The following is a 57,671-nucleotide window of genomic DNA, read 5'->3' as shown; positions in this document are numbered from 1 at the left end:
TTGAAAATACACCAAACGGGGCAGGAAATGCCAAAGAGTTTGGAACCGTAAAGGACCCGGATGAGTTCAAAAGTGTATTGGAAATGGATGCTTATCAGCATATTAAAAAAGGAGAAAAATATCCGGCAACACTTATAACCGGTGGGATTAATGATAACAGGGTAATTGTCTGGCAGCCTGTGAAGTTTGCAGCTAAGCTAATGGCCAAAAGTAAATCTGAAAACCCTGTTTTGCTAAAGATAGATTATGAAGGCGGGCATGGTAATAATATTCCTCTTGCCCAGCGGTATTCTAATTTAGGAGATATTTTTGCTTTTGCATTCTGGCAGCTCGGACATCCTGATTACCAACCTAAGGCAAAAAAATAAAAGCCATAAATTCTGAAAAACAAAAAGCGTTCAAACTAATTTGAACGCTTTTTTATTGGAATATAATATTTTCTAAATTCTCTCAATATCCGCTCCAATCGCTTTCAATCTTCCGTCGATATTTTCATACCCTCTGTCGATCTGTTCGATATTGTGGATGATGGATTTCCCTTCTGCAGAAAGTGCTGCGATAAGAAGTGCATTTCCCGCTCTGATATCCGGGGAAACCATAGTCGTTCCTCTCAACGGAGTTTCCTGGTTCATTCCGATCACCGTAGCTCTGTGCGGATCACATAAAATGATCTGTGCACCCATATCGATCAGTTTATCTACGAAGAATAATCTCGATTCAAACATTTTCTGGTGTACCAGAAGACTTCCTTTGGCCTGAGTGGCTACTACCAGAATAATGGATAATAAATCCGGTGTAAATCCTGGCCATGGAGCATCCGAAATGGTAAGAATAGATCCGTCGATAAATTTCTGGATCTTATAGTTCTCCTGAGCAGGGATGAATATATCATCGTTACTCTGTTCAAGCTGGATCCCCAATTTTCTGAAAGTATTAGGAATAACGCCAAGCTGGCTCCAGTTTACATTTTTAATGGTAATTTCAGATTTGGTCATGGCAGCAAGACCGATCCATGATCCGATCTCTACCATATCCGGAAGCATCGTGTGCTCCGTTCCGCGAAGATGCTCTACCCCTTCAATGGTCAGAAGGTTGGAGCCTATTCCTGATATATTGGCGCCCATTCTGTTCAGCATTTTGCACAGTTGCTGAAGATAAGGTTCACAGGCAGCGTTATAAATTCTTGTTTTTCCTTTGGCAAGCGTTGCAGCCATTACGATATTGGCCGTTCCGGTAACCGAAGCCTCTTCCAGAAGAATAAATTTCCCTCTGAGCTCTTTGGCTTTTAATGAATAGAAATATTCCTCTTCATCATAATTGAATTCAGCACCAAGTTCCACAAGTCCCTGGAAATGAGTATCCAGTCTTCTTCTTCCGATCTTGTCACCTCCCGGAGTCGGCATATAAGCTTCACCGTAACGGGCCAGCATAGGTCCCATCAGCATAATGGATCCTCTTAGTTTAGCTCCGTCTTTTTTAAATTCATGGGATTTGATATAATCAAAATTAACCTTGTCTGCCTTGAAAGTGAAATCACCATGGCCGTTCTTGGTTACTTTAACTCCAAAATCACCCAGGATCTCAATTAATCTATTCACATCGTGGATGTCCGGAATGTTTTTAATTCTTACCTCTTCATCTGTTAACAGGACAGCGCATAAAATTTGTAAGGCTTCATTTTTTGCCCCTTGTGGAGTGATTTCCCCATGCAGTCTTTTCCCTCCTCTTATCTGAAATGTTCCACTCATTATTTTCTGTTTTTATGGTTGTTGTTATGCCTTCTCTTGTTAGTCTGGTTCTTATTATTGTTGTTATTGTTGCTGTTCCTGCCGCTGTTATTGTTGTTATTTCTTCCGCTGTTGTTATTGCTGGTGTAATAGATTTTGCTTTTTTCAAGAGATTCTATTCCCGTAAGATCCAGCCTGTTTTCAGAAAGCTCTTTCAGGTGGCGGAAAATAACGTCGTCCGTTACATGTTCCTTATTATATACATTGTAAGACTTCTTCATATTGTTGGCAATCACTTCGATCAGGGCTTCTTTTTCGTCCCCCGGTTCCAGTTCGATCGCTTTTTCTATCAGTTGAAGAATACTTTTGCCGTAAAATTTGAAATCTCCCTGAAGTTTAGGGTATTCCATTTTTTTGGGTTTTTCTGCCAGCTGTTCTCTGGTAGGAAAAGGATATGGTGAGTCTACATCAAGATCATATTCTGCTAAAATAAAAAGATGATCCCAAAGTTTATGCTTATAATTTTCTTCGTCACGGAGCTGAGGGTTTCTCTGACCCATAAAATCGATAATGGCCATAGCCATTTCGCTCCTTTCCTCTTTGGTAGGGAGCTCTTTGCAGCGCTCAACCAGCTGCTGTATGATTCTGCCATATTCCGGCATATGAAGCTGAGTTTTTTGGGTGTTGTATTCCATAGTATGCAAATATATGGATTAAAAGAAAAATTGTTTTGAAAATATTAAAAGTTTATGATTTTTTAATGAAAATTATATGCGGTTATTTGCAGGGATTCTATGGCGAAAATTAAAAAAATGTGTTTTTTTTATAGTTTATTTTAATAAAAGTGTAATTTAGTTGATAGATTAATAATTAAAATAAGTATGAAAAAAACACATTTATTAGTTTCGGTACTGGCTTTAACATTATTTAATTCCTGCCGTAACACTGATGAAAATGACAATGCAAGCCTTAGCAGTCAGGAAGTTCATTCCAAAATTGTCAATGTTACCAATCATGACGGGCGTCCCTTCAGTACCGGAAGCGGATCTGTAACCGGGAAGTTTGTATCTGGTCCCGGAGGCGGGGTCCTTATGCAGGGCTTTTATTGGGATGTTCCTGAAGGTGGAAACTGGTGGAATACCATAAAAGACAAACTGACAGCATGGTCAGATTCCGGAATCAGTGCCGTATGGCTTCCGCCGGCTTCCAAAGCGCAGAACGGAGCTTACTCTATGGGATATGACCCTACAGATTACTATGATTTCGGAAATTTTAACCAGAACGGAAGCGTGGAAACCCGTTTTGGGTCCCGGGCTGAACTGGAGGCATTAATTACAAAAGCTCATGCTGAAAACATGCAGGTGTATGCAGATATTGTGATAAATCATAACAGTGGCGGGCAGTCTCAGGCCAATCCTTATACCGGGACCAATACCTGGACCGATTTCTCAGGAGTGGCTTCCGGAAAATTTCCAAGAAGTTATAATGATTTTTACAAAAATTCTTACGGGAATAATGATGAAGGTTCCTTCGGAGGATTCCCGGATCTTTGCCATGCCAATCCTTATGTGCAGGACTGGTTGTGGGGAAGAGACGATTCTGTCGGGAAGTATTATAAAAATGTAATGAAATTTGACGGATGGAGATTTGATTATGTAAAAGGTTTCGGACCTTGGGTAGTTAACAACTGGAACTCAAACGTAGGCGGATTCTCCGTTGGTGAGCTTTGGGATTCCAATGTGAATACTTTAGAATGGTGGACTAATAATGCCAACAGTTCCGTATTCGATTTTGCTGCCTACTATAAAATGGATGAAGCCTTCGACAACGGAAACCTTAATGTTCTGAACGATGATATGATGTGGAAAAGAAATCCTTATAAAGCGGTAACCTTTGTAGCGAATCACGACACAGATATTATTTACAATAAAATGCCGGCTTATGCTTATATCCTGACTCACGAAGGATATCCTACCATCTTTTACCGTGACTACGAAGAATGGTTAAATAAAGAAAGGCTGAATAATCTGATCTGGATCCATAATAACAAAGCTACAGGAACAACCTCCATATTATATACAGATAATGATGAATATATTGCAAGACGTAACGGCTATAACGGAAACCCGGGGCTTGTAGTCTATATAAACAACTCATCCAGCTGGCAGGAAAGATGGATAGAAACCAACTGGAGCAGCCAGCAGATAAAAGACTTTACCGGTAACTCGAGCTGGTATCCTACTACACAGGGAGATAAATGGGTGAAGATCCAGGCACCGCCAAACAGCTATTCAATCTGGTCACTGAACCAATAAAAATTGAAGAATAAAAAAGCAAAGATGAAACCATTATCTTTGCTTTTAATTTTTCAGGAAATACTAATCAATAGGAACGGGCTTTAGCCCGTTTTTCATTTCAGAAAATCCATCGGCTTTAGCCAAAACTTAATGATAACGTTCACCAAAATTATACCTCAATAAATTTTTTCTTTTGATCACGATCCGGAAGGAAACATTTCTGGTTGGCAATCTTCATTCTGTTTTCTGAAACAAGATCGTATATTTTATCACTTAAAAAAGCAGGAATTATTTTCCCCACGGCTGATAATTTATAAATTCCGCCCAGAATATTGGCAATCTGAAGTACGGCCCTGGATTTGGTAAAATAATATTGATTGGGCTTCCAAAGATAAAGCGTGTTGAATACTTTAGTTTCCAGGCCTCTTTCAGAAAGGAATTTCTGTCCGAAATCAGACTGCAGGGAAGCGAACATAAACCTGTCATGTTGATCTCTTTCCAGGATCCACTGTACCCAGAAATTGCAGACGCCGCAATCGCCGTCAAAAAATACAATATGCTTATCTTCCCACTTCTCCTTCATACCGTTTGATTTTTAAAATACCATTTTTCTGTCGGTTTCTTCCTTTACTTTTTTAAAATATTCTATCAGCTGCTTACGTTGTTCCGCAGTAAGTTTGGCATCCTGATGCCCTACATAATAAGATTCCAGAGGCATTTCCTCTTTTTCAACCATTTCTATACATTCTTCCAGTTTATGAGACTGTATTTTAGGTTCGTATACTGCAAAGGTAGAGAAATTAAGCTGCTTTCTGCCTTCATCAATATGATTTTTAACAAACCATGAAGCTGGTGAAATGCTTGCATACCAGGGATACCGGGTTTCATTGGAATGACAGTCGTAGCAGGAAGTGCTGATGATCTTTGCAATAGGTTCCGGTGTCTTCTTGATCCTCAGGAAATCCATTCCCGGAGTAGGGGCCGGATTAGTTTTATCGATCGGGAAAAACTGTATAATAATAAATGCGACAAGCAGTACAACCAGGATTTTTTCATATCATTTTATTCTTAAGAGATAAAAATAATCAAATTTTATTAAATCGGAATAAGCTGATTATCAAAATACAGAATCCTCATTTGAATGATTCTAAATATGATCATTTACCTTTGCTTTTTATACATCTGCTCTTGAATTTTTACTAACTTAATTGCATGATTACACCTTTTAACATCATGGTTTAAATAATTTTATAAAAAGTACAAGTTATAGTTTTTAACTATTGTTTAAATAATTATTAATAGATTGTATTTATTGGTAAAGCTTTGTAAGTTTGCCATATACTAAAGGTAAAACTGTATTAACATAAAAAATTAACTATATGGAAAAAGATTCAAACGACATCAGTAAATGCCCGTTTCATAACGGAACAATGAAAAAAGAAGCTGTAGCCGGTGGAGGAACCAAAAATCTTGATTGGTGGCCGGATCAGCTGAGAGTGGATATCCTGCGCCAGCACTCATCGCTTTCCAATCCTATGGATAAGGATTTTGACTATGCCGAAGCATTTAAAAGCCTGGACCTGGAAGCCGTAAAAAGAGACCTTCATGCATTAATGACAGATTCGCAGGACTGGTGGCCGGCAGACTTCGGTCATTACGGACCTCTGTTTATCCGTATGGCATGGCACAGTGCCGGAACATACCGTGTGGGTGACGGTAGAGGAGGTGCCGGAGCAGGGCAGCAGCGTTTTGCTCCTTTGAATAGCTGGCCGGATAATGTGAGTTTGGATAAAGCCAGAAGACTCCTTTGGCCTATCAAACAAAAATACGGAAATAAAATCTCGTGGGCAGATCTCTTAATCCTTACCGGAAATGTTGCCCTGGAATCAATGGGATTCAAAACATTTGGATTTGCAGGTGGGCGTGAAGATGTATGGGAACCGGATATGGATGTGTATTGGGGTTCAGAAAAAACATGGCTTGGAGGAGATTTACGTTATGCTCACGGTTCAGAGGGCGTAGTGGAAGGAAGGGAGTGCTTCCAACGGATGATGATGCAGACGGTGATATCCATTCCAGGAATCTTGAAAAACCTCTTGCTGCCGTACAAATGGGACTTATCTATGTAAATCCTGAAGGACCGGACGGAAATCCTGATCCTATTGCAGCTGCTAAAGATATCCGTGATACTTTCGGACGCATGGCCATGAATGATGAAGAAACCGTAGCTTTAATTGCCGGAGGCCACACCTTTGGTAAAACTCATGGTGCAGGCCCTGCTGATCATGTAGGAAAAGAACCGGAAGGAGCCGGAATTGAACTTCAGGGATTAGGATGGAGTAGCACATACAAATCAGGGAAAGGAACAGATGCCATTTCCAGCGGTCTTGAAGTAACATGGACAGAAACTCCGACCCAGTGGAGTAATTATTTCTTTAAAAATTTATTTGAAAATGAATGGGAATTGACAAAAAGTCCTGCCGGCGCTCACCAATGGGTAGCTAAAAATGGAGAAGAGATCATTCCCGATGCATTTAACCCTGAAAAAAGCACAGGCCTACGATGCTTACCACAGACCTTTCTTTAAGGCTGGATCCGGTGTATGAAAAGATATCAAGACATTTCTACGAAAACCCTGAAGCGTTTGCAGATGCTTTTTCCAGAGCATGGTTTAAACTGACCCACAGGGATATGGGGCCAAGAGCAAGGTATCTGGGACCGGATGTGCCTCAGGAAGAACTGATATGGCAGGATCCTCTTCCCGAAGTTAATCACGAATTGATAAATGAAGCAGATATTGCTGCCTTAAAAGAAAAAATTATCAATTCAGGGCTAAGTGTTCCAGAACTTGTAACTACAGCCTGGGCTTCTGCGTCTACATTCAGGGGAAGCGATAAACGCGGGGAGCAAACGGAGCCCGAATCAGACTGGCTCCTCAAAAAGACTGGGAAGCAAATAATCCTGCCCGGCTTCAGAAAGTACTGGGGACTTTAGAAAATATTCAGAAAGAATTTAATGAAAGCCAGGCTGACGGTAAACAAGTTTCATTGGCAGATTTAATCGTCCTTGCAGGAAGCGCAGGAGTTGAAAAAGCGGCGAAAGATTCAGGGCATTATATTAATGTTCCGTTTGCACCCGGAAGAACGGATGCTTCGCAGGCACAGACCGATGTAGAATCTATGGGATATCTGGAACCTGCAGCGGACGGATTCCGGAATTATCTGAAAAGAAAGTTTAGTGTATCCACAGAGTCTTTATTGATTGATAAGGCACAGCTTTTAACCCTTACGGCTCCGGAACTTACGGTGCTTGTGGGAGGAATGCGTGCGTTGGATGCAAATTTTGACGGATCAAAACACGGAGTATTTACCAGCCGTCCCGGAGTACTTACCAACGATTTCTTTGTTAACCTTCTGGATATGGGGACACAATGGAAAGCAATTTCCGAGGATAATGAATTGTATATGGGAACAGACCGGTCAACAGGACAGCCAAAATGGACTGCTACCCGCGCTGACCTTGTATTCGGATCCAATTCTGAACTGAGAGCCATTGCAGAAGTATATGCCAGCTCTGATGCCCAGGGCAAATTTGTGAACGATTTTGTTTCAGCCTGGGTAAAAGTAATGAATGCAGACCGATTTGATTTAAAGTAATTATTGATTTAACATAATATTATGAAGACAGCTTAAAAAGCTGTCTTTTTTTATTGATTTTAATTTATATAATAAAAAAAATGATGATATGTTTAAATTAATTATATATTTGTTGAAAAACAAACAAATAGAACATGCTTAAAAAATTATTTCCTGCCTTCCTATTGGTAGGCACTCTTGGCTTTGCCCAGGTGGGAGTTAATACTTCAATTCCCAATGCTACATTCGATGTAGTCGGAAATCCTGATGACACTTCAAAATTTGACGGAATCATTGCTCCCAGAATCACAGGAGACCAGCTGAATGCCAAAAATTATACGGCTTCACAAACAGGAGCATTAGTTTATGTAACTACCGCAGGAGCTTTAACCGGGCAGACTGCTGATGTAAATTCTGAAGGATATTATTATTTCAACGGCGATCTTAATAAATGGATAAAACTTAATTCTGGGATTGTCCCATCACCATGGAATATTCAAAATACAGCAAATCCTTCCACAGCTAATACTCAGAATATCTATCAGAATGGTAAAGTAGGGATTGGCTTTACTGCAGCTGATGCGGTTTCCGACAGGCAGTTTGAAGTGAAAGGTGATATGAAGGCTCAGTATGGAAGCGGAGCCAATTATTTTGGATTAGATACTAATCTTTTAGGAGCAGGTAGTGGTATCTATTATTCAGATAATAGTGATTTGTCTGCTGCCACAAGTTTAGGTGCGGTTATGACAAGACCGGGAGTAAGCACTCTACAATCCAATTATGGAGCGGGTGGAGGGAATGTAGCTACCTTTTCACAGGCTACAGGCGGATCCTTTGGTCTGGTAGCTGTTAATCAGGATCAAAGTGTAAATGCCTCTATATGGGGAATAAGTAATGGAACCGGTAATAGTTTAATTCTGAGTCACGATGGAGGAACAACGGGAGTAACCAATGTTACCCTTGAAAAAAGTAAAGGGGTTACTTTTTCCTATAAAGATACATCCGGGAATCCTCAAGGCAACTATACTTTTCCGAGAACCAATGGCCAGTCCGGCCAGGTTTTAGTAACAGACGGGGCGGCAGTATTATCCTGGAAAGATGCTTCATCTTTAAATGCAAAAATAAAGACGATGTCTTCAGGAACAGTTGCTGCTGATGATTATACGGTTCTCGTAACAGGAAATATTTCTCTTCCTGCTGCAAGTGCGGCCAATCAGGGAAAAATTTATAATCTGGTTAATGATACAGCTGCTACCGTTACGGTGAGCGGAACATTCCGGATCAATGGAGGGAATTTTACCAATTACGATTTGAACAACAGTAATTTTGGAAGGGCGATTTCAGTACAAAGTACCGGATCTGCATGGGTTTTAATTTCCAGATATTAAATTTCAATGACTGAAAAATAATAGCCATTCTTTTAAAAAGAGTGGCTTTTTTATTGAGGTAATGAAAAAAAATGAATTTTTTTGAAATTTTTTTTCTTTTTTGTTTTCCTGTGCAATTAATTGTATATGAATATTTTATAAGATTAATTTTGATCAGATTTTTCAATCCTTTAAAAAAATAAGACTCTAAAAAGTGTTTTATTTTTGAATATCTCTTGCATGAATGAAATAAATGGCTAACTTTGTTTCACCTTAAAAAACAAATTTAATACTCATTTTATGAAAAAACTAACAATTAAAAAGTCAACTAAGTCATTAGGTGTGAAATCTTCAACTCTTACAAGAGAAACGTTAAAAGACTTCAAAGGAGGTGGCGGCATCGGAATGGAAGAAAGCCTTGAAGACGGATTAGAAGGTGGAGGTTGCAATTCAGACTCACTATGCTCATCAGGAAGATCTATCTGGAATAATTTCTCCGGAAGGCCTCATACTAACTGCTGTGCTTAAACTTAGTTGAAAATCTTATGAATAAATAAGGTTTTTCTTATAATTAAATTAAAAGGCTGTTTTTACAATAAAGCAGCCTTTGTTAATCCCCATGGCTGACTAATCTTACGATATTTTTGTTAGTCAGCTGAATACTTTTCTACTTAAAAATATGAACAAAAATGAATAACAATATTCAGATTCTTTATAAATACCTTAAAAAAAAGAATATTGATGTAGATTATTCTGATTTTGAAACTGGAATTTCCTCGCATCCGAATTATCCTGATATCCTGTCCTTTACAGACACTATGGATATGATGAATATTAAATACAGTATTTATAATTATGCGGATGTAGAAGACGAAGCCGGTCAACAAGATCTGGTTATTTTTTATGACCAGCACGACACTTTAAAATTCGGATATGTAAAATCACAAAGCCCGAAAACATTAAAAAAATCTCTGGTATTGGTTACTGAAGAGCATCCTAAGCAATGGATTTTAAAGTTTAATCCAAAAGCGGCTTTTTTGTTTGTGGTTTTTATGATGCTTGTGTTGATAGGTTCAGTTTTCGGATCGCTCTATATTCCTATTCTTTCAATTTGCGCCATCATAGGAATTTATATTTCATACAGCGGGCTTTCGATTGAGCTGGGAATAGAATCAGTTTTTTCTAATAAGTTTTGCTCATCAAAAGAAGAAAAATCAAGCTGCAATTCTATTATTAATTCAGATAAAAAAATACCTGTTAAATTGGGGCATCTCAGCTTCTTTTTCTTTATTCAGCAGTTCTTTTTACTGGCTTTTAGTGCAGCAATCCCTGAATTTTATAGTGCGTTTTTTATTGGTGTCATATTAAGTTTACCCTTAACCCTCTACTCTTTGTATTTCCAGTTTTTTATAGAAAAAAATTCTGTACAGTATGTCTTAGTATAATTGCTGTTCTTTATATACAAATATTAATCAGTGTTCTTACATTCAATAAACTCCAGTTCAATTTAAATTTTAACAAGATTTTACTGTTCCTGATCATCATAGCTGGATCCGGTTTGCTTACTTATTTTATTTCTCAAAATGTAGCTCTGATAGAAAGGTTAAAAAAAACCAATAACGGATTGATTAAGTTTTACAGGAACTTTGACCTCTTTAAATATTCGTTGATAAAAAGTAAAAAAATTGATTTTAATAAGGAAAACCTCGGAATTGTTATTGGTGAAGCCGACCCTTCGAAGCCTTTAATTACAATGATATCCAACCCTAACTGTAAATACTGTAAGGAGACCTACAAGACTTTATGGGATATTTATAATTATGAAGCAGATCATGTGACCATTCAGATCATATTTTACGATAAAAATTTCACCTCTGAAGGCAAGGAGATTATAAGAAATATTCTTCATCATTATTTAAAGGAAGGGGCGCTGCCACCTTGGAAATCCTGGCGAATGATTACAGTTTTTTTGAAGAAAAACATCCAATTGATGACGAATTGAGTTCAGAAATCGAAAATCATATAGTCAATCAGGATCGTTTCGGTTTGTCTGCGAATTTTGAACATTCACCTACATTACTTTTAAACAATCACGTTTTTCCGGAAAATTATTCCAGATCATTTATCAGGTATTTTATTCCTGATTTAATAAGCGATATGAAAAAATCAAATACCTTTTCCTTATAGATGATGCCTGATTCAATGTTTACAAAATCCATCATGAGAAGACCTCTTTTCAGCCTGGATTTTTTTAGAAATACCTATCTTTCCAATTCTTCTTTCGCGGAGGTATATCAACATTTACAAGAAGATGAATTGTTTGTAAGATCCATAAAAATGTCATCTGAAGAATTTTATGATCTGTTACTGCAGTATGACCATAAATCTCCGGATAAAAAAAAGAATATAGAATTTACTTTCTATAAATATTTTTCCCGCGCAGCAAACAGAACTATACCGTTTGGGATGTTTTCCGGAATTGGCTTAATCAACCACTCTGAAAGCAATGGAAATGAAACTCCTGTCTATAAAAAGCAATTGCTCCCTAAAATTGACTATGAATATCTGGACCGGTTGATAAAAGAGGCAAATGAAAACAAAATCGTCAGAGAAAAACTTACTTATAATCTTAATAATACCATTTATTCCAAAGATTCAGAATTACTTTATATCCGGAAGAATTTTAAAAGCAAAATAAAAAATTATCTCAAAACCAGTATAGAGCATGATGAGGTAATGGATTCTTTTTTAAATTTCTGCGGGAAAGAAAAGTCTGCGGCAGAAATTATTGATTTTTTAAAAGAGAGTTTTGATGCCGGTGAAGAAGAGGCAGACGTATTTTTTAGCGAACTGGTTGATGAATCAATTATTTTTTCTAACCTTAATTACTCAACCATTGGAAAGGATTTTATAAAAAACGATTTACTGAAACATATTCTTTCCGAAGAACTTGGAAAAGACAATCCCGAGTTATTCCAGGTATTGAAGGATATGTATGAATTTCAGACAACTGGTGCCGTGGGTGATACACTCGCAAGTAAAATAAAGTACGATTTAACCTTTGAAAGTGACGTTCAGATTGATTTTGATACGATCAGGAATGTTCAGGATATTTTGTTTGTTTATGAAAAGCTGTCACAGAATTTTAATTCAAAGCAAACAAGGCTGGACAAGTTCATGTATTCTTTTAATAAAAAATATGGGGAAAGAGAAATTCTGCTCTTGGAAGCTTTAGATATAGGATATGGTGCCGGCAGCTATGTTTCCGATGCAGAATTAAGTAAGATCGAATTGCTCATTTTGAGAAAAACATTCGAAGCGGCTAAAAACGGAAAAACAGAAATAGAGTTTACAAAAGATGAGCTGTCCACATTTAAACACCATATTCCCGACAAGAGTACAAAATACTGCTCATATTCTCTTTTCAAAGATCCCCTGCATGACGGGAGAAAAATAATAAATATTAATTATGTATCCTTTTCGTCACCGGTAAAAATACTGGGAAGATTTACAGAAAACCCCGAGATCAGTTCTTTTGTGGAGGAAATCAGTTCGTATCAAAATATTACTGCCGGATCCGATTTTATTTTTGCGGAGGTTGATCATTTGCCAACCTACCTTGCAGGACATATTGTAAAACGCAATATCAAATTTGATTATCTCATAAGATACCCGAATGATGTTCCGGTAGAGCCTGACCAGAAATATATTGACGTTAATGATTTGTACATTCAGATCATTGAATCTAAAGTTTACCTGAGAAGTAAGAAGCTTAATAAATATGTAATTCCGACATTTTCTACATTCTTTGACCATCATCATGCCTTAAACAGTACTGTTTTTAAATTTTTATTAGATGTAAGCACCCAGTATGATAACCATGAGAAGAGCGGTATTAATGTCAATAATATACTGAATACTCTAAGTTTTTTCCCACGGATCACCTATAAGAAACATATTCTAAAGAAAGCCCATTGGCTTATAAAGACCTCTGATTTTTTTAAAAATAAAAACGAAAATATCAGCGATGCATTATCTCTTTATGATGAAAATGTAAAAAAGATAGGGCTGAAAAAAACATTTTGTATCGTTGACGGAGAGCAGGAACTGTATATCAATCAGGACATGCAGATATCCGTGGAGCTATTCCTGAAAGAGCTTAAAAAGAAAAATACTCTGATCGTGTGTGAGGCAATTTATGATGATTACCGGCCCTTTTTTACAGATGAAGATCAATCATCCATTAATTTGGAAATAATAACTCCATTAAAGAATAAAAGTTCTCTTAACTATACTTCTCAGAAATTACCTGAAACAGTGCATGTTTTAAATAAGCTTTATCCGTTTATGCATGGCTGTGTTTATTTCAAATTGTTTGTTAATAAGGATATTGCAAATACAATAATACTGGATCTTGTACCTTTTTTAAAAGACCTGGTAGATGATGGTATTATTTCACATTTTGTGTTTTTGTATTATTATGCTCCGGATTTTCACATAAGGTTCCGGGTTTTTTCCGACCAGCAATTGAAATTCATGGAGGCGTTGAATAAAGTGTTAAGAGAGAAGATTTCATACATCGATTCTCTGCAGTATGATACTTATGACAGAGAAATGCTGAGGTATCAAGGGGATCATATTTTATTTTTTGAGAAAATATATTATTGGGACAGCCTCATAGCCTGTGAAATTATAAAATATGCATCAGACAGCAATATGGAAGACTGGCTTTTCTGTACAAAGACTGCATTATATTATATAGATTGCTTCTTTTCTACTATTGAGGACAAAATAAGTTATCTGAAAAAAATAAAAGAGTCCTTTGCAATAGAATTAGGAATAACTCCTGACAATAATAAAGCGATCAATAGAATCATTCTTGAAAATAAAAATAATATTGATGTTATATTATCTAATGATTATCCTGAGATAGATGGTATATTAGGGCAAATCCGGTTGGAGATACAGACCCATCTTAAAAATCCTGATCAGGAAGATCATATTTTCGATTTAATACATATGCATTTGATGCGGATCGTAAAAAAAGATAACCGCTTTTTTGAGTATATTATATACTGTATTTTGGAAAAGAATTTGAAAGAAAAATATTACCGGTATAAAAAAGAGTAGTGAAATGTATGCTTTTGAAAACTGTCTGCTAAAATAATAGCTCCAATAAACGAATAACAACGGAAAAGAATTGAAAAATTATAAAAACAAAATGCGGAGAGCTTTAATGGCTATCTTTTTAGTAATAAGTTATAATATAATTCTTATTAATTCATGATCAAATGAAATAATAAGATTGTTAAGGTGTTATTTTACTATATTTGGAAAGTATTATGCTGTGTAGTTTCGCATGAAATATTTATTTTTTCTATTGTTCAGCATTTCCATTTATGCTCAGAATATTGTTTCGGGAAATACCATCTCGGAGCAGGGATTCATATTGCAAAATGTATCTGTTGTTAATATTCAAACTAACGAGCAAGTAATTTCAGATAGTCAGGGATTCTTTAAAATAAAAGCAAATACAAATGACGAGTTAAGATTCATTAAAGAAAAATATGATAGGGCTATAAGAAAAGTGACTAATCAAGATTTTGCTAATTTAATTTCTGTAACCCTTATTCAATCACCTATCGAAATTGAACAAGTTGACTTGGCCCTTAATGCAACGGGTGATTTAAAAAAGATATAAATCTTAGAGGTTCTAATAAAAAGAAATTGCTAAATGAAGAAATAAAAGACTATATAAAAAACCATCCTGAAGAAAAAAAGATTCAAGAATCACCACGCCAAATTTTGGAGTTCCAGATATGAACCAAGGGCAGGTTAGTATTTTAAGTATAGGCAATAGTGGTTCAGGCGGAATATTAGGATTAGTAGCAAAACAGATTCTTAAAAAGGATAAGCATAAACCCGACTTTTCAGAAATTCAGAATTTTCATAGAAAAGTAAAGGATACTTTTTATGACGATTACTTTACAAAGCAAGGATTAGATGAATTTGGTTTTGAGTCATATCTTGTTTATTTAGATAGCAGATATAAATTCTCAGAAAAATACTTTAATAATTTTAATACTTTAGAAATTGAAAAAAATTAAAAAATCTATTGCAAGAATATATTAATAAGAGATAAAATACAATTATGAAAAAAATTATCGGGATTTGCTTTCTACTATTATTCTTTAATAATTATTTTTCGCAAACCATAAATGGGATTGTTTATGATGGAGATAAAAAATCAGTTTCGGGGGTGGTTATAGGAGTAGAAGGTCAGGAAACAGGTGATATTACTGATGAAAAAGGTTCTTTTTCCATTGATTTAACTAATGTTGACAAAAATAAAAATCTTATTGCATATTTAGGCGGATTTGAGCCTTACAGAATAAAAGTGTCGGATTATTTGGATAAGAATAACCACGATATTATTTTAACAGAAAGGGTAGTTAACATACAACAAGTAGTATTAACACCTCAAAAAATGTATGAGAAGAATCTTGGTGAAAATAAGAAGTCAAAAACAAGATATTGTGGTTATGATTCTAGAAAGGATAAGGCTCTTTTTAATGAGTACGCAATTAAAATAAAAAATAAGAAAAAGATTAAAATTAAGAACATTAATATTAATGTTTCTGATTATAAAATAGAAACGCCAATTAATTTAATCTTTGATATTTATAAAAGCAAAGATGATTTGCCAGGTGAATCATTAATAAATGAAACTTTATCCAAAGAAATAACTAATGCCGATATTAAAAATAATAGCATTAGTTTAGATATTTCGGATAAAAATATTTGGATAGATGAAGACTTTTTCGTTTCGGTAAGAACTGCTAATGATTTTAATGGATATATCTATTTTGGTGGAAATATTTTTACATTCTCACAAAGTACCTACTATAGGGTTTATTATGGTGATTGGAAGAAGTTTTCATCAGGCGTCCCATCTATCAATTTAGATGTATTAATTAAGAAATAAAATTTGGAAATTTCAAATAAAACTCATATACTTGTGAAGTATTAATAAAAAAATTAAAACCATGAAAAAATTATCAATTTTAAAAAACAAAGGAACAAAATTAACTAAGTCGTCTTTAAAATCTATCGGTGGTGGATATAGCTGGCTTTATTGTGCTACTCATTCATTTAATGTGCAAATTGGAGATGTGACTATTATTGAAGCTCCAGTAGGTGGAGACGGTAATACAATGACTTGGGCAGAATGTAGAGCTGCTAAAGACTAGTCTCACACCCTATATTATAATGTAAACAGGTTTTTTATTAAGCCTGTTTTTTTATTTACTGTATTTTTATCAACCAGCTTTAAACATTTAAGTAGTTTACGAGCCGTGGACATTTATTAAGGAAATACTTTTACTCAATAACTATTGAATTTATTAATTATTTTCAAATCACTCATGGGATGAAAATATGGAAGTTTTAATAGTAATTTAAGCTTGCTGTTAATAATCTTAAATGTTAAAAAAGAAAATATTGCTCAAGGGCTAAGTTTTACACATGTTTTTCGATAATAATCATCTCTTTCCTCAGAATTATGAAAGGAAAGAAATTATATATTTTATACAGGATTTAATTGATGATGAAGAAATTTAAAAAATGAAAAGCTTTCCATTTTATAAACAACCTGACGCCAAAGATTGTGGGCCAACTTGTTTGAGAATTATCTCTAAATATTATGGGAGAGAAATTCCATTACAACATATCAGAAAGTTATCAGAGACAACAAGAGAGGGAGTAATTTAGCGGGTTTAAGTGATGCTGCTGAAAACCTTGGATTCAATACTCTTGGAATGAAAATTAATTTTGAGGTATTAAAAAATGATACTCCATTACCCTGTATTGTGCATTGGAGAAAATCTCATTATATAGTTGTTTATGATGTTGATGTTAAAAATAACTCTGTGTATGTTTCCGATCCTGGTTATGGATTAATTACTTATACAAAAGAAAATTTTATAAAATCTTGGATTGGGGAGAACGCAGATGAAACAACTGAGGAGGGTGTTATTTTGGCATTGGAAACCACACCTTTATTCTTTAAAAGCAAATTTGAAAAAAAGAAAATAAAGCGAGTCTTTCATTTCTTTTAAAATATCTTGTAAAATATAAAAGACTTGTAATACAGTTAGTTATCGGGTTGTTAATTGGTAGCTTGTTAACCCTCATATTTCCTTTTCTCACACAAAGTATTGTTGATATTGGAATAAAGAGTCAAGACTTAAATATTATTTATTTGATTCTCTTAGCTCAGGTAATGCTTTTTATCGGTAAAATGGGATTTGATATTGTTAGGAGCTGGATTTTACTACATCTTTCTACAAGGATTAATATTTCTATTGTATCGGATTTTTTTATTAAACTTATGAAATTGCCTATCAGCTTTTTCGATACAAGGATGACAGGTGATATACTTCAAAGAATAGATGACCATCATAGAATTGAACAGCTATTAACGAATACATCTCTGAATATCCTTTTTTCGGTAGTAAATCTTGTAGTTTTCAGCGCAGTATTGTTTTTCTATGATTATAAGCTCTTTCTTGTTTATCTATTTGGAGCAAGTTTATATATGATGTGGGTTCTATTCTTTTTCAAAAAAGAAAATTGCTGGATTATGAGAAGTTTGGGCAAATGTCTCAGGAAAGAAGCAAAGTAATTGAACTCATTAATGGGATGCAGGATATTAAATTACACAATGCCGAGAAAAAGAAAAGATGGGGTTGGGAAGCAATTCAAATAGAGATATTTAAACTAAGAATGAAATCTTTATCCTTAGAACAATGGCAGTCTGTGGGTGGAAATTTCATCAATCAGATAAAAGATGTTTTCGTAAGTTTTCTTTCTGCTAAACTTGTTATAAGTGGAAATTTAACATTAGGGATGATGCTGTCTGTCCAATATATAATAGGGCAGCTAAATAGTCCTCTTTTACAATTAATTGAGTTTATAAAACAATCACAAGATGCTAAAATTTCATTAGAAAGGCTGGGAGAAATTCATGATAAAGAAGATGAGGAAACTGAAACTGAACAATACATTTCTGAAATTCCGGAAAAAGATATTATACTAAAAGATGTTTCTTTTAGATACATAGGTTCGGAGGATTATGTTTTTGAAAATCTTAACTTAAATATTCCTTATCAAAAAACCACAGCCATTGTGGGGGCAAGTGGAAGCGGTAAAACAACTTTGCTAAAATTGTTGTTGAAATTTTACGAGCCAATTATTGGTGATGTAATGATTGGCGATTTAAATTTAAATAAAGTCTCCCCTAGATTTTGGAGAGATAATTGTGGAGTCGTGATGCAGGAGGGATATGTTTTTAATGATACCATAGTCGAAAATATTGCAGTTGGTGAAGATTCGATTGTGCAAGAAAAATTTAATCAAGCAATTGAAATTGCCAATATTAAAGATTTTATAGAGAATCTGCCTCTTAAAGAAAATACCCAAATTGGAAATGAGGGCGTAGGAATGAGTGGCGGACAAAAACAAAGATTGTTCATTGCTAGAGCGGTTTACAAGTCACCTGAATATATTTTCTTTGATGAAGCTACTAGTTCTTTGGATGCAAAAAATGAAAGAATAATAATGGGTAACTTAAAACAGTTCTTTAAAGGAAAAACAGCAATTGTTATTGCTCATAGATTATCTACTGTTAAAAATGCAGATAAAATTATTGTCTTAGATAAAGGTAAGGTTGTGGAAGAAGGTACACACAATGTTTTAGTGACATTGCAAGGGGAATACTACAGGCTAATTAAAGACCAATTGGAATTAGGAAATTAAGATGAATGAAAATAATTTAAGAGATTCAGAATTACGTTCAACGGGTGTGCAAAACCTGCTGAATAAGAACCCTCATTGGGTGATTTTAAAAGGAAATCTTTTCATTTCAATGGTGTTATTGTTTTCTTTATCAATTGTGTGTTATTGTGTAAAATACCCAGATTTTGTAAACTCTAAAGTAATTGTCGATCCTATTGAAAATCAAAGGTACAATAAAATTGTACTTGGGAAACTTATTGTGGCTCAAGATGACTTAATGAAAGTAAAGGAAGGACAGAAAGTTATAGTTAAGCTATATGATTTTCCTTATCAGGAATATGGAGTTTTAAATGCACGGATTCAAAAGGTATCAACTAACAGTAAAAATTCTTATATAGATATCATTTTTCCAAATGGTTTGAGAACATCTTATAATAAAAATATCTTTGTAAATAAAGAATTAAAAGGGAATGCAGAGATTGTAGTACAAGATACCCGGCTTATAGAAAGAATATTCTATCAAATAAAAAAAATTATTGGGGTAAGTGATTTTTAATATTATGGATACAATCTTACAACTAATACTACTTATAATCATATTCTCAAATTCACTGTCGTTGATGTTGGGAAAAAATATATTGTCTTTTAAAATATTTAAATTAAGTTGGATTATTGCATTAATAGATATTTTATTAATCTTATTCTTTTTTAATCTGAGGCAACCCATTATTCTCTATATTATATTTACATCAATTATAGTTATGTTTACTCTGGGGCTCAGGAATTTGGTAAATAGTTATAATGCTAATACACTAGGAAATAACAATAATAAAAAACAATTGGTAAATTTTTTCACTTACTTTTTGCTCTTCTTTTTAATTATGCTGACAACTGGCGTTATAAAAAGTCTTTTATTTGGTTCTCCTTTATAGTAAAGTGCAGGATATAGTATTTAAAATTTAGCTGAAATAAAAAAGCAATCAATTAAAATTCAATTGATTGCTTTTTTGTAGACCCACAGGGATTCGAACCCCAGATGACTGAACCAAAATCAGTAGTGTTACCGCTACACCATGGGTCTTTGTTATTTTAGTGGCGCGAAATTATAAAAAATATTTTATTGAAAAAAGTGTTTTTTCATAGTTCGATAGTAACAAAAGCTTTGCTAATGTATAATTCGGTGATTTTTAATAAAATACAAAACCGGTTTTTCTTCAAAATATTTTTTATAAGAAGCAGATTTTAACACCTAAATAATAAAATCTTATCTTTGCAAAAAAAATTGGGCTCCAAAAGTTGGAGATACCCATTAATAATTTCATTTATTAAACATTTTTATGTCAAATATTGTCGCAATCGTTGGGCGCCCCAACGTAGGAAAATCCACACTTTTTAATCGTTTACTTGAAAGAAGGGAAGCCATTGTAGATTCTACAGCGGGTGTTACCAGAGACCGTCATTACGGGAAATCTGATTGGAACGGAGTAGATTTTACAGTTATAGATACCGGCGGATATGATGTAGGAACGGATGATATTTTTGAAGAAGAAATCCGTAAGCAGGTTCAGCTGGCAGTGGATGAAGCTACTTCTATCATTTTTATGATGAACGTAGAAGAAGGCCTCACTGATACCGATCATGAGATCTATCGTCTTTTAAGAAGATCAAACAAACCGATCTACATTGTAATCAATAAAGTAGATTCAGCAAAAGAAGAACTTCCTGCTACAGAATTTTACCAGTTGGGTATCGATAAATATTATACACTTTCTTCCGCTACAGGTTCAGGAACCGGAGACCTTTTGGATGATATCGTTAAAGATTTTCCAACAACGGAATATAAAGACCCTTTTGAAGGATTACCTAAAATTACCATCGCCGGACGTCCGAATGTAGGTAAATCTACTCTGACCAATGCTTTGCTGGATGTGGAAAGAAATATTGTAACCGATATTGCCGGGACTACAAGAGACAGTATTCAGACGCTTTACAATAAATTCGGTCACGAGTTTGTGTTGGTTGACACAGCTGGAATGAGAAGAAAATCTAAGGTGAACGAAGATCTGGAATTTTATTCCGTAATGAGATCTATCCGTTCTATTGAATATTCTGATGTGGTAATCGTTATGGTAGATGCTACACTGGGATGGGAATCTCAGGATATGAATATCTTCGGGCTGGCTCAGAAAAACAGAAAAGGGATTGTAATTCTGGTAAATAAATGGGACCTTGTGGAAGACAAGCAGACCAATACGATGCGTGATTTTGAAAAAGTGATTAAAGATAAAATCGGACAGTTCAACGATATTCCTATTTTATTTGTTTCAGCTTTAACGAAGCAGAGAATCCTGAAAGCTGTGGAAGTAGCTATGCAAGTTTATGAAGACCGTAAAAAGAAGATCAAAACTTCAAAATTAAATGAAGTGATGCTTCCGATTTTTGAGCAGACACCACCGCCGGCTAATAAAGGGAAGTATATTAAAATCAAATATTGTGTACAGCTTCCTACACCGTCTCCGCAGTTTGTATTTTTCTGCAACCTGCCACAGTATGTAAAAGAACCGTACAAAAGATTTACTGAAAACCAATTAAGAAAAGAATTCGGATTCACCGGAGTTCCGATCGAGGTGTATTTCAGACAAAAATAGATGATTTGCAGATAAGTTAATTTGATGATGTGCTAGTGCCAATTGTGATATGGAAAAGAAGAATGAAATTTTAAATTTAAGTATCAGATTCTCACTGGACATCATTAAATATACTGAATTACTTGAAAGCAGCAGGAAATTTGTAATTGCAAATCAGCTCTTGAAATCAGGAACATCAGTTGGAGCTAATATTTTTGAGGCACAGAGTGCTGAAAGCAGAGCGGATTTTATTCATAAACTGAAAATTGCAGACAAAGAAGCCAAAGAAACAGAGTACTGGTTATTGTTGTGTGAAAATTCTGAAAATTACAGCTTTGATCCTGCTTTAAAACTACAGTTACTAAGTATCCAAAAACTATTATCTAAAATAATTTCATCTGCCAAGAAATATTAATCGATTCAACAATTATCACATCATCATATCATCACATTATCAAATTGACTATGGTAACAGAACTTTCCAAACAATCTTCTTTAATAAACTCCTGGATCAATGAGCTTAGGAATGTAGACATCCAGCATGACCGAATGAGATTCCGTAGAAATATGGAACGTATTGGTGAAATTGCTGCTTTTGAGATCAGCAAAGGGCTGGAATATAAAGAAGTGGAGATTCAGACTCCTTTAGATAAGATTAAAGTTCAGGAAATAGCGGTTCAACCCGTAATCACCACTATCCTGAGGGCTGGAGTGCCTTTGTTTGAAGGAATTCTAAGCTATCTCGACAGGGCAGACTGTGGTTTCGTGGCTGCGTACAGAAAACATGACGCCAACGATTATTTCTCCATCAAGCAGGATTATCTTACCTGTCCGAATATCGAAGGAAGACCTTTAATTGTTGCAGATCCCATGTTGGCAACAGGAGCTTCACTGATTGAGGCCATCAAAGATCTTTTGACTAATGGAACACCGACCCAGCTGCACATTGTAGCCGCAATTGCTTCCAGACAAGGAGTGGAAACCATTGAAAAAGCTTATCCTGATGCAAAAATCTGGGTAGGAGCCATTGATGAAGGCCTGACTTCAAAAGGATATATCACACCAGGACTTGGTGATGCCGGAGATCTAAGCTACGGTGAAAAACTACAGCGATAACTACAACGAAAGATTCCAGAAGTCTTTCATCAGATCAAATAATAAATTGGGCCGTACTTTTTCCATAGGATGTTTCGTATCCGGAAGTATGGCCAATTTTGCATTCGGGATATTTTTATAGGCACTTACACTTTCTTCAATGCTGACCATATTATCCTTGTCCCCGGTCATGATCTGCACAGGAATATTGATAGCCCAGAGACTGCTTTCATTCAGGACCGGATTTCTTCCAAGGGAAACCATCAGATCTGCAACCGCAGGCAATAATTGCTTCCATTTTGAACCATGTTGCTTATCCAGCTGTTCAGCATATTGCGGAACTTTTAAAAGAATAGCTTCCGGATCAAGCATTTTACTTTCCTTCAAAGCCTGTTCCTCAGTCCAGTCGAATTTTGTTCCCAGAGTCATGATGGAATTAATTCTTTCAGGATACCTTAAAGCATAGCACAATGCAGCATAACCACCCATACTGTGCCCGAAAATACAAACATCATTTAGATTTTCTTTCTGTAGATAATCTCTTATTTCCTCTGTATACTTTTCAATGCTGATACCGGTTTCGGGTAGTGTTGTATTCCCATGACCTGAAAATAAAAGGGTATGGATGTTAAAATATTTTGACAGCTCTTTTTCATAAGGCTTGAAAATATCGCTGTGTCCCAAAGCACCGTGAAGTAAAAGCAGGTTTTTCATGATCAATAGTTTACCGGAAAATTAGGAAAAAGAATCGGAAGATGAAAGACTATTGAGTTTCGGATTTCGAGTTCCGAGTTGCGCGTTTCAGGTTGGCATTACAATATTCAATTCAGATGTCTATAAATTGATCTAACTCCCAACCCGAATCCCGAATCCCGGAACATAAAACCTTAAACCTTAAACTTTGAACCCGAAACGCTCATCACGCATCCACAGCCATCACCAGAACACTCACCTTATTCTCTCCCGCATTCAAAATTTCCCAGGCAATTGACGAAACCGTATTTCCCGTTGTAAAAACATCATCAATTAAAAGGACGTGTTTCCCTGAAATAGGTTTTGAGAGAGAAAAAGGATTCACTGTTTCCAGACGGTGCTTTTTGTCTTTTAACGCCTGTGCTTTTGAATAATGATTTCTCTGTACCAGCTCATGATCAAAAGGAATGGTATAAAATTCTGACAGAGTTTCTGTAAATAAATGAAGCTGATTATAACCTCTTTCCTTCAATTTTTTGGGATGAAGCGGAACGGAAACCAGAAGATCCGGTTGTTCGTTTTTAAAGTCAAGCCGTTCTGTTGTCCATTCAGCAAGAGTTTTCCCGGCATTTTCTCTGCTTTTGTATTTCAGCTCATGGATCAGTTTTCGGCTTAAACCATTTTCCTCGAATTTCATTAAAGCATAAGTTCTTTCGACAGGGAACAGGAGCCTGCATTTTTCTTTGATAACAGTGTCGCTGAAATAATCAGAATGGGTAAAATGAATCTGTTCAAAGCATAAGCTGCAGACTAAAAGATCTCCGTCAATGATCCGGTTGCAGTCTATACAGCGGTTTGGGAAAAATAAATCTAGTATCATTGGTGTGTTTAATTAAAGAATAAAGATATAAGAAATTTAGATTAGACCCCTGCTTTCTAACTTCACATATTCACAATTCACAATTCACAATTCACAATTCATTACTCATTACTCATTATCCACTATCATCTGCTTCCTGATCTTCTCAATCGCATTCTTCATGCTAAGATTAAAATATTCCTTTTCCAGACGTACCGGTGGTGCCTGCCTTACTTCACAATCAGGAATACTGCAGGATTCGCAGGTTACTCCTACATTAATCGTCTTTAAGGTCGGCGATTTTACAAAACCAATCTTTTTAATGGTCTGCGTGTTCAATAAAATTCCAAGACAGTAACTTCTGTTGCTGCCATCTGAAAACGGATTCCTCTGTGAGGTTGAAATTACAAGATAGCTTACTCCCTGGTCTTTATAATGGGAGATCTGGGCATCTGTAAGAGTTTCATTTTCTTTTAAATGATGCAGGTTTTTCACAGCGATCCATCTTCGGCAGTAATGTTCGTTGGTTGCATTTGCATGGGGTGCCTGCTGATGGTTCAGGTGGAGCTCCTTTAGAATCTGGATCTTATCCGAATTTTTTTCTTGACCAGACACAGGTAAAACAGATCCTTGATTCCTAATTCGGAAGAAAGCAGGTTGGTGAGCCTGTAATAAAAAGTTTCAGGGGAATCTGTGAAATTTTCGATCAGTTCTTCAAAGCTTTTCGGCTCCCATGTATGTTGAAGGAGGAATTCTGTTGTTTTTTCAACCGTCTTTTCTTTAGAGATCAGCAGGGCTCCGGCGAAATACGAAGCATAAAAATTATTCAGTATTTCCTCAAAACTTCCAAAATCCAACCACGAATAGGTGTTTGGACGGACTTTTAATTCCAAAACATTAAATCCGATCTCTTTAGCTAAAATAAATGTTCGCTGGTCTTTTTCCAGCTTTTCGTTCAAAAGCAGCAGTTTCTGTTCCGGGATAAAAAGGGAACGCAGATTATCCAGAGCGCCGAACTGTACGAAATCTTCAGATCTTATGTTGTAATTGAATTTTTCAGTAAGAATGTTTTCCAGTACGGAAGCTCTCAGGTCTTTGCTGATGTCAAGTCCGTTTTGCTTAATAAATTCTTTTGCTTTCTCTTCAATTTCAGGAAAATAATTATCATAAAGCTCTTGGAAAGACCGAAGCACGGCGAAATAAAAACGTTCTTTTCCAAGATTGTAATTCTGGGAAATTTCAATGAGGGCATTGATGAAAGCGGTTACTTTTTTGGGAGCATCACTGATAATGCTGATCAGGTTGTTTTTATTAATACCAAAAAGATCCAGCGGTACTTCCTTGAAAAAATCCGATTGCAGAATTTCGTTAAATGGGGCAAGGCTTTTATCCAGCTTGGTAGAGACCAGCTCATCAAAAGTACAGTTCAGTGATTCAGAAAGCAGGATGATCTTGTCATGCTTCGGATATTTTTTTCCGTTTTCAATTTCGTTAAGGTAAGATTTGGACAGTCCGGTCTTTACAGCAAGATCCTGCAGAGACCAGTTTTTCTTTTGTCTCAGCTGTTTCAGCTTCAATCCGAATACTGTTTTGATATAATCACTTTCTGAATTCATAATCAAATATAAAGAATGATTGCGATTATTCGCATAATAATTTTTAAAAAAAATAGCGAACGTTCGCTATTTGTGAATATTTTTATTTATGTTTGTAATATTAAATCACAAAATCAACAGGTTATGGAAACAAAGACACAACTGAAAATAAAAGCTGATAAGCAGTTTGAGGAGGTTTTTACTCCGGAATTGACTGATTTTTTAATTACCCTTCACCAGCATTTTAATCAAAAAAGATTAGATCTGTTGGAAGAAAGAAAAAATACACAGCAGTTTTTCGATTCTGGAAACCTTCCCGGGTTCTTCCCGGAAACGGAAGAGGTGAGAAACGGTAACTGGACTTGCGCGCCGCTTCCGGATGATTTACTCGACAGAAGAGTAGAGATTACAGGGCCTGTAGACCGCAAAATGATCATCAATGCTTTGAATTCCGGTGCCAGGACTTTTATGGCCGATTTTGAAGACAGCAGCTCGCCTACCTGGGAAAACTGTATTCAGGGACAGATTAACCTGGCGGATGCAGTAAGGCGCAACATAGATTTTACGGCTGAAAACGGAAAATCTTACCAGCTTAATGAAAAAACAGCTGTGCTGCAGGTTCGTCCGAGAGGATTGCATCTTCCGGAAAAGCATATGGAGATCAATGGAGAAGAAGCTTCAGGCTCGCTGACTGATTTTGGAATTTACTTTTTCAATAACGCAGAGCAGCTGCTGAAAAGCGGAAGCGGTCCTTATTTTTACCTGCCTAAGCTGGAGCATTATAAAGAAGCCCGCTGGTGGAATGATGTTTTTGTTTTTGCCCAAAACTACCTGGGAATTCCTTCAGGAGCCATTAAAGCTACTGTTTTGATTGAAACGATTACAGCTTCGTTCCAGATCGATGAAATCTTATTTGAACTAAAAGAACACAGTGCCGGCCTGAACTGTGGCAGATGGGACTATATTTTCTCATTCATTAAAAAATTCAGGAACCTTCCCGGATTTTTGCTTCCAGATAGAGATCAGGTAACCATGGCTTCACCTTTTATGAGTGCCTATTCAAAAAGAGTCATTGAAATCTGTCATAAAAGAAACGTTCATGCTATTGGAGGCATGGCTGCCCAGATTCCTGTGAAAAACGATGATGAAGCGAATAACGCTGCTTTTGAAAAAGTAAGAAAAGACAAAGAAAGAGAAGTGAACAATGGTCATGACGGCACTTGGGTAGCGCATCCGGCTTTGGTTTCTGTTGCGAAAGAAGTTTTTGATCGTTATATGCCTGAAAAGAATCAGATTGATAGAAAATTCGAATATCATATTACAGAAAATGACCTTCTGGAAGTTCCACAAGGAGAAATTACAGCAAAAGGAGTCAGAAAAAATATCAATATCGGTATTCTGTACCTGGAAAGCTGGCTGATGGGAACTGGCGCAGCAGCCATTTACAACCTGATGGAAGATGCGGCAACTGCCGAAATTTCAAGAACGCAGCTCTGGCAATGGCTGAGAAATGAAGCAAAACTGGATGACGGCCAGGTCCTGACCCGTGAAATGATCCTTCAATGGGAGGCTGAAGAAATCGAAAATATTGAAAAATATGTAGGTGAAGAACGTTTCAAAAACGGAAAATTCAATCTTGCAAAAGAGCTTTTCAATGAACTGGTATTTGCGGAAAAATTCGAGGAATTCCTCACTTTAAAGGCTTATCCCTTTATTGAGTAAGAGAGTGTGAGTGTAAGAGATTTTATAGGTAAAAAAAGAAAAGATCCTATTACAATTTATCATAAACTTTCACTTAATCCCTGCAACCTACAACCTAATCCCTAATAAACAATAAATCCAAATATTATGAAAACAAGACAAGAACAGATCCATGCTATAGAACAGGATTGGCTGAATAATCCTCGCTGGAATGGAGTAAAAAGAACGTATACCGCTGAAGAAGTATTAAAACTGCGCGGTTCTTACAAGATTGATTATACCATTGCAACAGAAATGTCCAAAAAATTCTGGGATAAGCTGAATAACCAGAATTATGTAGCCGGACTTGGCGCCTTAACAGGTAACCAGGCGGTGCAGGAAGTAGACGCCGGACTGGAAGCTATTTATCTTTCAGGATGGCAGGTAGCTGCGGATGCCAACCTTTCAGGGGAAATGTATCCTGACCAGTCACTGTATCCTGCCAATTCAGTGCCTTCTGTGGTGAAAAAATTAATAATGCCTTACTGAGGGCAGATCAGGTCCAGTCGGTGAGTGGAAATGGGAATAAAGAATATCTCGTTCCGATTATTGCAGATGCAGAAGCCGGATTCGGTGGAAATTTAAATGCTTTTGAGCTGATGAAGCAAATGATTGAAGCAGGAGCCGCGGCAGTTCATTTTGAAGACCAGCTTTCTTCAGCCAAAAAATGCGGTCACCTTGGAGGAAAAGTGTTGGTTCCTACTCAGGAAGCCATTAACAAACTTATTGCAGCCCGTCTGGCTTCTGATGTCTTGGGTGTGCCAAGCATCATTATTGCGAGAACAGATGCCGATGCTGCAGATCTTCTGACTTCGGATATTGATGACAGGGATAAAAAATTTGTAACCGGAGAAAGAACTTCCGAAGGTTTCTATGTAGTGAAGAACGGAGTAGAGCAGGGAATTGACAGAGGATTGTCTTACGCTCCGTATGCAGACCTGATCTGGATGGAAACCTCCAATCCCGATCTGGAGCAGGCCAGAAAATTTGCCGAAGGCATCCATGCTCAGTTTCCTGGAAAAATGCTGGCTTATAACTGTTCACCGTCATTCAACTGGGCGGCAAGGCTTAGTGTGGAAGAAATGGCGAATTTCCGTGAAGAACTTGCCAAAATGGGCTACAAATTCCAGTTTATCACACTGGCAGGTTTCCATGCCCTGAATACAGCGATGTTCGAGCTTGCTTTAGCTTATAAAGAAAGAGGAATGGCTGGGTACTCCGAGCTTCAGGAACGTGAGTTTGCCCTTCAGCAGAAAGGTTTCAGGGCGGTAAAACACCAGTCGTTTGTAGGTACAGGATATTTTGATGAAGTTCAGAATGTTGTGACCAACGGCTCTTCTACAACAGTAGCGATGAAAGACTCTACAGAAACGGCACAGTTTCATTGATCATTTTCCATATACATAAATTTTAGTTGTGAACCTTCTCAGTTTTGGGAAGGTTTTTTGTTTTGATGAATGTTTAAAACTTTAAAGTCCATATCTTTGACTACCAATGAAGACGAAATACCAATGAATTTAATTTATCAAAAACAGATTGAGGTAACAAAAGAGCATATAGACCAGAACAGCCATGTCAATAATGTGCAGTATGTACACTGGGTAGAAGAAATGGCAGGCGAGCACTGGGAAAAAGTAAAGGATAAGACAGATTATCCCGAAGATATCTGGATGCTTGTTGATCATCATATTCAATACAAAAAACAAGTCTATCTCGGAGATATACTTACCGTTAAAACCTATCCGAAACCTCCTGAAGGCATCAGGCAACCCAGAAAAGTTGAGTTTTACTGTAATGATCAGCTTGTAGTGGATTCAGATACGCTTTGGGTATTGGTTGATCTGAAAACCCAGAAGATTAAAAGACTGGAAAGTAACTGGCTGGATAAGCTTTCACAATAATTGTGCGTTTTCCAAGCTATCAATTTAAATTGCCGTACTAAGCGGCTGGTCCATTCCAATCAGAACTTATAAGCCAATACACCACAGTTTGCTTTAAATTCTTCTAAATCTTTAGTGCTTTTCAAATCATATAATTCTTTAACTTCCTTAAGGCTAATCTCTTTGATGATATTTCCGTACAGATCCAGCAAATACCATTCTCCACCTGCTACGGCATGCTCATCAGGATATTCTTCCGGTTTTTTCCAGTCGCTGTATTCATTATACAGATCGAATTTATATACTTTTCCATTTTTGTTAGCAAGATATAAATCGGGATTCAGCTCCTCTATCCATTCATATTCAAAGGGAATTATTATTTCTGATTGAAGGTTGATAATTCCCCATTTACCCTTTCCTAACTTAAGGCCGGCACTGGTATACAGGTCTTCATTATCACCAGTAATTTTCGGACTGATTTCGTCAAATTCGTCATTGAAGGTCCATGAGAAATCTCCTTTAAATGCTTTTAGTTTTGTAGGATTATTTGTCCAGTCCAGGTAAGCATATTTAGGGTCTGTTTCAATACTGGAATTATTCAAAGTACCCCATTTCTTATCACCATCAAAAAAGCGTACCCATGAGTTTTTTGATCAACCATCTGACCTTCTGTGATTTTCACTTTGGTTTTATCAGTAAAAAAATGAAGACAGATATTATTTTCGCTTTGAGTTAAGGCAGAATCTAAAGTATCATTAACAAATATGTTTTCATAAAATCCATCAATTAAAAATTCATTCTGATGGTTAACGAGGCTGAATCTTCTTTCCTGTTCGATAGTATAAACCGTGTGAGAATGTATTTTCTCAGCAAACTGCAAATTGATATCAGTGAAAACATTCTCCTTTTCATTAAATGCAATACCCGGAATACGGTTGGGCATATATCCTTTTTCCTCTTTTATAAAACGCCCTTTTGTGTCAAAATAAAATAGTTTCTTGATAAAATTTTTAGAGTCTTCCTCATCGTCAGGAAACATGGAAGCGCAAAATACACTGAACTCTTTATAATATCTTATTTCATTAAAATACGGAAGGATCAGAATGCTTTTATTTTTAGAGTCCATCACTCCCATCAGGTGAAAGTAATTTTTATCAAAAAAATGATCAAAAGGCTGAGAACACATATTGATGTTAAAATTTACCTGATACAGAAGATTGTGATATTCCCGCAGGACAGAAAAAGGATGGTACTGATTTTTAAAATGAAGAAAATGCTGATCATCTTTAACAATTACCGGATAAGCGGCCATGAAATTACTATTTCTATGGTTTTCCAGAGAAACATGTTCAAGGTATTCACGAAAATCCAGATCCGGAATAAATTTATAATCAAATCTGTTGGCTTTTTCCTGCTCCTGAATTTCCTCATCCGTATAGATATGGTCTTTTCCAAGATAGGTTCTTATAAAATGATGAGCCTTTTTGAACTCAGCATCCATATTATCGTTATCCATTTTGTAATTTTAAATCAAAGCTAAAATAATTAATTTCAAACTTAAGCCTTATCTTTGCACTATGATACGGATTACAAAAATTTTCACATTCGAGACAGCCCATGTGCTGTACAATTACGATGGGAAATGTAAAAATATGCACGGACATTCCTATAAGCTGTTTGTAACGGTGAAAGGAAGACCCGTTAATGATTTGGAGAATCCCAAAAACGGGATGGTGGTGGATTTTGGAGATATCAAAAGTATCGTGAAATCTGAAATCGTGGATGTCTGGGATCATGCGGTTCTTGTTAATGCACTGTCTCCTCATAAAGAACTTGGGGAAGATCTTGAAAATAAAGGTCACAAAGTAATTTACTGCAGTTTTCAGCCTACCTGTGAGAATATGCTGTATGCTATTGCAGCAAAAATAAAATCGAAACTTCCGGCTGAGGTTTCCCTGGCCTACCTTAAACTTCACGAAACGGAAAACTCCTATGGAGAATGGTTCGCAGAAGACAATAAGTAACAGTAATGTACAATAAAACTCAGACCGGTGTTAAAAACGATCATTAATTTAGAACCTGGAAAAAAAGTCTATTTTGCTTCAGACCAGCATTTTGGCGCTCCCAATCCTAAGGAAAGTAAGATGCGCGAAGAGAAATTCATCCGGTGGATGGACGAGATCAAGGAAGATGCACAGGTTTTGTTTTTAATGGGTGATCTGTTTGATTTCTGGCACGAATGGAAACATGTAATCCCCAAAGGGTATGTACGTGTTCTCGGGAAAATAGCCGAGCTGAAAGACAGGGGAATCCATATCTATTTTTTTGTCGGAAACCATGATTTGTGGATGAAAGACTACCTGGAAGAAGAAATAGGATGTACCGTCTTTTACAAAAAACAGTATTTTGAGATGGGGGAAAGCAGTTTCTTCTCGCTCACGGAGATGGTCTTGGACCGGGTGATAAGGGCTATAAAAGAATGAAAAAACTGTTCACAAATCCTGTGGCACAATGGTTTTTTAAATGGCTTCATCCCGATATTGCCATGAAAGTGGCCCTGTATCTTTCCCAGAAAAATAAAATGATCTCCGGAGAAGAAGACAAAGCATTCCTGGGTGAAGATAAAGAGTTTCTTATTATCTATTCAAAAGAAAAACTGAAGTCCGAGAAACTGGATTACTTTATCTATGGCCACCGCCATCTTCCGATGGTACTGGACCTGGAACATAAAGCAAAATACATCAACCTTGGCGACTGGATCTCTTACTTCACTTACGGGGTTTTTGAAAAGGATTTTGAGCTGAAAACTTTTGCAGACGGGACAAAAAAAATTACCCCTGAGAGAGGTAATTTTCGAATGAACCGAAGTTCACTCTTGTTTTTAATCCATATTCCGGTTAAGTAATTGCAAGAAGTTTACCAAAGTAGAATTCTTCGATTAAAAAAATATTAAAAAAAATACACTATTAATGTAACTGATTTATTTTCAGTTATTTAATTGGTTTAAAATAGTCTTTAAAAATTGAAAAATATATTCGATATTCGGACAGAGCAGGATTTTCTGGAAGCATCATTGGCAGCTTTTCGTTACCAGTATGACCATATTGAGGTATATGGAAAGTTTGTGGATTTTCTGAAAATTAATCCGGCTGAGGTGAATAGTTTGGCGAAAATTCCTTTTCTGCCGATCGAGATGTTTAAAAAACATCAGATTTTAGATAAAAATGCGACGGCAGATCTGTTCTTTCAGAGCTCAGGAACGACCCAGATGAATCTTTCAAAACACTTTATTGCAGATCCGGGGCTCTATGAAGAAAGCATTTCTAAAAGTTTTGAACAGTTTATAGGGAAGCCCGAAGACTTTGTATTTCTTGGCCTGCTTCCAAGCTATCTGGAGAAGCAGAACTCTTCTTTGATCTACATGGTAGACGATCTCATGAAAAAATCGGGAAAACCTGAGAACGGATATTTTCTTTACAATCATGCTGAGCTGTTTCAGCTTTTGAATGATTTAAAAGACAAAAAAGTTATTCTTTTCGGGGTATCATTTGCTTTGCTGGACTTCCTTGATTCCGTTGAATCTATGGGACTTTCAATTTTCGGATCCCAAAATCTGATCGTTATTGAAACCGGCGGAATGAAAGGCAGAAAAGAAGAAATGACCAAGGACGAGCTTCTGAAAATCCTTCAGGATGGTTTTAAAACTGAGAAAATTTATTCAGAATATTCAATGACAGAGCTGCTTTCACAGGCATATTCCCTGGGAAATAACGAATATCAGTCTCCAAACTGGATGAAAATTTTGGTTCGGAATGCAGAAGATCCTTTTTCCTATGAAAAAGAGGGCCGGACCGGGGCCATCAATATTATAGATCTCGCCAATATCCATTCGTGCTGCTTTATTGCTACCCAGGATTTAGGGAAAACCCTTCCGGGAGATAAATTTCAGGTATTGGGAAGAATAGATCACTCCGATATCCGCGGATGTAGTTTATTGGTTTCCTGATAGCAGGTAACAACATAAAAATTAGCTGTAATGCTGAAAATAGAAGAACTTGTTCACGCATACATTCATTCCCATTGTGATTTCGAAAAAGAAATTGTACTGACGAATTATTTCCAGGCCGACTGGGAAGCGGATATGCTGTTCATAGATGCGGATGGATTCAGTCATGAAATTGAGATCAAACTTTCAAAAAGTGATTTTAAAAATGATTTCAAAAAATCATACCTCAATAAAGATACCGGTGAGAAATTCCTGAAGCATGATAAGATTTCATGCGGTGACTATATGTGCAATGCTTTCAGCTTTCTTCTTCCGATGGGAATGATAGATCATGCTGTGATTCCGGAACATTGCGGAATTATCGAATTTTACCACAATGCCGATACCTGGGAAACCGAGTTTTATCTCATACGCAAACCTAAAAGAGTGCACGAAGATTCCTACTGGAAACTGAATGACAAAGATCTTTTTATCCGCAAAATGGCCCTGAACCTATTACAACGTAAACTGGAGATCAAAGGGAAGCATGAGGAACTTATCTTTAAAAATCCTTTCGACATCAAAAAAGCTAAATAACCTGATTTCGGGATAAGAAGTCAAGATTAAAAGGTTGGGAGCTGGAAGAGAGAGACTGGAAGTTACTATTAGAACAATGATATTAAATATCAACCCTTAAATTTGTTGAACCGGAGTAAAAAAATAATAAAACCGTGGAATCTTTTTGTCTTTGGACTTCATTAACTTCCCTCTTCCGGCTTCAAACTTCCCCACCTTATTATACAAACGAAAATGTCTTAACCCGAACTCAGGTTAAATAAAAACTTCTGCATTGTGTTTCTGTAAATGTAAGCTCGGAAGAGAAATAATTTTCGCCCATAAAAAAATCCTGCCGCCTGACAGGATTTTATATAAAGATCAAAATTAATATTAATCGGTAACTTCAGCAGTATCTCTCTGAAGTAAGAATTTGTAGATCAAACCTCCTGTAATTCCTCCTAAAATAGGCGCCGCCCAGAACAGCCAAAGCTGAGACATCGCAAGCCCACCCGTGAAAACAGCCTGTGAAAGCGATCTTGCCGGGTTTACCGAAGTGTTGGTAATAGGAATAGAAATAAGGTGAATCAGGGTAAGAGCCAAACCGATCGCAATACCGGCAAACTTACCGTTAGCCCATTTGTCTGTAGCTCCCATAATAACAATCAGGAAGAAAGCTGTCAATAAAAACTCAGCAAGGAATGCCGCTCCCATGCTGAAAGCTTTTCCATTATAAACTGCTTCTCCGTAGAAGTTCGTTGCAAAAGCTCCCGGTTTGGAAAAATCTACAGCTCCGGAACCGCTAAGGATAACATACAGGCATCCTGCTGCAAGAAGTGCCCCAAGGCATTGGGCCACAACATAAGGGATAAGATCTTTAGCCGAGAATCTGCCTCCCGCCAAAAGTCCGAAAGAAACGGCCGGATTGAAATGTCCTCCGGAAATATGCCCTACAGCATATGCCATTGTAAGAACCGTAAGACCAAAGGCTAATGCAACCCCTAAAAGGCCAATACCGATGTCGGGAACTCCGGCAGCAAATACTGCGCTTCCGCAACCCCCAAAAACAAGCCAAAATGTGCCGAAAAATTCAGCAAAAAGTTTTTTTATCATATGTTTATTATTTAAATGCATCTCAAATGTAAAATTTAAATTTTAAAATTAAAAGATAAAATTTAAAAAACTTTTAAGATTTGTTAAGATAACATTATGTATTTGGTAATTTGGTTTGATGTTTGTTGGGAATTTTTTAAGAAGACATTATTCGTGGGTTGAATGATATCTCATAAATGTTTATCTTTCGATTAGTAATTTAAAAGAGTGGTTAATGAGAAAGTTTTTTTGTGTAGCCTTTGTGCCCTTTATGTATAGCTTTTATTATTCGCAGGCAGCAAAAAAGCATTCCCCTGCTATGACCTTGCAACTGTAATGAAAGTAGAACCTACTGCTCTGTACAAACCGCATCTGGATGCATCCAAAAGCTTTAATGTAAAATTACTGAAAGATTCCAAAACAGTACAGAAATATATATCCGGCGGGAAATTTCACAAAATAAAAAAAGCGGGAAAGGCTATCGTGTTCAAAAACTGGATTACAGCAGGCCCTACATGGTTTCCAAAGCGAAAGCTACTCTTGAAAAAATGGGCGCCAGATTCAGCAAAGAAACTAAAGGTCATACTTTTACCGTATCATCTATCACAAGAACATTAGAAGACCAGTGCAGGCTCAGGAGAGTCAATTCCAATGCCTCTTTAGGGATCAGTTCCCACAACTACGGCAATTCATTTGACATTTCTTATATCAGGTTTAATGATGTGCTGAAATATAATCCGAAAATGGAAACGGCACTGGAGAAGGTTTTAAAATATTATGCCAATGCCGGAAAAATTTATTACATCAAAGAAAGGCAGCAGAGCTGTTATCACGTCACAGTGAGGAATTATTGATCTGCCGAACAGTCCAAAACCTCATTGTAATCTGGAAAATTTTTAATCCTTAAGATTAAATTTATTTTACAAATAATAAATTTATGATGCGATTATTTGTGCAGGATGTTTAGTTTGTATAATTTTATGCAACTAAATAAACCATGAACTTATGAACGAGAACGATTACAAACTGGCCGTTGCCGAATGGGGCAGATACGTGTCGGATTATTCCAAAATTGCCAGTTTAATTCCTACCAACTACATTTTCGAACTTTCTTCAGGACAGATTGATAAAATCAAGCAGCAGAATAAATATGTGGACGTCTGTGCAGAAGTCGGCGTATACAACGGCGCAATGGTTTTGATCTTCCTTCCTTTGGATGCACAGGGGCATATTGACAAAAGCGTTACCGAATACCAGTACACTGTTTTATGTCCGCTTAAATATGATCTGAGATTGCAGGAAACCAAAGAATTTTCTGTGACCAAGAATGCAGTTCTTTCCGGCAACCTGACCAAAGTGGATGATAATACCAGTACCTCTTTCCCGGTATCCGAGCAGCCGGTTCTGGACCAGGATATAGCTGTAGATGCTATTGAACGCTGGAGAAATGAAGGAATGGAATGGTTCTACCGTGAATGCACCGAATTCGGCGGAGAAAGAGTTTTCCGAAGATTCTATATTCCTATGCAGGATCTTACCCATCCTTATCCTGAAGTGATCGGGATCAAGTGCTCTTTGGGCTCAGACACAATGATATTTATCAGAGAATGCTGGTAACGCTGATTTTCATCTCTTTCCATGAGCTTTTACAGGAGGGAAGCAGTGAAAGTATTATTTCCAATACCTACGACTGGGCGAAACCGTGTCCGCCTGTCTGCCGTATTCCTGAACTTGGATCTTAAATATACAGGATAGATAGGAATGACAGATTTTTTTAAAGCCATTTTATTCCTGAATTATGCTCTGCTTCTATCCGTTATAGTTTTGGGAGCAGCAAAATACCGTATACTGAATAATAAAGAAAAGCAATATTTTCACTGTATTGCTTTTCTTTTTTTGATTGAGCTGCTGAACCTGGTTCTGCCTTATGTCTTCAATCTTAACGATACCTCGTTCCTGTATCCTTTATACATAGCAGGTGAATTTTTTCTGGTTACTGCTTTATTTATCAGAAAACTGAACCTCTCTCCATACTTTCTGGGAATTACAGCGCTGCTGGCCTGTGGATTTATGATATCGAAATATGTATTTAACTATCCGTTCAACAGTGATATTGTAAAAGTAATATCAAATATCATAATTATCTGCCTTTCGGGATTTGCCCTGATCCGTGAAATCAGAGGCGTTTCTGCACAGAACCGCTTTCTTTTTGCAGATGCGGGAATTTTTTTCTACTATTCCGTTTCGGTATTTATTTTTATCATCCAGCACCAGCTTGCAGACCTTTCAGAAGATGATTATTATATTATTCTTAGTGCCAATAATATTCTGTCAGGTATTTTATATTGTTCATTTTTATACACCTTCATCAAATTAAAGAAGTAACCTTAAATATTAGCCTGCTGATCCTTATAATTGTTACCATAACCGTTATAGTTTCGTTTATTCTCTTGGCTTACAGGTCATTTATCAGCAGGATCATTAAAGAAAAAATGCTCAGCATGAAGCCGAGGTTCTTCATCAGAAAAACCTGGTACTTGAAAATATCAAGGCCCAGGAAGAAGAAAGAAAAAGAATAGCCGTGATGATCCATGACGATATCGGAAACCGGCTCAATATCCTTTCCCTGTGGCTGAATAACCTTGATACACAGGGAGATGATGTCATCAAAAAGAATATTTACAGCCAGATGTCATCATTAATTGATGCGGCCAGAAGTATTTCCCATTCATTATATCCTGTCAATCTTGAATCTGTAGGATTTGTGCTTTATGTAGAAGAGCTTATTGCCAATCTTTCGCATAAGATCAGTATTTCTCTGAAGGTCATGCCCGGGTATGAGAAAAAGATATTTTTGTAGAAGTGCAGCTGTACCGGATCATTCAGGAATTTACAACCAATGTGATCAAACATTCTACCGCTTCGGACCTTTGGATCTACATCAAAGATTATCCCCGGCACATGGCTGTTGTTATTTCTGATAACGGACAGGGGTTTGATTATGATCTAGTTAAAAAAGGAATGGGCATCAAAAACATCGAATCCAGGATAAAATCTATGAATGCTTCCCATAAATGGAAAAGTGCCCCGGATAAAGGAAGCCGTCTAATCATTTTAATTCCAAGAAACCATGAACTCCCAAATAAAAATAGCCTTAATTGATGATGAACAGCTGATCCTTGAAGGGGTGAAAATGCTGCTTTCCAACGAAAAAAACATATCCGTATGTCTTACTTCCAATAACGGCCCGGATTTTATTGAAAAGCTCGGAACCCTTTCCGAAGATGAATTCCCTCAAATAGCCCTTGTAGATGTGCAGATGCAGCCTATGAACGGTTTTGAGCTGGTGGAAGCTCTCAAAGAAAAATACCCTGAACTCAGAATTATTATCCTTTCTTCCCATTACAAAACCTCCATTTTAGGATATATGGTAAAATTAGGCGTTTCTGCCTTTCTTCCTAAAAATTCGGACAGGAAAACCTTCATTGAGGCCATTACGATGGTGCATAAAAACGGAGTTTTCTTTACGGCAGAAGATCATCAGATGCTCTTTACCTACATGAACAGTACCGCAAAAAAGAAATCTCTTTTTGAAATGGAAGACGAGCTTTCCGAAAGGGAAAAAGACGTAGTGAAGCTGATCTGCCAGGAATATACCAATAATGAGATCGGAGAAAAACTATTCATCAGCCCCAGAACGGTAGAAAGCCACCGGCAGCGCATCCTGGAAAAAATCGGGGCAAAAAATACTGTGGGTATCGTCATCTATGCCGTTGTAAACAATATATATTCTCTGGATAAAATGTAATTCCGTAGAAATACGGAATTTTTTATTTGGTATTTTTCACGCTAGTATTGCTTTTCCTTCTTCCGTTAATTTGGAGATAAGTTTTTATGGCAGAATCACAAAATGAAGCTTTTACGGAAAACTTTCAATGATTAAAGCAAACACAGCGATGGAAAATAATATGATATTACCTGTCGGAATTTTTTTGACGGAACCGGAAATAACGGGATCAATGCAGGTTCGGCAAACAGGCCTTCAAACAATAATGAAAGCTATAAAGGTGCCCCGACGAATGTTTACAAACTGTTCAATATATTCAATGGGAACTACAAAATATATATTGAAGGAATAGGAACCGTTACCGGCAGCGAAGACAGCAATTTTGCTATGGCTACCTGCCTAAATCCTCCGGATGCCCAGGGATATTCTGCAGATGACAAACTGCAGAAAGCTAATACTTTCGTAGATAATCTGGTGAATAACAAAAATACTGATTATCATTTTTATATCTATGGATTCAGCAGGGGAAGTATGCTGGCAAGAGAATTTTGTAACCAGCTTGTCGCGAATTATCCCACGGCAAATGTCAGCATAAAATTTCTGGGCGTTTTTGATACCGTTGAATCAAAGCCTTTCAATACCTACGATATGGCTCTGCCCCAGCAGGTGGAAAATGCTCTTCATATATGCGCCATCAATGAATGCCGGTTCTTTTTCCCGCTTACCGGTTTTTTTGAGAATTCAAAGAATATGCAGGATACCAAAACAGAAACCGGAGGAGCTGTATGGAAAGAAATCTTTGTTCCGGGAGCCCATGCCGATGTGGGCGGAGGGTACCTGCAGGCACCTCAGTCAGTATATGTTTCTACAGATTTTATTAATGCAGGTGATTTACAGAATTATGTTTCAGACGTAAGAAATACAAAAACGGACGCTGAGGGAAATAAAATATGGGATCAGCTGCTTTCGGATTTTCAGGTCGAAAAGGGACTTGTGCTGTCCCAGGCCTATGTTTCCAGGGCACTGGTCCTGAATACGCTGCCGTTTGTATACGGGAGAATCATGCTGGCGGAAACCAATAATGTAACACCGGGAATTTTCAGTACGGATCTTACCAATTCAGGTCTTGAAATTTTGGATGATCCCTTTCTGGCAGATTTTGAGGAAAATCTTTCAGTTTATGTAAAAAGCTTTTTACCGGCTCTGAAACCTCATTATGATTATGCCGGTTTTGCAGACTATACCCATATTTCAGCTAACTTCGGAATGTACCACCATGATGCATTGCAGAAGTCGGCCGGTGAAATAGAAGCGGAACTTATCAACATGGGCCTTAACGTACCCAGCAGTACATCCGTAGACCAGGGCATTCAGACCAGGTTCCTCACCGAGCTGCATCTTCCCGAGGACAGTTTTGTGGTAGATTTTATGTATGGAACCAATGTTCCCAATAATGATATCTGGAGCCGTACTATCGGGATAAAATCTTTTGTTTCGGAACAGAATTAAATCAATATACAAGTACTTTTCAGTTTTAAATTTAGGTTGCGAGGGGTGTCTGTATGGGCACTCCTTTTTGGTGAAAAAGCAAAATGGCGAAATAGCAAAAAAGCAAAATGGTAAAATGGTGAAACCGTAATGATTATTAGTAAGCATATACCTCATTATTCGGGTTTCTTAGCCTCTTTGCCTTTTTACCTTTCCGCGGTTTTACCCTTCTGCCTCTTCACCTTTCAGTTATTTCTCGCTATTCATTTCTTTTTCCGTACTTTTGCACCCGAAAATTCATTATTCATTCACTTAATTTTTATTTAATAAAATGCTTTCGGTTCAAGGTTTAGGATTACATCATTCAGGAAACTATCTGTTTCAAAATACAAATTTCACCATTAAAAAGGATGATAAAGTGGGACTCGTTGGGAAAAACGGAGCCGGAAAATCCACTTTATTGAAAATGCTTTCCGGAGAAATTAATTTCTATGAAGGAAGTGTTGTCCCTGAAGGAAATGTAACCATCGGTTTCCTGAAACAGGATCTTGATTTCGTAAAAGGAAGAACCGTTTGGAATGAAACCATGCAGGCTTTTGAGCAGATTAATGCATGGAAAACCGAATTGGAAGAAGTTAATCACCAGTTGGCAACAAGAACCGATTATGAAAGTGATTCCTATACGGATCTGATCAATAAAATGACAGAGCTGAATGACCTTCTGATGAACCATGACGCCTACAATCTGGAAGGTGATATGGAGAAGATATTATTTGGTCTGGGCTTCAAAGCAGATGATTTCCATAAAATTACAGATGAATTTTCAGGAGGATGGAGAATGAGAATTGAGCTGGCCAAGCTGTTGCTTCAGAAGAATGATATCATGCTTCTCGATGAGCCTACCAACCACCTGGATATGGAATCTATCATCTGGCTGGAAAACTTCCTGAAAGATTATCCCGGAGCCATTGTTCTGGTAAGCCACGATAAGCAGTTCATGACGGCTGTCTGCAACAGGACTTTTGATATCAACAATAAAAAAGTTGACGATTATAAAGCCAACTATTCCAAATATCTGGTAATGCGTGAAGAACGCCGTGAAAAACTGATTCAGGCCAAAAAGAACCAGGACGCAGAGATTAAGCAGATGGAAGACAACATTAATAAGTTCCGTGCGAGTGCTACAAAAGCATCCTTTGCCCAGTCACTTATTAAAAAATTAGATAAAATTGAGCGTATTGAAGTGGATAACGAAGACGTTTCCAAATTCAATATCCGTTTCGTGCAGTCTATGGTTCCCGGAAAAGTTATTTTCGAGGCAGAAAACTTAGGAAAAGCTTACGGCAATAAACAGATTTTTGATAAAGTAGACTTCATCGTTCAGAGAGGCGATAGGATTGCCCTTTTAGGACAGAACGGACAGGGAAAAACCACTTTAGCCAAAATTCTTGCCGGAGATATCAAAGATTATACAGGAACCTGGAACCTGGGACATAATGTGAACATCGGATACTTTGCCCAAAACCAGGAAGAAGTACTGACTCCTAATAAAACCGTTCTGGAAGAAGCAGAAGATGCAGCGACGGAAGAAACCAGACCAAGAGTAAGAGACCTTCTGGGATCTTTCCTTTTCCAGGGAGATGCAGTAACCAAGAAGACAAAAGTGCTTTCCGGAGGGGAAAGAAACCGTCTGGCCCTATGTAAACTGTTGCTTCGTCCGTTCAACACGTTGATTATGGATGAGCCTACCAACCACCTTGATATTCAGTCCAAGGAGATTATTAAACTGGCTTTGCAGAACTTCGAAGGGACTTTGATCGTGATTTCGCACGACAGGGAATTCCTGGACGGACTTTGTGATAAAATCTACGAATTCCGTGACGGAAGAATGAAAGAATTCCTTGGAAGCGTAGGTGAGTATCTTGAATACAGACAAAAAGAAACACTTCGCGAAATATCTGCTGAAAAAGCAAAACTTCACAGTGATGATGTGAAAGTTGATGAAAAACCTGCTCCGAAAGAGGTAAAAGTGGAAGAAAAATCCTCAACCATTGTAAGCAAAGAGCAAAAGAATATTCAGAATAAATTAAAGAAAGTAGAAGAGAAAATCTCTGAGCTTGAAGCCGAAATTGAAGCCATGGAAGCTTCTTTTTCCAGGGAAAATCCTTCTGAAGAAACTTTGGAAAAGTACAATAAAGCTAAAGAAGAGTTAGATGTTGCTTTGCAGGAATGGGAGCATTTGGGGTCTCAGCTGGCTTAATTTTTAATTAAATAATAAATAAATCCTTCGCTCCGCTCAGGATGACACGTTAAAATTACAATGTCATCCTGAGCGAAGTCGAAGGATTTTTAAATAACGATATTGCCAAAAGCTCCTTTTTGTAACAAAAAAGACTTTTTCCGACGTATTGAGCAGTTTTAATAAAAACTTAATTAAAAACTTTAAATTATTTTTATAATTTTACGGGATGATTTTTAAGGAAAGCAGAAATCTGAAGAGTTTTATCTCCAAACTTTTGTTTGGGATCTACTTCATTGCGTTGTTTTCCCAAAGTTTTCACCACCACGATGCTGTCGATAACTTTAAGATCTTCAATCTTAAGAAGGCAGAAAACACCATCGCCAAAACTTCAGCCAAAGAAAAGCCGGGCGACTGTTTGGCCTGTCATTTCCTGGCTACAGGACATACCTTGGTTCCTGAAGAATTCAGTTTTACATTTGAGCATTTTACACATCAGGTAAAGCAGACCATTACTGTTCAGGAAAAAATATGGTCTCAGACCAAGTTCACTTTTCAGCTCCGGGGGCCGCCCGCAGTTGCATAATCATAGATTTTTTTATTGGCTTTAATCCGGATTAAAGTTCAATATTTTGGGATTAGTATTTGCTGATAGCCATTTTTATGTAGTTCGGATTTAAGTTCCGGGATACGGGGTTCGGGGTTTGTGATACATGATATAGAAATGTCAGTTGCAATTAACAGATATTAATTTTTGCAGACTCGTTGTTTCTATCTACATCTAGGCACATCATCTATCATCATTAATACATTTTACATTGTACATTTTACAATTAAAATAGATCCTATTCAACAAAATTTTTACGAAAAATGTACCTGAAAAAGGTACGCAATCAATCTATAGACAATGAAATTGATATATAGCCTGATGTTGGTTCTTTGCGGACTGACATTGATAAACGCACAGAAAACTTATACCGTGGAAGGATCTGTTCATGATTTTCATGATAAAGCGGCGTTGGAAAATGCTGTGGTGAAAATCGGAGAATTTACAGCCAAAACAGACCGTACCGGTAAGTTTATATTCAATAAAATTCCTGCGGGAAAATATATTCTCATTGCTAAACATCCTGATTGTGATGATTATACTGAAAATATAGGAGTAGATCAGGATATGCATCTGGCCATTACACTGGAGCATCACGTTAAGGATATCGAAACAGTGACGATCCATGGAAGTCATAAATCCAATGGCTCTTTAATCATTAAAACACTCGATAAATCTGAGATACAGAGAAATTCTACAGATAATCTCGGCAATTTATTATCGAAAATATCCGGAGTTACTACCTTAAAAACGGGTAATAATATTTCAAAACCTGTAATTCACGGGTTATACGGAAGCCGGATTTCTATTTTGAATAACGGAGTAAAACTGGCCGAGCAGGAATGGGGGTGGAGCATGCTCCCAATGTTGATATTAACAATTTTCAGCATATTGACGTCATAAAAGGTGCTTCTGCACTGAAGTACGGGAGTGATGCCATTGGAGGCGTTGTAGTATTGGAACCTGAAATTTTCCCTAAAAAGGATACCATAAAAGGTTCTGTGGGTCTCACCGGAATTTCTAATGGGAGGGGGCTTGGCCTGGATGTAGATGTCGCCAGAGTCTGGAAAAACGGCTGGGCCGTAAAGTCCGGCGGAAGCATTAAAAAGCTGGGCGACCAGAGCGCTCCGGATTATAACCTGAAGAATACGGGAATGGATTTCTCTTCTTTCAATTTTACAGTTCAGAACAACAGCTATGAAAAAGGAATCTCCTTTGATTATTATCTGACTAACCAGAATATTGGAATTTTAAGAGATTCCCATGTTTCCACTTCGGGGGATTATGACAGGGCCATGAATGCCAATCCGCCTGTTTATTCAGGGAAATTCAGTTACGACATTGATAATCCTAGACAGGTTATCGAGCATCATATTGCCAAAGTTTCAGCTTTTAAAAGGTTTGAAAATATCGGGAAGCTTTCGGCAACTTATAGCTATCAGTATAACCACAGACAGGAATATGATATCAGAAGAGGGGAACTGAAGGATACACCTTCCCTGGATCTTGAACTGATGACGCATCAGTTTAATCTCAATGATTTTCTGGAAAGGGAAAAATGGTCTCTGGAAACGGGAATTGATGGAGGTTTTCAAAACAATTACTCAGATCCTGCGACAAAAGCAAGACGTCTGATTCCTAATTATGATAAATATTCTGCCGGAATATATTCTGTTTTCAAATATAAAATTTCCCACGATTTTAATTTTGAAGCAGGAGCAAGATATGATTTCACCCGTTATGATGTTACGAAATGGTATGACAAAAGTGACTGGGACAAATTATATGCGGACACTTTCCCTCAGTTTTACGTAAAACAGGATCAAAACAGGATTTTAACGCGTCCCAAGCTTAATTATAATAATGTTTCCTTCAATGCAGGCCTGGAATATCGTCCAAGCTCAAATTTTGATTTGAAATTTAATTATGCAAAAGTGGGAAGATCCCCGAACATTGCTGAATTGTTTTCAGACGGGCTGCATCATTCTGCAGGGGTAATTGAAACAGGTGATATGGGTTTGAAAAATGAACAGGGGCATCAATTCAACTTAACGGTAGATTCAAAAATCAATGTTTTGAAGGGACTGAATATTTCTGTGAATCCATACTTCTTTATTACCAAAAACTTTATTAATCAGGTGCCGGTGGGAATTAAGGGAACCATCAGAGGGGTATTCCCTGAATGGGCTTACCAGCAGATCGATGCCAAAATGTATGGGGTGGATCTGGATATCAACTGGAAGCTTACCGATGATCTCACCTATGTGGGAAGAGGAGCTTATGTACACGGACAGGACGATACAAACAATGAACCTCTGATTTTAATGATGCCACCGAATTTTTCCAATGCGTTACAGTTTAAAAAGGAAAAATGGAATAACTTCTATTTTACGCTTGAAAACCAGACGTTTTTGAAGCAGACCAGATTCCCGATCCGCAATGCTCCGCTGGAAGTTTATGTAGATGGCGAGCTGGTGGATAAAATGATTGATTTCAGTACGCCACCCAGCGGTTATTCGCTCTGGAATATCCAAACGGGTATCAATATCAGCAAAAATCTTTCTGCGGGACTTATCGTGAACAATATTTTCAACACTTCGTACAGAGATTATCTGAACCGTTTGAGATTCTTCGCGGATGAGGCAGGAAGAAACTTTATTTTAAACTTTAGATACAGATTCTAAAGATTTCAAAACAATTAAATGAAAATTTTACACCTTTAAAATTCTTACAATGAACAAATTATTCAACACTAAAAATATTTTCAGACTATTAGCACTTTTATTCATCACAGTTACAGTTATTTCGTGTCAGAGAGACGGTTCGGTGGCAGAAGATGACCTTCCTCAGGAAGAGCTTACCAATATTATTTTACTGGTAAAAGAAGATACTCCGGGATCTACGGCGATCGAGTACAATTACAGTATCGGGGCAGGAGGAATTCCTACCATCCCTTTGAAAGACGGAAAATCTTATACCGTAGAAGCTAAGTTCAGAAACGGAAACGAAGATGCTACAGGAGAAATTATTGATGCTAAAGATGAGCATTTCCTTATTTTTGATTTTCCAAAATCTAATATTACTGTAAGTAGATTGGATGGGAACGACCTGAGAAAGGATGGAAAAAGAGTAGGATTAAAAACAAAATGGGATGTGACACAGGCCGTTAACGGAACCGCTCCTTTCCTGAAACTTACCTTGATCCATGAGCCTGAAAGTGTAAATGATGCCAAATCCGGAACTGCCTGGGGAAGCGTAGTTGGCGGAGAAACCGATGCTGAAGCTACCTATAACCTAAGCAACTAAAATAGTTGATTTGTATAGTAAAACCGCTGAAATATTCAGCGGTTTTTTATTTATATACATTTGAGTACTAAGAATTGATTTTAAGTGAGCAATTCTCATAAAAATTTCATATTTTTGCAACCTAAAATTTTAATCAATAATGAAGGTTACCGCACAAAACCATGATGACGTAAGTGCATTACTTACAGTGACATTGGAAAAATCTGACTACAAAGAAAAAGTAGAAAAGCAGTTGATTAATTATGCTAAAAATGCGCAAGTTCCTGGTTTCAGAAAAGGGAAAGTGCCTTTGAGTATGGTTAAAAAACAATATGAAGCAGGTATTGCATTCGAAGAAATCAACAGACAGGTTTCTGACGCATTGAACAACTATGTTAACGAAAACAAATTAAGATTAGTTGGTCAGCCTGTTCCTCAGCCAGTAAACGAACTAGATTACAATGCTGACAAAATTGAAGTTGCTTTCGAGGTAGGATATGAGCCTGAATTCACTATAGATTTAGCTAAATATGAAGCGCCTCATTATAAGGTAGAAGCTTCTGACAAAGAAATCACGAAGAGCATTGAGAACATGCAGAGACGTTTTGCAGAGCAGGTTCCTCAGGATAAAATCACTAAAGATTCTTATATAGCTTTAGAAATTTCTCAGGTTGTAGAAGAAGATGCTGAAGGAGAGCACCACCACCATCCAAAGAACGTTACCATTACAGCTGAAAACAAAGAAGTTTTCAAATTGGTAAAATCTTTAAAAATGGACGGTTCTGTAAAAGTATCTAAAGAAACTCTTGCAGGTGATGAAGAATTGGCTAAAGAATTAGGTTTCTCTAAAGAAGAAGTTGAGCATTTGCACCACGCTGAAGTAGAAGTTAAAGTAAAAGATTTCTATTCATTGAACCTGGCTGAGCTTAATCAGGATTTATTCGACAAAGTATACGGCGAAGGAACAATCAAATCTGAAGAAGAGCTTAAAGAAAAAGTAAAATCCGAATTGGATGAGTATTTCCAGCAGAATGCTGATGTTCACTATGTGAATAAAGTATTGGAGCAGGTTACTGAAAAAGAAGAAGTAAAACTTCCTGAAAACTTCCTTGTAAAATGGTTAATGTTCTCTAACCAGAACATCCAGTCTGAAGAGCAGGCTAAAGAGATTCTTAATGCAGAGAAAAACCAGCTAAGATACCAGATCATTGAAGGTAAATTAATGACGGATAACGAGATCAAATTAGACTATGCTGATGTATTGGCACAGGCTGAGCAGTTGGTAAGAAACCAGTTGGCGATCTACGGAATCCACCACTTAGGTGACGAAGAAATCCAGAAATATGCTGTTGAAATGTTGAAAGACCAGGAGCAGGTAAGACAAATTTCTTCTGAAGTAGCTATGGCTAAACTAAAAGATGTAATTCTTGAAAAAGCGTCTAAAAAAGAAACTAAAATTTCTCACGACGAGTTTTTGGAAGAACTTAAGAAATAATTTATTCCGATATAAATATTTGAAACCTCCGAGCGATCGGAGGTTTTGTTTTTTAGGCATATTTCTTAAAAAATCTTAATGGATCAGGGACAAAATCGTCTGGTATTTCACGTAAATGCGCCATGTTTATTTTCGTGTGGTCATTATTCATATATTTACACCTTAAACTTATTATATAGAGATATGAAAAAGATGATCATTCCGTTTTTCTGTGCCGTATTGTTCTCAGTTCCGGCAGCAGCTCAGAAAACCAGTGCATTTTCCGCAAAGACGGAAGTCGTAAAATCCAAACTGACACCAAAAGATGTTGTAGATAATTACTTTAAAGCTTTAGGAGGCAAAAGCAAGCTTGAAGCAGTAAAAACTACAATCGTTGACAATACGCTTAATGTCCAGGGAATGGATATCACCATGAGCACTATGAAACAGGGCAATAAATTTAAGTCTGTGCAAACTGCTATGGGGCAGAAGGTTTCCCAGGTATTTGACGGTGAAAAAGGGTATATTGAAAGAGCAGGCCAGAAAACCGATTTCCCGGCTGACAATATTGCTGAACTGAAAAAAGGGACTACTATTGAAGCATTGGCTTTTAATCCTTCCAACTTCAAGGAAGTAACAACAGAAAAGCTGGATGGCAAAGATTATAACGTACTATCTTCAGACAAAGGGAAATTTTACTTTGATGCGGCTACAGGGCTTTTATACAAATCTTCTGTAGGAGAAGGAAGCGTTATCGTAAAAAATTATATGACTGTGGAAGATATAAAATTCCCTTCTGAAGTGGATATTGACGGAAAAGGCCAGAAAGTAACGATAAAAACCACTAAGGTTGTTCTCAACACAGGAGTTTCTGATGCTGATTTCAAATAACCATTGATATTTTAAAGTATAAAAGCCGGATATTTTCCGGCTTTTTTTATGGTGAAAATAACTTTAACTCAACTTTAACTATAATGTGAATTTCAGTACCTGTTCAGGTAATGGATAAATAAAAAACCGCAGATTCAATCTGCGGTTTTGTTTATTTAAGAGCCATATGCGGCTTTCCATTCATCGGCGGCCTCGCATAGAACATTGTAGAAATCTTCACCGTACTTTCTGGTCAGCGGAGTTTTCAGAAACTTGTATACAGGAACCTGCAGTTCTTTTCCAAGCGTACAGGCATCGCTGCACACGCTCCACTCGTGGTAGTTAAGGGCAGTAAAAGTAGAATATTCCGTAACACGGATCGGGTAGAGGTGGCAGGAAATAGGCTTTTGCCAGTCTACAGCGCCATCTTCATAGGCTTTCTCAATACCGCACTTCGTGATTCCTTTTTCATCAAAAGTTACATAAGCACATTCGCGGTCCTCCACCATAGGCGTAACGTACATTCCGTCCATAGGATCGGTGGTCCATGTGCCTTGCTCTTCAAGGGCTTTGATGCCTTCCTGGGTAAGGTACGGCTTTATTTTATCAAAAATACTGTCTAAAATCTCAAGTTCGTCCTTATCTAGCGGAGCACCTACATCTCCTTCTACGCAACATGCACCTTTACATCTTGAAAGGTTGCAAACAAATTCTTCGGAAAATACATCCTCTGAAATCAATTTATCGTCTATCTGAATCATAATCTTTAAAATAAATTAAAATAGGTACCTGCTTTAAAAGCAATCATACTCATAATGATAAGCCACAGGCTTACCTCCTGCATCCAGTATTTAGGCAAAAATCTCATCATCCTGCTCAGGATAATGCTTGATGGGAATGCCAGAAGCAGTAAATATTCGTAATTTTTATTCATATACAGAATAATGGTAACCAGCTGTGCCAGCGAAAATACAAGCAGGAAAGTGTATTTGTACCGGCTTATCGGGCTTTTCTTATTATAGTTTTTAAAATGGTCGTATACAGCATAAATAAGCATCAGCAGAACAGGAACCAAAGGCAGAAGGTCCGTATAATCCGTCATAGGTCTTATCCTTCCAAACGGGAAATAATCAATATTCCAGCTTGTGAAGTTGAAAAAGAACATCATGGAGAAATAACTGAAAGCGATCAGTACAATTCCCAAAAGGAACCTGAAGAGATTTAAGCTTATTTTTTGAGAGGTAGCTATCACGTGAACAATCACGAAAAGAGCCATGGGCCAGGTCGTTGGCAGGAAAATAAAATTGAGCGCTACAATGGCTCCTACCAGGACATAGGATTTCTTCCTTATATCTTCATCAGCACTTGTCAGAAGCAGTAAAAGAAAGGAATTGGTAAGCAGCGAAACGGCAATACCGATGTCCAGGTTCCCCGGGTACAGCCCGAAAATAAAAAATGTATATAAAAACAGCGGCAGATGCGTCTGGTAATTAAGGGCAATACTGTGAAAACAAAAATATCCCAAAGCAATCCCAAGAAAAGTTATTCCGGCGACAATGGCTTCGTAGGTGTTGAAATTCAGTATGTTAAATATTACGACTACTAAAAGAAGAAAACCAATATAAACAGGAATTGAAAAATATTGCTTTCTTTTGAAAGTAATTTAAACATTTTTTATAAATTTGTACAAAGTTAATTTAAAAAAGGAAAATAATGACGTCTTTCTGGTTATTCTTAAGTAAAGTTTTCAAATGGACATTCGGTTTTTTTGATACATTTGGAAATGTTCTCAACTGGATTTTATTTATCGTTTGCTGTGTACTGTTTACTTACTGGTGCTATGTACTGGTTGTAAAATTGGGTGGAGATAAAGACAAAGACTATTATTCTCCGACTGAGGGTAAGAACCCTTACTACGATCCTAAGATCTATAAAAAAGAAGGTTAATTAATTGGTTATATAGTAAAAAACCGATCGGACACTAGTCTGATCGGTTTTTTTATTAACGATTAAAATTTACTTTTCTAGTCGTGGATAGGAAGTACCAGTACCGGAATATGAGAATCTTTCGTAAGCCCTTTCGTAAGGCTGCCTACAAATACATCATAAATTCCGCTTCTTCCATGTGATCCCATGACGATATAATCTGCATTTTTAGCTTTTGCATATTCCAGAATAGTATCCTTTGCGATTCCCTGTTTTAAGAGATGCTCACAGTCCACATCATGGGCAAGGATTCTCTGCTCGATCTTATTCAGCTGTATCAGCTCATCTCTGATCTCGTTGGCTTCTACTTCAGGAAAATATTGATATCCCATATCACCGATAGCAAAACCTATATCCGAAGGCGCTACGTGAATCAGAAAAATTCTGCCGTTCAACTGTTTTGCAAATTTTACGGCTCCGTCTACAAGCTGTTCTGTTTTGTCCCCAAAATCTACGGGTAGTACAATATTTATCATGACCTTTAATTTTGTATTCTAAAGATATGAAAAATTGCCGAAATTTTATGTTAAATACTTATAATATTCGAATATCAAGAATTTTATCATCTTTCAGATAAGCTTCAAGAATATCATTTTCATCAACCTTTCCAACTCCTTTTGGCGTTCCGGTAAAAATAAGGTCACCCACCCTCAGTGTAAAATACTGGGAAGCAAAAGCAACGATATCATCAAAGCTGAAAATCATGTCTTTTGTATTGCCGTTCTGTACCTCTTCCTTATTTTTCAGTAACGAAAACTGCAGTTCCTGAAGATCAAAATCCTCTTTTCTGAAAAAATTTCCTACCACAGCAGAACCGTCAAATCCTTTAGCCAGTTCCCACGGAAGGCCTTTGGATTTAAGCTCACTCTGAAGATCTCTTGCCGTGAAATCTATTCCGAGGCTGATCTCTTCATAGTGCTTGTGGGCCGCTTCTTTCTGGATGTATTTTCCTCCTTTTGAAATTTTCAAAACCACTTCCAGCTCATAGTGAATATCATTGGAAAATTCCGGGATATAAAAATCATTTCCCTTTAAGACCGCTGTATCGGGTTTCATGAAAATAACCGGTTTTTCAGGAATTTCATTTCCTAATTCTTTTGCATGCTCGCTGTAGTTTCTTCCTATGCAGATGATTTTCATAATGCTTAATTATTTATTTTATGAGTCCGCCATTGCGAGGAATGTAATGACGAAGCAATCTTTTACTATTCTTAAATTCTGAACTTAATATTAATGAGTAAACTCATTCCCGCAGTAATAACATACAAACTTCTGGCTCGACAAAATGGAGATTCCAAAGAAACTGGTTGCCCTGTCGTCCCTGTAAATATGGTTGGAACCGCATTTCGGGCACACAAAGTCAAATTCAGGATTCGAAATGGTATGCTCCACTTCCAGGGAATAAGCTTCATTGTCATTATAATCCTTCAGGATCTGTTGTGCCTTTTCCAGATCATCTTCAAAAACCTGAAGCTGAATGCCGCCAACAGCCTGAGAAAGCAGCCAGTCCGACTGAATCAGCTGTTCGTTGGCAATGAAACCATTAACACCGTTTTCAGCAAGGATCTGCTTATCCCTGTTGGCCTCAAGAGCCGTTTCATAAAATTTAAAGCGGACCAGATTCGACATGTTCTAGAATTTACTTGAAAGTTGAATTTTTGTAAATATTTTCTTGGTATATAAAGGGAAATCCGCATTCTGAAGCCATCCGTAATATCCCAGATCCTTCTGGAAAACAGCTTTTACAACCTGTCCTTTATACTTTCCAAAGTTGAAAACAGCTTCCGACTTATCGTTATATCCGATAAATCCTGCAAGATCAGCATTCTTATTATGGAAACTGAATTCACTTAAAGGAGCGATCTCATTCGGAATATCATCATACTTTCCAACCTGGGCATCCAGCACTTCAAAAGTAGCCATCACATCAGCTTCTGCGGAGTGGGCATTTTCCAAAACTTTGCCACAGTAAAACTGATACGCAGCCCCTAAGTTTCTGGGCTCCTTCTTATGGAAAATAGTCTGCGCATCCACCAGTTTGAATTTGCTAAGATCAAAATCCATCTCCACTCTTAAAAGTTCTTCTGCCAGAAGCGGAACATCGAATCGGTTGGAATTGAATCCTCCCAGATCACTTCCTGAAAGCATTTCCATAATTTTGGGTGCAATTTCCCTGAATGTCGGGGCATCTTTTACATCTTCATCATAAATTCCGTGGATCTCACTGCATTCCTGCGGAATAGGCACTTCCGGATTCACACGCCATGTTTTGCTTTCTCTGGAGGCGTCCGGATTTACTTTTAAAATACAGATCTCTACAATTCTGTCCTTTCCGATATTGGTTCCTGTAGTTTCAAGGTCAAAAATGCAAAGGGGTTTATGGAGTTTTAAATTCATTTTTTTAATTTGAAAATTTGATAATGTGTTAATTTGAAAATGGGCTGATTTCTAAAGTCTGATATCTGATGTCTGACGTCTGAAATCTAACCTAACTGTTTCTGGAAAACCAGCGACACGATAATATAATAAATAACAAGCATAGGAATGCCAACGATCTGAAACAGGATCAGAATAGCAATTCCACCACCTAATAAAATAATTTTCGGATAATTATCCTGAAGCTTTCTGGATTTGAATTTCATCGCCATCATTTTGATAGGGCTGATCAGAAGCCATGAAGTAATTGCAGTCAGTAAGATCAGAAACAATGAATTTTCAAATAAAAATGCAAAAGTGCCGGTTTCTTTAAAGGCATAATACAATCCAAACAGCAAAACGGTATTGGTAGGCGTATTCAGCCCTTTGAAATAATAACGCTGCTCCTCATCAAGGTTAAAGATAGCCAGTCTGAGACATGAAAAAACCGTCACAAAAATACCTAGGTAGCTGATGGCAAAAGGAAGATGCATGCCCAGGATTTCATTTCCAAACGGTTCCAGTGCCTTGTACATCGTAAGACCCGGAATCAACCCGAAACTTACCATGTCCGCAAGGGAATCCAGCTGAAGTCCCAGATTGGAATTCGATTTTAAAGCCCTGGCTACAAAACCGTCAAAAAAATCAAAGATAGAGGAGAGGATGAGGCAGATTGCCGTCGTATGGTAATCTCCTAAAATAAGATGGATTGCCCCTACACAGCCCGCAAATAAATTGGCAAGCGTCAGCAGATTGGCAAGATTGTTTTTCATGAAATTCATACCAGCAAAAGTAGGGTTTTTCAGAATTTTAACCTGAAATATTATGAAGGAAAAAATACATTAATACGATTTTGATGTAAATTTGCCGAATGAAATTTTTTAAAGAATTTAGAAAACAAGAAGTTCTGGTCCTTTTATACAGGATTTTCTTGGCATACGTTTTTTATCAGATTGCCCGCCTTTTGTTTTGGTATTTCAATAAAGAACTCATCAAGGTGGATTCCGTTTCAGATTATTTCAGCCTGGCATTTCATGGAACAGCCTTTGATACCACAGCAATCTTATACGTCAATGCCTTGTTCATCCTGTTAAGCCTTGTGCCGGTTGTTATCAATACAAAGAAAGGCTACCAGACCGTTCTGTTCTGGCTTTATTTCATCACCAACGGTATTGCTTATGCCATGAATTTCGGTGATTTTGTTTATTATAAATTCGCCCAGGCAAGACTGACCTCCACCGCATTACAGGTTGCCAAGCACGAATCCAATATTTTTAAAGTGTTTACGGTTTCCATAGGACAGCATCCTTTTGTGCTTATATGGTTTGTTGTTTTAATGGCTCTTTGGGTTTTCCTGTACAAAAAAGTAAAAATTACGGAACAGAAACCGGTACAACTTATCCCTTACTTTATCTGGTCCGTACTGGTTCTTTGCGGGACAGCTGTTTTAGTTGTCGGGGGAATCCGTGGTGACTTCAAGCACAGTACAAGGCCTATTAATTTAGTAGATGCCAACCGTTTTGTAGTCAATCCGCTTCAGGGGAATATTGTACTGAACAGTACTTTTTCTTTTTTCAGGACTCTGGGAACCAATAATTTTAAAGAAGTTCATTTTGTAGACGAAAAATTTATTGCAGATCATGTTCAGCCCTATAAACTCTACGACAGGAAGGTGGAAAATCGTCCTAATATTGTCATTTTTATCGTTGAATCTTTTGGCAGGGAATATTCAGGAGCTTTTAATAAAGATAAAAATATAAAAGGCTATGTTTCTTATACACCGTTTATAGACAGCCTTGCCGGCCAGAGCTTGATTTTTCCCAATACATTTGCCAACGGAAGGCAGTCTATTCATGGGATGAGCAGTGTACTGGCAGGGATTCCAAGCCTTACGGATGCTTTTACAAGTTCGCCTTATTCCAATCAGAAAATCCAGTCCATTGTTTCGGTTTGTAACGATCTGGGTTATGATACCTCTTTTTATCACGGAGCACCGAACGGTTCCATGGGCTTCCTCGGATTTGGAAATATATTAGGTTTTAAGCATTATTTCGGGAAAAACGAGTATAATCATGATGAGGATTTCGACGGAATGTGGGCCATATGGGATGAGCCGTTCCTCCAGTATTTTGCAAAAAATGTAGGGAAAAAGCGGCCTTTTATGACTACGGTTTTTACCGCTTCCTCCCACCACCCGTTCAAAATTCCTGAAAAATATAAAGGTAAATTCAAAAAAGGAACTATAGAAATGCATGAACCGATCCAGTACACGGATTATGCCATCAAAAAATATTTTGAGACCGCTAAAAAAGAACCTTGGTTCAATAATACCATCTTTGTTTTCACAGGAGACCATACCAACCAGATCGCTTACGGTGAGTATGAAAAAGCCATGAATCGCTTTGCTGTTCCACTGATATTTTATTCTCCAAATCCACAGTACAACCTTAAAGGGGTAAACCCTGAAGTTGCCCAGCAGATAGATATTTACCCTACGCTGGCAGACCTTATCGGATACAATAAGCAGATCAGAAGCTGGGGCAAAAGTCTTGTAAGCGACAAACAATATCCTTCTATTATTGTTAATTCCGATGGCAGTTCAGAGCAATTCATTATTGGAAACCATATGTACCGTTTCGACGGCAAGGAAATCACAGGAATATATGAAAAGAATGATCTTGGCTTTACCAACAACCTGATGGGAAAGGTAAAAACACCGGAAACAGAAAAAGAAATGCAGACGGCAAAGGCATGGTATCAGGATTATATGGACCGGGTGATCAACAGGAAGCTTCATTAGGGCAAAACGGCAAAACTGTAAAACAGCTAAGTAAGTTATGCTCTTTTTGCCGCCTCTGCCTTTTTACTATTTTACCCTTTCGCCCTTTAACCTTTCCGCTATTTTGTTATCATATGCTTTGTATAATAAAAAGTTTTTGTTTGTTTAAAATTAATTTATACTTTTAGCAGTAAATAGACAGCAAAAATCTTTTATTGGAATTAAAACTATAAAAAATATGAAAAAAGTATTATTAACATTCGTGCTCTCTCTGTTTGGCGTATTATCGTTCGCCCAGATTGAAGGCAAGTGGAAGACCATAGATGACGAAACCAAGCAGGCAAAATCTATTGTTGAGATCTATAAAAAGTCAGACGGAAAATATTACGGGAAGGTTTCCCAGCTGCTTATAAAGCCGGCGGATCCCAACTGTACAGGTTGTAAGGACGACAGAAAAGGAAAACCAATCTTAGGAATGGAGATCATCAGAGGACTTAAAAAAGATGGGGATGAGTTTACGGGAGGAACTATTACAGACCCTAAAACAGGTAAAACTTACAAATGTACCATTACAAAAAGCGGCGATAAGCTGAATGTAAGAGGATATATGGGAGTTTCCATATTAGGAAGAACCCAGGTATGGGACAAAGTAAACTAATTAAGTTTTTAAATAAAATTGTACAGCGGTATTTCAGAAATGAGATGCCGTTTTTGTTTTTTTTGAAAAAATCTGTAACGAAAATAAAAACTTCCCACTCATAAAGTATGAGTACAGAACTTGAAAAATTTTTTGTCGATTCTTTTAAGCCCAACCAAAGGTTGATCCATAAAATATGTAGAATATATACAGATAATGCAGAAGATCATGAAGATCTTTTTCAGGAAATCACTGTGCAGCTCTGGAGATCTTTTCCGGGATTCAAGGGAGAGGCTAAATTTTCTACATGGATGTACAAAGTAGCACTCAATACGGCAATGACTCTTTTTAGAAAACCACAGAGAAAAGAATTGAAGCATTCTGATATAGATGTTTCCTCTTTGAAAATGGAATATGAAGTATATGAAGATGATGAGTATAAGCTGAAAAAAATGTACAAAGCTATCCACGAGATGTCTGATGTGGAAAAAGCTTTGATTATGATGTACCTTGAAGATAAACCATATAAAGAAATTGGTGAAATTCTCGGAATCACAGAAGGAAATGCAAGAGTGAAAATGAACAGGGCAAAGAATAATTTGAAAACAAAAATAAATGCAAAATAATATGGAAGAACTGGAACTTTTAAAAAAAGACTGGAATAAAGAAAAAATAATTTTAAAAATTATTCCGACAATGAAATTTATTCAATGATCAAGTTAAAGTCTGTTTCAGTGGTAAAAATCCTGCTTCTGGTCGGCTTAACAGAAATTATCTTATGGTCAGTATATGGATATATAAATGGAGAGTTTCCTTACATCAGAATAATTTTGTTTTCTCTGTTTATTATCTTGGCTGTTTTTCTGTTTCGAAAAATGAAGACAAGTAATAATTCCTTATCTCTGATGAAAAATATCCTTAGTCTCAGAAGATGTATTCTGGGGTATGCAGGGATTTCATTTTTGCTAATAATTTTAGATAACCTTATCCATTTTAATTTGTACACGAAAGATTTTATGGCTGGAGCAGCAGATGGCTGGAATAAAAGTCATCATGAAATAACCCGTACCAATTCTGAAACTATGGTTCCCGGATGGGAAAATTATGCTGTGTTTGGAATTTGCGTGCTAATAAGCCTTTATATTCTCTATGTAATTTATAA

At 37.0% G+C, this 57,671-nt stretch carries 58 protein-coding genes, 1 tRNA gene and 4 pseudogenes (2 of these 63 cut by a window edge); 44 read left to right on the top strand and 19 right to left on the bottom strand.

The window, feature by feature from the left end; genetic code table 11:
- Nucleotides 1-368, top strand: partial view of a prolyl oligopeptidase family serine peptidase gene (locus tag N4G44_RS16750; protein ID WP_474928457.1) — the 3' end only. 661 nt of this gene lie to the left of the window's left edge; the window shows 368 of its 1,029 coding nt (coding positions 662-1,029); its start codon lies beyond the left edge, outside the window; its stop codon occupies nucleotides 366-368.
- Nucleotides 369-440: 72 nt separating this feature from the next.
- Here the strand turns inward: N4G44_RS16750 and murA are convergent, their stop codons facing one another.
- Nucleotides 441-1,748, bottom strand: coding sequence for a UDP-N-acetylglucosamine 1-carboxyvinyltransferase (murA, locus tag N4G44_RS16745; RefSeq protein ID WP_474928456.1), 1,308 nt, complete (start codon nucleotides 1,746-1,748; stop codon nucleotides 441-443).
- A complete protein-coding gene (locus tag N4G44_RS16740; RefSeq protein ID WP_474928455.1) occupies nucleotides 1,748-2,422 on the bottom strand; it encodes a DUF4290 domain-containing protein in 675 nt (224 codons plus the stop codon). Before N4G44_RS16740 ends, murA begins: the two co-directional genes overlap by 1 nt.
- 186 nt (nucleotides 2,423-2,608) lie before the next feature.
- Between N4G44_RS16740 and N4G44_RS16735 the strand changes: the two genes are divergently transcribed.
- Nucleotides 2,609-4,042 carry an alpha-amylase gene (locus N4G44_RS16735; RefSeq protein ID WP_474928454.1) on the top strand — a complete coding sequence of 478 codons (1,434 nt, stop codon included), beginning with the start codon at nucleotides 2,609-2,611 and terminating at the stop codon, nucleotides 4,040-4,042.
- Between the two features lie 151 nt (nucleotides 4,043-4,193).
- On the opposite strand, the gene N4G44_RS16730 is transcribed toward N4G44_RS16735, so the two are convergent.
- The gene (locus N4G44_RS16730; protein WP_474928453.1) at nucleotides 4,194-4,607 is read right to left on the bottom strand and encodes a thiol-disulfide oxidoreductase DCC family protein; all 414 of its coding nucleotides are present in this window, start codon (nucleotides 4,605-4,607) and stop codon (nucleotides 4,194-4,196) included.
- 12 nt (nucleotides 4,608-4,619) lie between these two features.
- Nucleotides 4,620-5,039 (bottom strand): heme-binding domain-containing protein, encoded by a 420-nt coding sequence (locus N4G44_RS16725; RefSeq protein WP_474929017.1) that lies wholly within the window; start codon nucleotides 5,037-5,039, stop codon nucleotides 4,620-4,622.
- 364 nt (nucleotides 5,040-5,403) lie between these two features.
- Here N4G44_RS16725 and katG point away from each other — a divergent pair.
- The 12 genes and pseudogenes from katG to N4G44_RS16665 all read left to right on the top strand — a co-directional run bounded on the left by katG (nucleotide 5,404) and on the right by N4G44_RS16665 (nucleotide 19,377).
- Nucleotides 5,404-7,680 (top strand): annotated as a pseudogene (katG, locus tag N4G44_RS16720) (catalase/peroxidase HPI).
- 134 nt (nucleotides 7,681-7,814) lie between these two features.
- The gene (locus N4G44_RS16715) at nucleotides 7,815-9,047 is read left to right on the top strand and encodes an autotransporter outer membrane beta-barrel domain-containing protein (RefSeq protein WP_474928452.1); all 1,233 of its coding nucleotides are present in this window, start codon (nucleotides 7,815-7,817) and stop codon (nucleotides 9,045-9,047) included.
- Nucleotides 9,048-9,326: 279 nt separating this feature from the next.
- Nucleotides 9,327-9,554 (top strand): hypothetical protein, encoded by a 228-nt coding sequence (locus tag N4G44_RS16710; protein ID WP_474928451.1) that lies wholly within the window; start codon nucleotides 9,327-9,329, stop codon nucleotides 9,552-9,554.
- A 161-nt stretch (nucleotides 9,555-9,715) separates the two neighbouring features.
- Nucleotides 9,716-10,471, top strand: a complete 756-nt coding sequence (locus tag N4G44_RS16705; protein WP_474928450.1) for a vitamin K epoxide reductase family protein — start codon at nucleotides 9,716-9,718, stop codon at nucleotides 10,469-10,471.
- A 179-nt stretch (nucleotides 10,472-10,650) separates the two neighbouring features.
- Nucleotides 10,651-11,028, top strand: a complete 378-nt coding sequence (locus N4G44_RS16700) for a hypothetical protein (protein ID WP_474928449.1) — start codon at nucleotides 10,651-10,653, stop codon at nucleotides 11,026-11,028.
- 185 nt (nucleotides 11,029-11,213) lie between these two features.
- A complete protein-coding gene (locus N4G44_RS16695; RefSeq protein WP_474928448.1) occupies nucleotides 11,214-14,156 on the top strand; it encodes a thiopeptide-type bacteriocin biosynthesis protein in 2,943 nt (980 codons plus the stop codon).
- Nucleotides 14,157-14,385: 229 nt separating this feature from the next.
- On the top strand, nucleotides 14,386-14,727 hold the full coding sequence (locus N4G44_RS16690) for a hypothetical protein (RefSeq protein ID WP_474928447.1): 342 nt from the start codon (nucleotides 14,386-14,388) through the stop codon (nucleotides 14,725-14,727).
- A 118-nt stretch (nucleotides 14,728-14,845) separates the two neighbouring features.
- Nucleotides 14,846-15,133, top strand: coding sequence for a hypothetical protein (locus N4G44_RS16685; RefSeq protein WP_474928446.1), 288 nt, complete (start codon nucleotides 14,846-14,848; stop codon nucleotides 15,131-15,133).
- 44 nt (nucleotides 15,134-15,177) lie between these two features.
- Nucleotides 15,178-16,011, top strand: a complete 834-nt coding sequence (locus N4G44_RS16680; protein WP_474928445.1) for a carboxypeptidase-like regulatory domain-containing protein — start codon at nucleotides 15,178-15,180, stop codon at nucleotides 16,009-16,011.
- Nucleotides 16,012-16,072: 61 nt separating this feature from the next.
- Nucleotides 16,073-16,276, top strand: coding sequence for a hypothetical protein (locus N4G44_RS16675; protein ID WP_474928444.1), 204 nt, complete (start codon nucleotides 16,073-16,075; stop codon nucleotides 16,274-16,276).
- A 373-nt stretch (nucleotides 16,277-16,649) separates the two neighbouring features.
- Nucleotides 16,650-18,842: pseudogene (locus N4G44_RS16670) on the top strand (peptidase domain-containing ABC transporter).
- Nucleotide 18,843: 1 nt separating this feature from the next.
- A complete protein-coding gene (locus N4G44_RS16665; RefSeq protein WP_474928443.1) occupies nucleotides 18,844-19,377 on the top strand; it encodes a hypothetical protein in 534 nt (177 codons plus the stop codon).
- A 454-nt stretch (nucleotides 19,378-19,831) separates the two neighbouring features.
- On the opposite strand, the gene N4G44_RS16660 is transcribed toward N4G44_RS16665, so the two are convergent.
- Nucleotides 19,832-19,902 (bottom strand) — tRNA-Gln (locus tag N4G44_RS16660).
- A 256-nt stretch (nucleotides 19,903-20,158) separates the two neighbouring features.
- Between N4G44_RS16660 and der the strand changes: the two genes are divergently transcribed.
- From der to upp, 3 genes are read left to right on the top strand one after another with little or no spacing between them, the layout of a single operon-like run.
- Nucleotides 20,159-21,469 carry a ribosome biogenesis GTPase Der gene (gene der, locus N4G44_RS16655; protein ID WP_474928442.1) on the top strand — a complete coding sequence of 437 codons (1,311 nt, stop codon included), beginning with the start codon at nucleotides 20,159-20,161 and terminating at the stop codon, nucleotides 21,467-21,469.
- 49 nt (nucleotides 21,470-21,518) lie between these two features.
- On the top strand, nucleotides 21,519-21,863 hold the full coding sequence (locus tag N4G44_RS16650) for a four helix bundle protein (protein WP_474928441.1): 345 nt from the start codon (nucleotides 21,519-21,521) through the stop codon (nucleotides 21,861-21,863).
- 50 nt (nucleotides 21,864-21,913) lie between these two features.
- On the top strand, nucleotides 21,914-22,564 hold the full coding sequence (upp, locus tag N4G44_RS16645; protein WP_474928440.1) for a uracil phosphoribosyltransferase: 651 nt from the start codon (nucleotides 21,914-21,916) through the stop codon (nucleotides 22,562-22,564).
- Here upp and N4G44_RS16640 read toward each other — a convergent pair whose 3' ends face one another.
- The 4 genes from N4G44_RS16640 to N4G44_RS16625 all read right to left on the bottom strand — a co-directional run bounded on the left by N4G44_RS16640 (nucleotide 22,565) and on the right by N4G44_RS16625 (nucleotide 25,711).
- Complete coding sequence (locus tag N4G44_RS16640) at nucleotides 22,565-23,257, bottom strand: alpha/beta fold hydrolase (protein ID WP_474928439.1); 693 nt, start codon at nucleotides 23,255-23,257, stop codon at nucleotides 22,565-22,567.
- A 205-nt stretch (nucleotides 23,258-23,462) separates the two neighbouring features.
- Entirely contained in the window at nucleotides 23,463-24,116 is a 654-nt protein-coding gene (locus tag N4G44_RS16635) for a ComF family protein (protein WP_474928438.1), read from the bottom strand.
- A 108-nt stretch (nucleotides 24,117-24,224) separates the two neighbouring features.
- On the bottom strand, nucleotides 24,225-24,710 hold the full coding sequence (locus N4G44_RS16630; RefSeq protein WP_474928437.1) for a short-chain fatty acyl-CoA regulator family protein: 486 nt from the start codon (nucleotides 24,708-24,710) through the stop codon (nucleotides 24,225-24,227).
- Nucleotides 24,668-25,711 (bottom strand): helix-turn-helix domain-containing protein, encoded by a 1,044-nt coding sequence (locus N4G44_RS16625; protein ID WP_474928436.1) that lies wholly within the window; start codon nucleotides 25,709-25,711, stop codon nucleotides 24,668-24,670. Before N4G44_RS16625 ends, N4G44_RS16630 begins: the two co-directional genes overlap by 43 nt.
- 123 nt (nucleotides 25,712-25,834) lie before the next feature.
- Here N4G44_RS16625 and aceB point away from each other — a divergent pair, with 123 nt between their 5' ends.
- From aceB to N4G44_RS16610, 3 genes and pseudogenes are all read left to right on the top strand, one after another.
- Nucleotides 25,835-27,412 carry a malate synthase A gene (gene aceB, locus N4G44_RS16620; protein ID WP_474928435.1) on the top strand — a complete coding sequence of 526 codons (1,578 nt, stop codon included), beginning with the start codon at nucleotides 25,835-25,837 and terminating at the stop codon, nucleotides 27,410-27,412.
- Nucleotides 27,413-27,538: 126 nt separating this feature from the next.
- Nucleotides 27,539-28,818, top strand: a pseudogene (aceA, locus tag N4G44_RS16615) (isocitrate lyase).
- A gap of 123 nt (nucleotides 28,819-28,941) precedes the next feature.
- Entirely contained in the window at nucleotides 28,942-29,331 is a 390-nt protein-coding gene (locus tag N4G44_RS16610; protein WP_474928434.1) for an acyl-CoA thioesterase, read from the top strand.
- Nucleotides 29,332-29,390: 59 nt separating this feature from the next.
- Here the strand turns inward: N4G44_RS16610 and N4G44_RS16605 are convergent, their stop codons facing one another.
- Together N4G44_RS16605 and N4G44_RS16600 are read right to left on the bottom strand one after the other, a co-directional pair.
- A complete protein-coding gene (locus N4G44_RS16605; protein WP_474928433.1) occupies nucleotides 29,391-29,912 on the bottom strand; it encodes a WG repeat-containing protein in 522 nt (173 codons plus the stop codon).
- Complete coding sequence (locus N4G44_RS16600) at nucleotides 29,909-30,826, bottom strand: hypothetical protein (RefSeq protein ID WP_474928432.1); 918 nt, start codon at nucleotides 30,824-30,826, stop codon at nucleotides 29,909-29,911. The genes N4G44_RS16605 and N4G44_RS16600 overlap by 4 nt, the downstream gene beginning before the upstream one ends.
- 61 nt (nucleotides 30,827-30,887) lie before the next feature.
- On the opposite strand from N4G44_RS16600, the gene N4G44_RS16595 reads away from it, so the two are divergent.
- The 4 genes and pseudogenes from N4G44_RS16595 (at nucleotide 30,888) to N4G44_RS16580 (ending at nucleotide 33,892) form a co-directional block, all read left to right on the top strand.
- A complete protein-coding gene (locus N4G44_RS16595; RefSeq protein ID WP_040998146.1) occupies nucleotides 30,888-31,334 on the top strand; it encodes a 6-pyruvoyl trahydropterin synthase family protein in 447 nt (148 codons plus the stop codon).
- Nucleotides 31,335-31,361: 27 nt separating this feature from the next.
- Nucleotides 31,362-32,215, top strand: a pseudogene (locus tag N4G44_RS16590) (UDP-2,3-diacylglucosamine diphosphatase).
- A gap of 117 nt (nucleotides 32,216-32,332) precedes the next feature.
- A complete protein-coding gene (locus N4G44_RS16585) occupies nucleotides 32,333-33,316 on the top strand; it encodes a LuxE/PaaK family acyltransferase (protein WP_474928431.1) in 984 nt (327 codons plus the stop codon).
- A gap of 30 nt (nucleotides 33,317-33,346) precedes the next feature.
- Nucleotides 33,347-33,892 carry a hypothetical protein gene (locus N4G44_RS16580; RefSeq protein WP_474928430.1) on the top strand — a complete coding sequence of 182 codons (546 nt, stop codon included), beginning with the start codon at nucleotides 33,347-33,349 and terminating at the stop codon, nucleotides 33,890-33,892.
- Nucleotides 33,893-34,243: 351 nt separating this feature from the next.
- On the opposite strand, the gene aqpZ is transcribed toward N4G44_RS16580, so the two are convergent.
- On the bottom strand, nucleotides 34,244-34,963 hold the full coding sequence (gene aqpZ, locus N4G44_RS16575) for an aquaporin Z (protein WP_394359171.1): 720 nt from the start codon (nucleotides 34,961-34,963) through the stop codon (nucleotides 34,244-34,246).
- Nucleotides 34,964-35,457: 494 nt separating this feature from the next.
- Here aqpZ and N4G44_RS16570 point away from each other — a divergent pair, with 494 nt between their 5' ends.
- The 15 genes from N4G44_RS16570 to N4G44_RS16500 all read left to right on the top strand — a co-directional run bounded on the left by N4G44_RS16570 (nucleotide 35,458) and on the right by N4G44_RS16500 (nucleotide 48,713).
- The gene (locus tag N4G44_RS16570; protein ID WP_474928429.1) at nucleotides 35,458-35,796 is read left to right on the top strand and encodes a DUF5715 family protein; all 339 of its coding nucleotides are present in this window, start codon (nucleotides 35,458-35,460) and stop codon (nucleotides 35,794-35,796) included.
- A 151-nt stretch (nucleotides 35,797-35,947) separates the two neighbouring features.
- On the top strand, nucleotides 35,948-36,559 hold the full coding sequence (locus tag N4G44_RS16565; RefSeq protein ID WP_474928428.1) for a hypothetical protein: 612 nt from the start codon (nucleotides 35,948-35,950) through the stop codon (nucleotides 36,557-36,559).
- On the top strand, nucleotides 36,550-36,684 hold the full coding sequence (locus N4G44_RS16560) for a hypothetical protein (protein WP_474928427.1): 135 nt from the start codon (nucleotides 36,550-36,552) through the stop codon (nucleotides 36,682-36,684). Before N4G44_RS16565 ends, N4G44_RS16560 begins: the two co-directional genes overlap by 10 nt.
- Before the next feature lie 19 nt (nucleotides 36,685-36,703).
- Complete coding sequence (locus N4G44_RS16555; protein WP_474928426.1) at nucleotides 36,704-37,327, top strand: hypothetical protein; 624 nt, start codon at nucleotides 36,704-36,706, stop codon at nucleotides 37,325-37,327.
- Between the two features lie 199 nt (nucleotides 37,328-37,526).
- Complete coding sequence (locus N4G44_RS16550; RefSeq protein ID WP_474928425.1) at nucleotides 37,527-37,802, top strand: hypothetical protein; 276 nt, start codon at nucleotides 37,527-37,529, stop codon at nucleotides 37,800-37,802.
- 2 nt (nucleotides 37,803-37,804) lie between these two features.
- Nucleotides 37,805-38,104, top strand: a complete 300-nt coding sequence (locus N4G44_RS16545) for a sensor histidine kinase (protein ID WP_474928424.1) — start codon at nucleotides 37,805-37,807, stop codon at nucleotides 38,102-38,104.
- Complete coding sequence (locus N4G44_RS16540) at nucleotides 38,073-38,750, top strand: response regulator transcription factor (RefSeq protein ID WP_474928423.1); 678 nt, start codon at nucleotides 38,073-38,075, stop codon at nucleotides 38,748-38,750. The genes N4G44_RS16545 and N4G44_RS16540 overlap by 32 nt, the downstream gene beginning before the upstream one ends.
- Before the next feature lie 165 nt (nucleotides 38,751-38,915).
- Entirely contained in the window at nucleotides 38,916-40,238 is a 1,323-nt protein-coding gene (locus tag N4G44_RS16535; RefSeq protein ID WP_474929015.1) for a T6SS phospholipase effector Tle1-like catalytic domain-containing protein, read from the top strand.
- Nucleotides 40,239-40,548: 310 nt separating this feature from the next.
- Entirely contained in the window at nucleotides 40,549-42,477 is a 1,929-nt protein-coding gene (gene abc-f, locus N4G44_RS16530) for a ribosomal protection-like ABC-F family protein (protein WP_474928422.1), read from the top strand.
- Between the two features lie 208 nt (nucleotides 42,478-42,685).
- Complete coding sequence (locus N4G44_RS16525; RefSeq protein WP_474928421.1) at nucleotides 42,686-43,042, top strand: hypothetical protein; 357 nt, start codon at nucleotides 42,686-42,688, stop codon at nucleotides 43,040-43,042.
- 321 nt (nucleotides 43,043-43,363) lie between these two features.
- Nucleotides 43,364-43,966, top strand: coding sequence for a carboxypeptidase-like regulatory domain-containing protein (locus tag N4G44_RS16520; RefSeq protein ID WP_474928420.1), 603 nt, complete (start codon nucleotides 43,364-43,366; stop codon nucleotides 43,964-43,966).
- Entirely contained in the window at nucleotides 43,906-45,747 is a 1,842-nt protein-coding gene (locus N4G44_RS16515) for a TonB-dependent receptor (protein WP_474928419.1), read from the top strand. Before N4G44_RS16520 ends, N4G44_RS16515 begins: the two co-directional genes overlap by 61 nt.
- A gap of 49 nt (nucleotides 45,748-45,796) precedes the next feature.
- Nucleotides 45,797-46,369 carry a hypothetical protein gene (locus tag N4G44_RS16510; RefSeq protein WP_474928418.1) on the top strand — a complete coding sequence of 191 codons (573 nt, stop codon included), beginning with the start codon at nucleotides 45,797-45,799 and terminating at the stop codon, nucleotides 46,367-46,369.
- A 139-nt stretch (nucleotides 46,370-46,508) separates the two neighbouring features.
- Nucleotides 46,509-47,843 carry a trigger factor gene (locus N4G44_RS16505; RefSeq protein ID WP_474928417.1) on the top strand — a complete coding sequence of 445 codons (1,335 nt, stop codon included), beginning with the start codon at nucleotides 46,509-46,511 and terminating at the stop codon, nucleotides 47,841-47,843.
- Between the two features lie 183 nt (nucleotides 47,844-48,026).
- Entirely contained in the window at nucleotides 48,027-48,713 is a 687-nt protein-coding gene (locus N4G44_RS16500; protein ID WP_474928416.1) for a hypothetical protein, read from the top strand.
- A gap of 155 nt (nucleotides 48,714-48,868) precedes the next feature.
- On the opposite strand, the gene N4G44_RS16495 is transcribed toward N4G44_RS16500, so the two are convergent.
- Nucleotides 48,869-49,453 (bottom strand): DUF3109 family protein, encoded by a 585-nt coding sequence (locus N4G44_RS16495; protein ID WP_474928415.1) that lies wholly within the window; start codon nucleotides 49,451-49,453, stop codon nucleotides 48,869-48,871.
- 5 nt (nucleotides 49,454-49,458) lie between these two features.
- Nucleotides 49,459-50,286, bottom strand: a complete 828-nt coding sequence (locus N4G44_RS16490) for a DUF6427 family protein (protein WP_474929013.1) — start codon at nucleotides 50,284-50,286, stop codon at nucleotides 49,459-49,461.
- A 119-nt stretch (nucleotides 50,287-50,405) separates the two neighbouring features.
- On the opposite strand from N4G44_RS16490, the gene N4G44_RS16485 reads away from it, so the two are divergent.
- Nucleotides 50,406-50,639: a DUF6341 family protein gene (locus N4G44_RS16485; protein ID WP_474928414.1), complete on the top strand. Its 234-nt coding sequence runs from the start codon at nucleotides 50,406-50,408 to the stop codon at nucleotides 50,637-50,639.
- A 77-nt stretch (nucleotides 50,640-50,716) separates the two neighbouring features.
- Here N4G44_RS16485 and N4G44_RS16480 read toward each other — a convergent pair whose 3' ends face one another.
- The 5 genes from N4G44_RS16480 to N4G44_RS16460 form a co-directional block, all read right to left on the bottom strand.
- Nucleotides 50,717-51,154 (bottom strand): universal stress protein, encoded by a 438-nt coding sequence (locus N4G44_RS16480; RefSeq protein ID WP_040998116.1) that lies wholly within the window; start codon nucleotides 51,152-51,154, stop codon nucleotides 50,717-50,719.
- Nucleotides 51,155-51,212: 58 nt separating this feature from the next.
- Complete coding sequence (locus N4G44_RS16475) at nucleotides 51,213-51,818, bottom strand: fumarylacetoacetate hydrolase family protein (RefSeq protein ID WP_474928413.1); 606 nt, start codon at nucleotides 51,816-51,818, stop codon at nucleotides 51,213-51,215.
- Between the two features lie 90 nt (nucleotides 51,819-51,908).
- On the bottom strand, nucleotides 51,909-52,307 hold the full coding sequence (locus tag N4G44_RS16470; protein ID WP_474928412.1) for a putative signal transducing protein: 399 nt from the start codon (nucleotides 52,305-52,307) through the stop codon (nucleotides 51,909-51,911).
- A gap of 3 nt (nucleotides 52,308-52,310) precedes the next feature.
- The gene (locus N4G44_RS16465; protein WP_474928411.1) at nucleotides 52,311-53,075 is read right to left on the bottom strand and encodes an exonuclease domain-containing protein; all 765 of its coding nucleotides are present in this window, start codon (nucleotides 53,073-53,075) and stop codon (nucleotides 52,311-52,313) included.
- An 86-nt stretch (nucleotides 53,076-53,161) separates the two neighbouring features.
- On the bottom strand, nucleotides 53,162-53,875 hold the full coding sequence (locus N4G44_RS16460; RefSeq protein ID WP_474928410.1) for a CDP-alcohol phosphatidyltransferase family protein: 714 nt from the start codon (nucleotides 53,873-53,875) through the stop codon (nucleotides 53,162-53,164).
- 89 nt (nucleotides 53,876-53,964) lie between these two features.
- On the opposite strand from N4G44_RS16460, the gene N4G44_RS16455 reads away from it, so the two are divergent.
- From N4G44_RS16455 to N4G44_RS16440, 4 genes are all read left to right on the top strand, one after another.
- On the top strand, nucleotides 53,965-55,893 hold the full coding sequence (locus N4G44_RS16455; protein ID WP_474928409.1) for an LTA synthase family protein: 1,929 nt from the start codon (nucleotides 53,965-53,967) through the stop codon (nucleotides 55,891-55,893).
- A 217-nt stretch (nucleotides 55,894-56,110) separates the two neighbouring features.
- A complete protein-coding gene (locus N4G44_RS16450) occupies nucleotides 56,111-56,530 on the top strand; it encodes a DUF2147 domain-containing protein (protein ID WP_260542754.1) in 420 nt (139 codons plus the stop codon).
- A 107-nt stretch (nucleotides 56,531-56,637) separates the two neighbouring features.
- Complete coding sequence (locus N4G44_RS16445) at nucleotides 56,638-57,135, top strand: RNA polymerase sigma factor (RefSeq protein WP_474928408.1); 498 nt, start codon at nucleotides 56,638-56,640, stop codon at nucleotides 57,133-57,135.
- A 249-nt stretch (nucleotides 57,136-57,384) separates the two neighbouring features.
- Nucleotides 57,385-57,671: the 5' portion of a hypothetical protein gene (locus N4G44_RS16440; RefSeq protein WP_474928407.1), read on the top strand. It continues 79 nt past the right edge of the window; 287 of the gene's 366 nt are visible here — the first part of the coding sequence; its start codon is at nucleotides 57,385-57,387; its stop codon lies beyond the right edge, outside the window.

This window comes from Chryseobacterium sp. GTID13, assembly GCF_056172655.1.
This window is presented reverse-complemented; position numbering and strand designations above follow the sequence as displayed.

Excerpts from the sequence above, each read along its gene's own strand:
- murA (WP_474928456.1), bottom strand. The coding sequence starts at position 1,748 with ATGAGTGGAACATTTCAGATAAGAGGAGGGAAAAGACTGCATGGGGAA.
- N4G44_RS16740 (WP_474928455.1), bottom strand. The coding sequence starts at position 2,422 with ATGGAATACAACACCCAAAAAACTCAGCTTCATATGCCGGAATATGGC.
- N4G44_RS16735 (WP_474928454.1), top strand. The coding sequence starts at position 2,609 with ATGAAAAAAACACATTTATTAGTTTCGGTACTGGCTTTAACATTATTT.
- N4G44_RS16730 (WP_474928453.1), bottom strand. The coding sequence starts at position 4,607 with ATGAAGGAGAAGTGGGAAGATAAGCATATTGTATTTTTTGACGGCGAT.
- N4G44_RS16715 (WP_474928452.1), top strand. The coding sequence starts at position 7,815 with ATGCTTAAAAAATTATTTCCTGCCTTCCTATTGGTAGGCACTCTTGGC.
- N4G44_RS16710 (WP_474928451.1), top strand. The coding sequence starts at position 9,327 with ATGAAAAAACTAACAATTAAAAAGTCAACTAAGTCATTAGGTGTGAAA.
- N4G44_RS16705 (WP_474928450.1), top strand. The coding sequence starts at position 9,716 with ATGAATAACAATATTCAGATTCTTTATAAATACCTTAAAAAAAAGAAT.
- N4G44_RS16695 (WP_474928448.1), top strand. The coding sequence starts at position 11,214 with ATGATGCCTGATTCAATGTTTACAAAATCCATCATGAGAAGACCTCTT.
- N4G44_RS16690 (WP_474928447.1), top strand. The coding sequence starts at position 14,386 with ATGAAATATTTATTTTTTCTATTGTTCAGCATTTCCATTTATGCTCAG.
- N4G44_RS16685 (WP_474928446.1), top strand. The coding sequence starts at position 14,846 with ATGAACCAAGGGCAGGTTAGTATTTTAAGTATAGGCAATAGTGGTTCA.
- N4G44_RS16680 (WP_474928445.1), top strand. The coding sequence starts at position 15,178 with ATGAAAAAAATTATCGGGATTTGCTTTCTACTATTATTCTTTAATAAT.
- N4G44_RS16675 (WP_474928444.1), top strand. The coding sequence starts at position 16,073 with ATGAAAAAATTATCAATTTTAAAAAACAAAGGAACAAAATTAACTAAG.
- N4G44_RS16665 (WP_474928443.1), top strand. The coding sequence starts at position 18,844 with ATGAATGAAAATAATTTAAGAGATTCAGAATTACGTTCAACGGGTGTG.
- der (WP_474928442.1), top strand. The coding sequence starts at position 20,159 with ATGTCAAATATTGTCGCAATCGTTGGGCGCCCCAACGTAGGAAAATCC.
- N4G44_RS16650 (WP_474928441.1), top strand. The coding sequence starts at position 21,519 with ATGGAAAAGAAGAATGAAATTTTAAATTTAAGTATCAGATTCTCACTG.
- upp (WP_474928440.1), top strand. The coding sequence starts at position 21,914 with ATGGTAACAGAACTTTCCAAACAATCTTCTTTAATAAACTCCTGGATC.
- N4G44_RS16640 (WP_474928439.1), bottom strand. The coding sequence starts at position 23,257 with ATGAAAAACCTGCTTTTACTTCACGGTGCTTTGGGACACAGCGATATT.
- N4G44_RS16635 (WP_474928438.1), bottom strand. The coding sequence starts at position 24,116 with ATGATACTAGATTTATTTTTCCCAAACCGCTGTATAGACTGCAACCGG.
- N4G44_RS16625 (WP_474928436.1), bottom strand. The coding sequence starts at position 25,711 with ATGAATTCAGAAAGTGATTATATCAAAACAGTATTCGGATTGAAGCTG.
- aceB (WP_474928435.1), top strand. The coding sequence starts at position 25,835 with ATGGAAACAAAGACACAACTGAAAATAAAAGCTGATAAGCAGTTTGAG.
- N4G44_RS16610 (WP_474928434.1), top strand. The coding sequence starts at position 28,942 with ATGAATTTAATTTATCAAAAACAGATTGAGGTAACAAAAGAGCATATA.
- N4G44_RS16600 (WP_474928432.1), bottom strand. The coding sequence starts at position 30,826 with ATGGATAACGATAATATGGATGCTGAGTTCAAAAAGGCTCATCATTTT.
- N4G44_RS16595 (WP_040998146.1), top strand. The coding sequence starts at position 30,888 with ATGATACGGATTACAAAAATTTTCACATTCGAGACAGCCCATGTGCTG.
- N4G44_RS16580 (WP_474928430.1), top strand. The coding sequence starts at position 33,347 with ATGCTGAAAATAGAAGAACTTGTTCACGCATACATTCATTCCCATTGT.
- aqpZ (WP_394359171.1), bottom strand. The coding sequence starts at position 34,963 with ATGATAAAAAAACTTTTTGCTGAATTTTTCGGCACATTTTGGCTTGTT.
- N4G44_RS16570 (WP_474928429.1), top strand. The coding sequence starts at position 35,458 with ATGGTTTCCAAAGCGAAAGCTACTCTTGAAAAAATGGGCGCCAGATTC.
- N4G44_RS16565 (WP_474928428.1), top strand. The coding sequence starts at position 35,948 with ATGAACGAGAACGATTACAAACTGGCCGTTGCCGAATGGGGCAGATAC.
- N4G44_RS16560 (WP_474928427.1), top strand. The coding sequence starts at position 36,550 with ATGCTGGTAACGCTGATTTTCATCTCTTTCCATGAGCTTTTACAGGAG.
- N4G44_RS16555 (WP_474928426.1), top strand. The coding sequence starts at position 36,704 with ATGACAGATTTTTTTAAAGCCATTTTATTCCTGAATTATGCTCTGCTT.
- N4G44_RS16550 (WP_474928425.1), top strand. The coding sequence starts at position 37,527 with ATGATCCATGACGATATCGGAAACCGGCTCAATATCCTTTCCCTGTGG.
- N4G44_RS16540 (WP_474928423.1), top strand. The coding sequence starts at position 38,073 with ATGAACTCCCAAATAAAAATAGCCTTAATTGATGATGAACAGCTGATC.
- abc-f (WP_474928422.1), top strand. The coding sequence starts at position 40,549 with ATGCTTTCGGTTCAAGGTTTAGGATTACATCATTCAGGAAACTATCTG.
- N4G44_RS16525 (WP_474928421.1), top strand. The coding sequence starts at position 42,686 with ATGATTTTTAAGGAAAGCAGAAATCTGAAGAGTTTTATCTCCAAACTT.
- N4G44_RS16520 (WP_474928420.1), top strand. The coding sequence starts at position 43,364 with ATGAAATTGATATATAGCCTGATGTTGGTTCTTTGCGGACTGACATTG.
- N4G44_RS16515 (WP_474928419.1), top strand. The coding sequence starts at position 43,906 with ATGGGGGTGGAGCATGCTCCCAATGTTGATATTAACAATTTTCAGCAT.
- N4G44_RS16510 (WP_474928418.1), top strand. The coding sequence starts at position 45,797 with ATGAACAAATTATTCAACACTAAAAATATTTTCAGACTATTAGCACTT.
- N4G44_RS16505 (WP_474928417.1), top strand. The coding sequence starts at position 46,509 with ATGAAGGTTACCGCACAAAACCATGATGACGTAAGTGCATTACTTACA.
- N4G44_RS16500 (WP_474928416.1), top strand. The coding sequence starts at position 48,027 with ATGAAAAAGATGATCATTCCGTTTTTCTGTGCCGTATTGTTCTCAGTT.
- N4G44_RS16495 (WP_474928415.1), bottom strand. The coding sequence starts at position 49,453 with ATGATTCAGATAGACGATAAATTGATTTCAGAGGATGTATTTTCCGAA.
- N4G44_RS16485 (WP_474928414.1), top strand. The coding sequence starts at position 50,406 with ATGACGTCTTTCTGGTTATTCTTAAGTAAAGTTTTCAAATGGACATTC.
- N4G44_RS16480 (WP_040998116.1), bottom strand. The coding sequence starts at position 51,154 with ATGATAAATATTGTACTACCCGTAGATTTTGGGGACAAAACAGAACAG.
- N4G44_RS16475 (WP_474928413.1), bottom strand. The coding sequence starts at position 51,818 with ATGAAAATCATCTGCATAGGAAGAAACTACAGCGAGCATGCAAAAGAA.
- N4G44_RS16470 (WP_474928412.1), bottom strand. The coding sequence starts at position 52,307 with ATGTCGAATCTGGTCCGCTTTAAATTTTATGAAACGGCTCTTGAGGCC.
- N4G44_RS16465 (WP_474928411.1), bottom strand. The coding sequence starts at position 53,075 with ATGAATTTAAAACTCCATAAACCCCTTTGCATTTTTGACCTTGAAACT.
- N4G44_RS16460 (WP_474928410.1), bottom strand. The coding sequence starts at position 53,875 with ATGAATTTCATGAAAAACAATCTTGCCAATCTGCTGACGCTTGCCAAT.
- N4G44_RS16455 (WP_474928409.1), top strand. The coding sequence starts at position 53,965 with ATGAAATTTTTTAAAGAATTTAGAAAACAAGAAGTTCTGGTCCTTTTA.
- N4G44_RS16450 (WP_260542754.1), top strand. The coding sequence starts at position 56,111 with ATGAAAAAAGTATTATTAACATTCGTGCTCTCTCTGTTTGGCGTATTA.
- N4G44_RS16445 (WP_474928408.1), top strand. The coding sequence starts at position 56,638 with ATGAGTACAGAACTTGAAAAATTTTTTGTCGATTCTTTTAAGCCCAAC.